Annotated in this window: 52 protein-coding genes (2 of these 52 cut by a window edge); 16 read left to right on the top strand and 36 right to left on the bottom strand. The window is 72.1% G+C overall.

Annotation, left to right across the window (positions count from 1 at the left end):
• The 3 genes from AB1K54_RS01975 to AB1K54_RS01965 form a co-directional block, all read right to left on the bottom strand.
• On the bottom strand, window positions 1-864 hold the start of the coding sequence (locus AB1K54_RS01975) for an ABC transporter ATP-binding protein (protein WP_371201012.1). The gene continues 1002 nt to the left of window position 1, outside the view; the window shows 864 of its 1866 coding nt (coding positions 1-864); its start codon is at window positions 862-864; its stop codon lies beyond the left edge, outside the window.
• Between the two features lie 349 nt (window positions 865-1213).
• On the bottom strand, window positions 1214-1699 hold the full coding sequence (locus AB1K54_RS01970; RefSeq protein ID WP_371201011.1) for a methylated-DNA--[protein]-cysteine S-methyltransferase: 486 nt from the start codon (window positions 1697-1699) through the stop codon (window positions 1214-1216).
• Window positions 1696-3294 carry an AlkA N-terminal domain-containing protein gene (locus tag AB1K54_RS01965; RefSeq protein ID WP_371201010.1) on the bottom strand — a complete coding sequence of 533 codons (1599 nt, stop codon included), beginning with the start codon at window positions 3292-3294 and terminating at the stop codon, window positions 1696-1698. Before AB1K54_RS01965 ends, AB1K54_RS01970 begins: the two co-directional genes overlap by 4 nt.
• Before the next feature lie 205 nt (window positions 3295-3499).
• On the opposite strand from AB1K54_RS01965, the gene AB1K54_RS01960 reads away from it, so the two are divergent.
• On the top strand, window positions 3500-4921 hold the full coding sequence (locus AB1K54_RS01960) for an NAD(P)/FAD-dependent oxidoreductase (protein ID WP_371201009.1): 1422 nt from the start codon (window positions 3500-3502) through the stop codon (window positions 4919-4921).
• 20 nt (window positions 4922-4941) lie between these two features.
• On the opposite strand, the gene purH is transcribed toward AB1K54_RS01960, so the two are convergent.
• Genes purH through AB1K54_RS01945 form a run of 3 tightly spaced genes read right to left on the bottom strand, consistent with a single transcriptional unit; the run spans window position 4942 to window position 8836 of the window.
• On the bottom strand, window positions 4942-6549 hold the full coding sequence (gene purH, locus AB1K54_RS01955) for a bifunctional phosphoribosylaminoimidazolecarboxamide formyltransferase/IMP cyclohydrolase (protein ID WP_371201008.1): 1608 nt from the start codon (window positions 6547-6549) through the stop codon (window positions 4942-4944).
• Window positions 6550-6598: 49 nt separating this feature from the next.
• Window positions 6599-7189 carry a phosphoribosylglycinamide formyltransferase gene (gene purN / locus AB1K54_RS01950; RefSeq protein WP_371201007.1) on the bottom strand — a complete coding sequence of 197 codons (591 nt, stop codon included), beginning with the start codon at window positions 7187-7189 and terminating at the stop codon, window positions 6599-6601.
• 9 nt (window positions 7190-7198) lie between these two features.
• Window positions 7199-8836 carry a DUF6350 family protein gene (locus tag AB1K54_RS01945; RefSeq protein ID WP_371201006.1) on the bottom strand — a complete coding sequence of 546 codons (1638 nt, stop codon included), beginning with the start codon at window positions 8834-8836 and terminating at the stop codon, window positions 7199-7201.
• Between the two features lie 178 nt (window positions 8837-9014).
• Between AB1K54_RS01945 and AB1K54_RS01940 the strand changes: the two genes are divergently transcribed.
• A complete protein-coding gene (locus AB1K54_RS01940; protein WP_371201005.1) occupies window positions 9015-10490 on the top strand; it encodes an NCS2 family permease in 1476 nt (491 codons plus the stop codon).
• Window positions 10491-10541: 51 nt separating this feature from the next.
• On the opposite strand, the gene AB1K54_RS01935 is transcribed toward AB1K54_RS01940, so the two are convergent.
• The gene (locus AB1K54_RS01935; protein ID WP_371201004.1) at window positions 10542-10982 is read right to left on the bottom strand and encodes a nitroreductase family deazaflavin-dependent oxidoreductase; all 441 of its coding nucleotides are present in this window, start codon (window positions 10980-10982) and stop codon (window positions 10542-10544) included.
• A gap of 168 nt (window positions 10983-11150) precedes the next feature.
• Between AB1K54_RS01935 and AB1K54_RS01930 the strand changes: the two genes are divergently transcribed.
• Both AB1K54_RS01930 and AB1K54_RS01925 read left to right on the top strand, forming a co-directional pair.
• Window positions 11151-11789: a ClpP family protease gene (locus AB1K54_RS01930; protein ID WP_371201003.1), complete on the top strand. Its 639-nt coding sequence runs from the start codon at window positions 11151-11153 to the stop codon at window positions 11787-11789.
• Window positions 11786-12379: a ClpP family protease gene (locus AB1K54_RS01925; RefSeq protein ID WP_371201002.1), complete on the top strand. Its 594-nt coding sequence runs from the start codon at window positions 11786-11788 to the stop codon at window positions 12377-12379. The genes AB1K54_RS01930 and AB1K54_RS01925 overlap by 4 nt, the downstream gene beginning before the upstream one ends.
• 45 nt (window positions 12380-12424) lie before the next feature.
• Here AB1K54_RS01925 and AB1K54_RS01920 read toward each other — a convergent pair whose 3' ends face one another.
• The 4 genes from AB1K54_RS01920 to AB1K54_RS01905 all read right to left on the bottom strand — a co-directional run bounded on the left by AB1K54_RS01920 (window position 12425) and on the right by AB1K54_RS01905 (window position 16701).
• Window positions 12425-12772, bottom strand: coding sequence for a helix-turn-helix domain-containing protein (locus tag AB1K54_RS01920; RefSeq protein ID WP_371201001.1), 348 nt, complete (start codon window positions 12770-12772; stop codon window positions 12425-12427).
• A 129-nt stretch (window positions 12773-12901) separates the two neighbouring features.
• Window positions 12902-13804: a succinate--CoA ligase subunit alpha gene (sucD, locus tag AB1K54_RS01915; protein WP_371201000.1), complete on the bottom strand. Its 903-nt coding sequence runs from the start codon at window positions 13802-13804 to the stop codon at window positions 12902-12904.
• Window positions 13805-13837: 33 nt separating this feature from the next.
• Entirely contained in the window at window positions 13838-15001 is a 1164-nt protein-coding gene (gene sucC / locus AB1K54_RS01910; protein ID WP_371200999.1) for an ADP-forming succinate--CoA ligase subunit beta, read from the bottom strand.
• Window positions 15002-15138: 137 nt separating this feature from the next.
• The gene (locus AB1K54_RS01905; RefSeq protein ID WP_371200998.1) at window positions 15139-16701 is read right to left on the bottom strand and encodes an FAD-dependent oxidoreductase; all 1563 of its coding nucleotides are present in this window, start codon (window positions 16699-16701) and stop codon (window positions 15139-15141) included.
• Between the two features lie 114 nt (window positions 16702-16815).
• On the opposite strand from AB1K54_RS01905, the gene AB1K54_RS01900 reads away from it, so the two are divergent.
• Entirely contained in the window at window positions 16816-17490 is a 675-nt protein-coding gene (locus tag AB1K54_RS01900; RefSeq protein WP_371200997.1) for a TetR family transcriptional regulator, read from the top strand.
• Window positions 17491-17649: 159 nt separating this feature from the next.
• The gene (locus tag AB1K54_RS01895) at window positions 17650-18696 is read left to right on the top strand and encodes an ATP-dependent DNA ligase (RefSeq protein WP_371200996.1); all 1047 of its coding nucleotides are present in this window, start codon (window positions 17650-17652) and stop codon (window positions 18694-18696) included.
• Between the two features lie 214 nt (window positions 18697-18910).
• Here AB1K54_RS01895 and AB1K54_RS01890 read toward each other — a convergent pair whose 3' ends face one another.
• Window positions 18911-20488: an aspartate:alanine exchanger family transporter gene (locus AB1K54_RS01890; protein ID WP_371200995.1), complete on the bottom strand. Its 1578-nt coding sequence runs from the start codon at window positions 20486-20488 to the stop codon at window positions 18911-18913.
• 4 nt (window positions 20489-20492) lie between these two features.
• Entirely contained in the window at window positions 20493-21536 is a 1044-nt protein-coding gene (ligD, locus tag AB1K54_RS01885) for a non-homologous end-joining DNA ligase (protein WP_371200994.1), read from the bottom strand.
• A gap of 328 nt (window positions 21537-21864) precedes the next feature.
• On the opposite strand from ligD, the gene AB1K54_RS01880 reads away from it, so the two are divergent.
• Window positions 21865-22818 carry an SseB family protein gene (locus tag AB1K54_RS01880; protein WP_371200993.1) on the top strand — a complete coding sequence of 318 codons (954 nt, stop codon included), beginning with the start codon at window positions 21865-21867 and terminating at the stop codon, window positions 22816-22818.
• Window positions 22819-22824: 6 nt separating this feature from the next.
• Here the strand turns inward: AB1K54_RS01880 and AB1K54_RS01875 are convergent, their stop codons facing one another.
• From AB1K54_RS01875 to AB1K54_RS01865, 3 genes are read right to left on the bottom strand one after another with little or no spacing between them, the layout of a single operon-like run.
• Complete coding sequence (locus tag AB1K54_RS01875) at window positions 22825-23289, bottom strand: hypothetical protein (RefSeq protein WP_371200992.1); 465 nt, start codon at window positions 23287-23289, stop codon at window positions 22825-22827.
• Window positions 23271-23615, bottom strand: coding sequence for a hypothetical protein (locus tag AB1K54_RS01870; protein ID WP_371200991.1), 345 nt, complete (start codon window positions 23613-23615; stop codon window positions 23271-23273). Before AB1K54_RS01870 ends, AB1K54_RS01875 begins: the two co-directional genes overlap by 19 nt.
• Window positions 23612-24298, bottom strand: a complete 687-nt coding sequence (locus tag AB1K54_RS01865) for a hypothetical protein (protein WP_371200990.1) — start codon at window positions 24296-24298, stop codon at window positions 23612-23614. Before AB1K54_RS01865 ends, AB1K54_RS01870 begins: the two co-directional genes overlap by 4 nt.
• Before the next feature lie 864 nt (window positions 24299-25162).
• Between AB1K54_RS01865 and AB1K54_RS01860 the strand changes: the two genes are divergently transcribed.
• Window positions 25163-25576 (top strand): SseB family protein, encoded by a 414-nt coding sequence (locus AB1K54_RS01860; RefSeq protein WP_371200989.1) that lies wholly within the window; start codon window positions 25163-25165, stop codon window positions 25574-25576.
• 12 nt (window positions 25577-25588) lie between these two features.
• On the opposite strand, the gene AB1K54_RS01855 is transcribed toward AB1K54_RS01860, so the two are convergent.
• The 4 genes from AB1K54_RS01855 to AB1K54_RS01840 all read right to left on the bottom strand — a co-directional run bounded on the left by AB1K54_RS01855 (window position 25589) and on the right by AB1K54_RS01840 (window position 32520).
• A complete protein-coding gene (locus tag AB1K54_RS01855) occupies window positions 25589-26152 on the bottom strand; it encodes a hypothetical protein (RefSeq protein WP_371200988.1) in 564 nt (187 codons plus the stop codon).
• A complete protein-coding gene (locus tag AB1K54_RS01850; RefSeq protein WP_371200987.1) occupies window positions 26149-27153 on the bottom strand; it encodes an alpha/beta hydrolase in 1005 nt (334 codons plus the stop codon). The genes AB1K54_RS01855 and AB1K54_RS01850 overlap by 4 nt, the downstream gene beginning before the upstream one ends.
• Before the next feature lie 124 nt (window positions 27154-27277).
• Window positions 27278-29221: an O-antigen ligase family protein gene (locus AB1K54_RS01845; RefSeq protein WP_371200986.1), complete on the bottom strand. Its 1944-nt coding sequence runs from the start codon at window positions 29219-29221 to the stop codon at window positions 27278-27280.
• Window positions 29222-29226: 5 nt separating this feature from the next.
• On the bottom strand, window positions 29227-32520 hold the full coding sequence (locus AB1K54_RS01840; RefSeq protein ID WP_371200985.1) for a carboxypeptidase regulatory-like domain-containing protein: 3294 nt from the start codon (window positions 32518-32520) through the stop codon (window positions 29227-29229).
• Between the two features lie 384 nt (window positions 32521-32904).
• On the opposite strand from AB1K54_RS01840, the gene AB1K54_RS01835 reads away from it, so the two are divergent.
• Window positions 32905-33720 carry a D-alanyl-D-alanine carboxypeptidase family protein gene (locus AB1K54_RS01835; protein ID WP_371200984.1) on the top strand — a complete coding sequence of 272 codons (816 nt, stop codon included), beginning with the start codon at window positions 32905-32907 and terminating at the stop codon, window positions 33718-33720.
• A gap of 51 nt (window positions 33721-33771) precedes the next feature.
• Here the strand turns inward: AB1K54_RS01835 and AB1K54_RS01830 are convergent, their stop codons facing one another.
• From AB1K54_RS01830 to AB1K54_RS01815, 4 genes are all read right to left on the bottom strand, one after another.
• Window positions 33772-35145 carry an FAD-dependent oxidoreductase gene (locus AB1K54_RS01830; protein WP_371200983.1) on the bottom strand — a complete coding sequence of 458 codons (1374 nt, stop codon included), beginning with the start codon at window positions 35143-35145 and terminating at the stop codon, window positions 33772-33774.
• 85 nt (window positions 35146-35230) lie between these two features.
• Window positions 35231-36286, bottom strand: a complete 1056-nt coding sequence (locus AB1K54_RS01825) for a polyprenyl synthetase family protein (protein WP_371200982.1) — start codon at window positions 36284-36286, stop codon at window positions 35231-35233.
• 9 nt (window positions 36287-36295) lie between these two features.
• A complete protein-coding gene (locus tag AB1K54_RS01820; protein WP_371200981.1) occupies window positions 36296-37069 on the bottom strand; it encodes a demethylmenaquinone methyltransferase in 774 nt (257 codons plus the stop codon).
• Between the two features lie 79 nt (window positions 37070-37148).
• Window positions 37149-37694 carry a DUF402 domain-containing protein gene (locus AB1K54_RS01815; protein WP_371200980.1) on the bottom strand — a complete coding sequence of 182 codons (546 nt, stop codon included), beginning with the start codon at window positions 37692-37694 and terminating at the stop codon, window positions 37149-37151.
• 415 nt (window positions 37695-38109) lie between these two features.
• Here AB1K54_RS01815 and AB1K54_RS01810 point away from each other — a divergent pair, with 415 nt between their 5' ends.
• From AB1K54_RS01810 to AB1K54_RS01795, 4 genes are all read left to right on the top strand, one after another.
• Entirely contained in the window at window positions 38110-39405 is a 1296-nt protein-coding gene (locus AB1K54_RS01810; protein ID WP_371201157.1) for an isochorismate synthase MenF, read from the top strand.
• Between the two features lie 319 nt (window positions 39406-39724).
• Window positions 39725-40978: an amidohydrolase family protein gene (locus AB1K54_RS01805; RefSeq protein WP_371200979.1), complete on the top strand. Its 1254-nt coding sequence runs from the start codon at window positions 39725-39727 to the stop codon at window positions 40976-40978.
• On the top strand, window positions 40975-41316 hold the full coding sequence (locus AB1K54_RS01800) for a TIGR04076 family protein (RefSeq protein WP_371200978.1): 342 nt from the start codon (window positions 40975-40977) through the stop codon (window positions 41314-41316). The genes AB1K54_RS01805 and AB1K54_RS01800 overlap by 4 nt, the downstream gene beginning before the upstream one ends.
• Window positions 41313-42311 carry an LLM class flavin-dependent oxidoreductase gene (locus AB1K54_RS01795; RefSeq protein ID WP_371200977.1) on the top strand — a complete coding sequence of 333 codons (999 nt, stop codon included), beginning with the start codon at window positions 41313-41315 and terminating at the stop codon, window positions 42309-42311. Before AB1K54_RS01800 ends, AB1K54_RS01795 begins: the two co-directional genes overlap by 4 nt.
• A gap of 161 nt (window positions 42312-42472) precedes the next feature.
• Here AB1K54_RS01795 and AB1K54_RS01790 read toward each other — a convergent pair whose 3' ends face one another.
• From AB1K54_RS01790 to AB1K54_RS01770, 5 genes are read right to left on the bottom strand one after another with little or no spacing between them, the layout of a single operon-like run.
• Window positions 42473-44152 carry a DUF885 domain-containing protein gene (locus AB1K54_RS01790; RefSeq protein ID WP_371200976.1) on the bottom strand — a complete coding sequence of 560 codons (1680 nt, stop codon included), beginning with the start codon at window positions 44150-44152 and terminating at the stop codon, window positions 42473-42475.
• A 39-nt stretch (window positions 44153-44191) separates the two neighbouring features.
• Window positions 44192-44992, bottom strand: a complete 801-nt coding sequence (locus AB1K54_RS01785; RefSeq protein ID WP_371200975.1) for an ABC transporter permease — start codon at window positions 44990-44992, stop codon at window positions 44192-44194.
• On the bottom strand, window positions 44989-46041 hold the full coding sequence (locus AB1K54_RS01780; protein ID WP_371200974.1) for an ABC transporter ATP-binding protein: 1053 nt from the start codon (window positions 46039-46041) through the stop codon (window positions 44989-44991). Before AB1K54_RS01780 ends, AB1K54_RS01785 begins: the two co-directional genes overlap by 4 nt.
• 45 nt (window positions 46042-46086) lie before the next feature.
• Window positions 46087-46974 carry a permease prefix domain 1-containing protein gene (locus AB1K54_RS01775; RefSeq protein WP_371200973.1) on the bottom strand — a complete coding sequence of 296 codons (888 nt, stop codon included), beginning with the start codon at window positions 46972-46974 and terminating at the stop codon, window positions 46087-46089.
• Complete coding sequence (locus AB1K54_RS01770) at window positions 46967-47323, bottom strand: PadR family transcriptional regulator (RefSeq protein WP_371200972.1); 357 nt, start codon at window positions 47321-47323, stop codon at window positions 46967-46969. Before AB1K54_RS01770 ends, AB1K54_RS01775 begins: the two co-directional genes overlap by 8 nt.
• A 76-nt stretch (window positions 47324-47399) precedes the next feature.
• Here AB1K54_RS01770 and AB1K54_RS01765 point away from each other — a divergent pair, with 76 nt between their 5' ends.
• Window positions 47400-48161: a class I SAM-dependent methyltransferase gene (locus AB1K54_RS01765; RefSeq protein WP_371200971.1), complete on the top strand. Its 762-nt coding sequence runs from the start codon at window positions 47400-47402 to the stop codon at window positions 48159-48161.
• A gap of 15 nt (window positions 48162-48176) precedes the next feature.
• On the opposite strand, the gene AB1K54_RS01760 is transcribed toward AB1K54_RS01765, so the two are convergent.
• From AB1K54_RS01760 to AB1K54_RS01750, 3 genes are read right to left on the bottom strand one after another with little or no spacing between them, the layout of a single operon-like run.
• Complete coding sequence (locus AB1K54_RS01760) at window positions 48177-49040, bottom strand: polyphosphate kinase 2 family protein (RefSeq protein WP_371200970.1); 864 nt, start codon at window positions 49038-49040, stop codon at window positions 48177-48179.
• A 56-nt stretch (window positions 49041-49096) separates the two neighbouring features.
• Window positions 49097-50911 (bottom strand): 2-succinyl-5-enolpyruvyl-6-hydroxy-3-cyclohexene-1-carboxylic-acid synthase, encoded by a 1815-nt coding sequence (gene menD / locus AB1K54_RS01755; protein ID WP_371201156.1) that lies wholly within the window; start codon window positions 50909-50911, stop codon window positions 49097-49099.
• A 50-nt stretch (window positions 50912-50961) separates the two neighbouring features.
• Window positions 50962-51420 carry a PLDc N-terminal domain-containing protein gene (locus AB1K54_RS01750; RefSeq protein ID WP_371200969.1) on the bottom strand — a complete coding sequence of 153 codons (459 nt, stop codon included), beginning with the start codon at window positions 51418-51420 and terminating at the stop codon, window positions 50962-50964.
• Window positions 51421-51539: 119 nt separating this feature from the next.
• Between AB1K54_RS01750 and AB1K54_RS01745 the strand changes: the two genes are divergently transcribed.
• On the top strand, window positions 51540-51806 hold the full coding sequence (locus AB1K54_RS01745; RefSeq protein WP_371200968.1) for a DUF4229 domain-containing protein: 267 nt from the start codon (window positions 51540-51542) through the stop codon (window positions 51804-51806).
• A 126-nt stretch (window positions 51807-51932) separates the two neighbouring features.
• On the opposite strand, the gene AB1K54_RS01740 is transcribed toward AB1K54_RS01745, so the two are convergent.
• Complete coding sequence (locus AB1K54_RS01740; protein ID WP_371200967.1) at window positions 51933-52913, bottom strand: 1,4-dihydroxy-2-naphthoate polyprenyltransferase; 981 nt, start codon at window positions 52911-52913, stop codon at window positions 51933-51935.
• Between the two features lie 72 nt (window positions 52914-52985).
• On the opposite strand from AB1K54_RS01740, the gene AB1K54_RS01735 reads away from it, so the two are divergent.
• The gene (locus AB1K54_RS01735; RefSeq protein WP_371200966.1) at window positions 52986-53354 is read left to right on the top strand and encodes a VOC family protein; all 369 of its coding nucleotides are present in this window, start codon (window positions 52986-52988) and stop codon (window positions 53352-53354) included.
• Window positions 53355-53364: 10 nt separating this feature from the next.
• On the opposite strand, the gene AB1K54_RS01730 is transcribed toward AB1K54_RS01735, so the two are convergent.
• The 3 genes from AB1K54_RS01730 to AB1K54_RS01720 form a co-directional block, all read right to left on the bottom strand.
• Complete coding sequence (locus AB1K54_RS01730) at window positions 53365-54519, bottom strand: AMP-binding protein (protein WP_371200965.1); 1155 nt, start codon at window positions 54517-54519, stop codon at window positions 53365-53367.
• A gap of 103 nt (window positions 54520-54622) precedes the next feature.
• On the bottom strand, window positions 54623-55531 hold the full coding sequence (locus AB1K54_RS01725; protein WP_371200964.1) for a 1,4-dihydroxy-2-naphthoyl-CoA synthase: 909 nt from the start codon (window positions 55529-55531) through the stop codon (window positions 54623-54625).
• 61 nt (window positions 55532-55592) lie between these two features.
• A protein-coding gene (locus tag AB1K54_RS01720; RefSeq protein WP_371200963.1) for a permease prefix domain 1-containing protein crosses the window boundary here: on the bottom strand, window positions 55593-56332 show its 3' portion. It continues 247 nt past the right edge of the window; only the last 740 of its 987 coding nucleotides appear in the window; its start codon lies off the right edge, out of view — the gene reads right to left on this strand; its stop codon occupies window positions 55593-55595.

The raw sequence follows: 56332 nt of genomic DNA, 5'->3' as shown, positions 1-56332 counted from the left end.
CTCGTCGATGCCCAGCTGACCTGTCGCGTTGAGGTAGACCCCGGCGCCCAGGCACAGCGCGAACGCGATGTCGGGCAGCAGCACCAGCCAGAACCAGATCCGGCCGACCGCGCCCGCCTTGCGCAGCTCGGTCTGGCGCAGCGTCTCGGCCTGGCGCGCGAACTTCTGCAGCGCGTGCTTTCCCCGGCCGAACGCCTTCAGCACGCGAATGCCGTGCACGCTCTCCTCGACCGAGGTCGCCAGGTCACCGGCCTGATCCTGCGACTGGCGCGCGAGCGTGCCGTACGTCTTCTCGAACCGGTAGCCCGCGTACCACAGCGGAGCCGAGGTCACCAGGAAGATCGTGCCGAGCAGCCAGTGCCAGCGAAAAAGCAGCACGAGGCCGACGGCGATCGTGATGACGTTGACGACGAGCAGGATCACGCCGAACGCCAGCCAGCGGCGCAGCATGCTGATGTCCTGCATCATGCGGCTGAGCAGCTGCCCCGACTGCCAGCGGTCGTGGAACGCCACCGGCAGGCGCTGCAGGCGCTGGTAGAACGTGGTGCGCAGCTCGTACTCGACGCGCGTGGCCGGCGCCAGCACGAACCAGCGGCGCGCCCAGACCATCGCCGCCTCGGCAAGACCGAGGCCGAGCACCGCGGCGGCGCCCCACGCGATCTGGGCGAGGTCGCCCGACGAGATCGGGCCGCGCACGACGGCCTCCAGCACGATCGGGATCGCAAGGGCGAGCAGGCTCGCCACCAGGGCGCTCACGGCGCCGAGGATCAGGCGCGGCAGCACGGGCTTGGCGAACGGAAGCAGCCGAGCGAGCGCACGCAAGGTGGACAGTTCGGATCGTGGCGTTTCGACGGTAGGAGTCATGATCCTTGCAGGGTCCTGGAGAGGACGGGTGGAGCGATGCCCGGTAGCCGGGCCGAGAAAGGGGCGCGCAGAGCGCGGCGGAGCGGTCGCTCTGAAGAAGGGAACGCTCCGAACGGAGGACGTATGCCTGGCGGCGATGCCCGATCGAGTGGGGCGGTGCCGCTAGCCCTTGATCCGCGGGCGAAGCCCCCGCAGCGCGACGAGGAGGGATGCGGGCGTGGCGATGTGGGCCTGATGCATGATGTCCTCCTCAGGAACGGGGGCGGCTGCCGCGACCGCGACAGCCCTCCAGAGTATCCCTGAGAATTCGGTGAATGCAACCTGCGGGCCGCGCCCAGCCGCGCGCGGGTCAGGCGGCCTCGCGCGCGAGGAGGCTCTGCTTCACGGCGAGGCCCCACGCGAAGCCGCCGAGCGTGCCGTCCGAACGCAGCACGCGGTGGCACGGCACGAACAGCGCCGGCGCGTTGCGCGCGCAGATCGAGGCCGCAGCGCGCACCGCCGACGGGCGGCCGAGCGCGGTGGCGAACTCGGTGTACGTGAGCGGATGCCCCGGCTCGATCTCGCGCAGGGCGCTCCACCCCTGCAGCTGCAGCGCCGTGCCGGTCTGGGCGACCTCGACGGCCTCGACGGCGGACAGATCACCCGCGTAGTACGCGCGGACGGCGGTCGCGGCATCCGTCTCGCCCTCGCTCACCGTCTCGGGACGCACCGTCAGCCGCGCGAGGATCGCGGCGGGGTCGGCCGTCCAGCCGGAGGCCAGCACGCGCTGGCGGTCGTCGACGAGCAGCGTGAACGGGCCGTCCGGGGTGTCCACGGTCTGGATGGTGGCGGTCATGGGGTCTCCTTCGTCATGGCGTGCGTGCGCAACTCCTGAGAACCGTGCACGGAACGGGTGGAATCGCCGGTATCCGAGCGGGCGGATGCAGGATCTCCGGAGCTGCGAACGCGGCGGGGCGCACGCACGGGCGCGGCGCGCCACAGGTGGGCGGTGAGGTAGCTGCGCCACGGCGCGACGCGCGCGGCCCACGCGGTGAAGCCGGCGGGATCGGACGGGATGCCGGCAGCCGCCGCCCCCGCCCGTACGGCGACGTCGCCGGGCAGCGTGATGTCGGGATCGCCGAGCACCCGCATGCGCACGTAGTCGGCCGTCCACGGGCCGATGCCGGGCATGGCCAGCAGCGCCGCGCGCTGCTCGGCGCCGTCGTCGCCCGTGGTGAGGGCGAGCGAGCCGTCGGCGAGCGCCGCTGCGGCGCCGGTGACCGCGCGGATCCGCGCCGCCGGGCCGCGCAGCACCTCGTGCCCGCGCTCGGCGATCGCCGCCATCGTCGGGAAGAGCCGCACCGCGCCGTCGAAGCCCGCGACCGGCTCGCCCAGCGCGTCGGCGAGCGCGGTGAGCGCGGTGCGCGCGGCCGCGACGGTGATCTGCTGGCCGACCATCGCGCGCACGAGCATCTCGTGCGGGTCGGCGGCGCCGGGCACGCGGATGCCCGGCACGCCGGACACGAGGGGGGCGAGCTGCGGATGCCGCGCCAGCGCCTCGTCGATGGCGAGGGGGTCGGCGTCGAGGTCGAACAGCCGCCGCGCGCGTGCGACCAGGGTCGCCAGGTCGCCGAGGTGGGTGAGCCGCGCCCGCAGCCGCACGCGCCCGGCCTCGTCGACGCGCAGTTCGAACCACGCGGGTCCGCCGGGCAGGCGCAGAGTACGGGCGAAGCACGTGTCGGACGCGGTCTCGATGCCCGGGATCGCCCGCGCCCGCATCCACGCGAACACCCCCGCGGCGTCGAGCGGGCCGCGGTGCGGCAGCGCGAGGTCGATCTCGCCCGGCGTCACCGCCGCCGGGCCGCCGGCGCGCCGGCGCGCGCGCAGCTCGAGCGGGGGCATCCCGAACACCTCGCGGACGGTGTCGTTGAACTGCCTCACGCTCGCGAAGCCCGCCGAGAACGCGACCTCGGACGCCGACAGGTCGGTGCCGACCAGCAGCATGCGGGCGGTGTGCGCGCGCTGCGCGCGGGCCAGAGCCAGCGGCCCCGCACCGAGTTCGGCGGTGAGCAGGCGCGTGAGGTGACGGGAAGAGTAGCCGAGGCGCGCCGCGAGCCCGGGCACGCCCTCGCGCTCGACCACCCCATCGGCGATGAGCCGCATCGCGCGGCCCGCGATGTCGCCGCGCAGGTTCCACTCGGGCGAGCCTGGCGCCGCCTCGGGCAGGCACCGCTTGCACGCGCGGTAGCCGGCCTCGTGCGCGGCGGCGCTCGTGCGGTAGAACGTCACATTGGACGGCTTCGGCGTGCGCGCCGGGCAGCTCGGGCGGCAGTAGATGCCCGTCGAGCGCACGGCCGTCACGAACTGCCCGTCGAACCGCGCGTCGCGCGAGTCGATCGCGCGATAGCGTTCGTCGAACGTCATCGCGGGGCGTGTCACCGTGGTGCTCATAGCTCCAGCCTGCCACGCCGCCCGACCATCGGCTGGCGGTTTTCGGACACGGCCGTGCGACGAGACGCCGCCACGAGAACCCGTGATCTCACGAGTGCGGGCCGAGTGCGCACCGCGACCTCCCGCGCCGGCGCCATCAGCTACGCGGTGACGGCTGCCGCGGCATCCGCTCGCCCTGCGCGACGGCCCGGGCTAGCGTGTCCCCGTGAGCGAACGCGAGTACGACCTCATCGTGATCGGAGCCGGCGTCGCCGGCGAGAACGTCGCCGACCGGGCGGTGCAGGGCGGACTCACCGCCGTCGTCGTCGAGGCCGAGCTCGTCGGCGGCGAGTGCTCATATTGGGCGTGCATGCCGTCGAAGGCGCTGCTGCGCAGCCACGCCGCGGTGCGCGCCGCGCAGGAGGTCGGCGGAGCGCGCGAGGCGGTGACCGGCGACGTCGACGTCGCGGCGACGCTGCGCCGACGCGATCGCATCGCCCACGACTGGGACGACGCGTCACAGGTGCGCTGGCTCGAGTCGGCGGGAATCGACCTCGTGCGCGGTCACGCACGGTTCACGGGCCCGAAGCAGCTCGCCGTCGAGGGCGACGAGGGCGTGACGCTCCTCACCGCACGTCACGCGGTCGCGATCGCGACGGGGTCGGCGGCGGTGCTGCCGGATGTCCAGGGCCTGCGCGACGTCGACCCCTGGACCAGTCGCGACGCGACGAGCGTGCGCGACGTGCCGGCGACGCTCGCGATCCTCGGCGGAGGGGTCGTCGCCGTCGAGATGGCGACCCTGTTCGCCGGGTGGGGCACGAAAGCCACCGTGATCGCGCGGTCGGGCCTGCTCGGCGGCCTGGAGCCGTTCGCCGGCGAGATGGTGCACGAGTCGCTCCGGCGGCTCGGCGCGACGGTGCGCACCGGCGTCGAGATCAGCTCGGCCCACCGCACCGAGCGCAACGCCGTGCTCGCCCTCACGGACGGCAGCCGGGTGGTCGCCGAGCAGCTGCTCGTCGCCACGGGACGGATGCCGCGCACCGCCGACCTCGGACTCGAGAACGTGGGCCTCACCCCGGGCGACTGGCTCGACGTCGACGACACGCTGCGGGTGCGCGGCACGGACTGGCTGTACGCCGTCGGCGACGTGAACCACCGGGCGCTGCTCACCCACCAGGCGAAGTACCAGGCGCGCGCCGCGGGCGACGTCATCGCGGCCCGCGCGAACGGCCGCCGGGTCGACGATCGGCCGTGGGGCGCACACGTCGCCACCGCCGACCACGACGCGGTGCCGCAGGTGACGTTCACCGACCCCGAGGTCGCATCGGTCGGGCTCACCGAGGCCGCCGCGCGCACGGCGGGGCGGCGCATCCGTGTGCTCGACTACGACCTGAGCTGGATCGCGGGCGCGACCACGCACTCCGACGACTACCGGGGGCAGGCGCGGGCGATCGTCGACGAGGACCGCGGCGTGCTCATCGGCGCGACCTTCGTCGGCGCGGATGTCGCGGAGCTGCTGCAGTCAGCCACCATCGCGATCGTCGGCGAGGTGCCCCTCGACCGGCTGTGGCACGCCGTGCCGGCGTATCCGACGATCAGCGAAGTGTGGCTGCGCTGGCTCGAGGAATACGGGCGGCCGACGGCCTGACGGGGGCGGGCCCGCGGTGCTCAGTGGAAGAAGTGCCGCTCCCCCGTGAAGAACATCGTCACGCCGGCCTCGCGCGCCGCCGCGATCACCTCGTCGTCGCGCACCGATCCGCCCGGCTGCACGATGGCCGAGACGCCCGCGTCGAGCAGGATCTGCGGTCCGTCGGCGAACGGGAAGAACGCGTCGGATGCCGCCACCGACCCGCGGGCGCGGTCGCCGGCGCGCTCCACCGCGAGGCGGCATGAGTCGACCCGGTTGACCTGGCCCATGCCGATCCCGACCGTCGCGGACCCCTTGGCGAGCACGATCGCGTTGGACTTGACCGCGCGGCACGCCTTCCACGCGAAGATGAAGTTCGTCATCTCTTCGGACGCGGGGCGCTCGCCCGACACGAGCTGCCAATCGGTGGCGACCGAGTCGATGTCGTCGGGGAAGCGGTCGGCGTCCTGCAGCAGCAGTCCGCCCGACACGAGCCGCACGTCCATGCGCTCCTGGCGCCAGTCGGCGGGCAGCTGCAGCAGACGGAGGTTCTTCTTGCTCTTGAACACCTCGAGCGCGGCCGGCTCGAACGACGGCGCGACGATGACCTCGGTGAAGATGTCCTTGAGGTTCTCGGCCATCTTCAGCGTCACCGTGCCGTTCGCGGCGATCACGCCGCCGTAGGCAGACACGGGGTCGCACTCGTGCGCGCGCAGGTGCGCGCTCGCGATCGGGTCGAGGGCGTTCGGGGCGGCGACTGCGATGCCGCACGGGTTGGCGTGCTTGACGATCGCCACGGCGGGCTTGACCAGGTCGAACGCGGCGCGGAGGGCGGCATCGGCATCGACATAGTTGTTGTACGACATCTCTTTGCCCTGCAGCTGCGTGGCCTGCGCGATGCCGTGCCCGCCCGCGGTGGTGTAGATCGCGGCGCGCTGGTGCGAGTTCTCGCCGTAGCGCAGCGTCGCGAGGCGCTCGGCCTTGATCGTCAGGTGCTCGGGCAGGTCGACGCCGTCGGCCAGGGTGCCCTCGGCGAACCACGTGGCGACCGCGGTGTCGTAGGCGGCCGTGTGCGCGAACGCGCGGGCGGCGAGCTGACGACGCTGCGCGAGGGTCGTGCCCTCGCCGCGCACGGCCTCGATGATCGCGGGGTACGACTCGGGCGAGACCACGATCGCGACGTTCGCGTGGTTCTTCGCCGAGGCGCGCACCATCGCCGGCCCGCCGATGTCGATCTGCTCGACGACGTCGTCGCCCTGCGCGCCCGAGGCGACCGTCTCGATGAACGGGTACAGGTTCACCACGACGAGCTCGAATGCCTGGATGCCGAGGATGTCGAGCTGCCGCTCGTGGTCTTCGAGGCGCAGGTCGGCGAGAAGTCCGGCGTGCACCGACGGGTGCAGAGTCTTCACCCGGCCGTCCAGCGACTCGGGAAAGCCGGTGATGCTCGCCACGTCGGTGACCTCATAGCCGGCATCGCGCAGCATCGACGCCGAGCCGCCGGTCGAGACGATCTCGACGCCCGCGGCGGCGAGCGCCTCGGCGAGCACGAGCAGGTCGGTCTTGTCGCTCACCGACACCAGTGCGCGACGGACGGGGATGACGTCGCGGGAGCGGTAGAGGGTGGGGTCGTGGCTCGGGCCTGCCATGATGCGGACTCCTGTGGGTCGGGGCGAGGGGGGATCGCCGGTGGTGCCTTCACTGCGCGGGGGACGGGAGGACGAGCGCGCCGGTCGCGATGCGCCGCACGACGTCGATGAGCAAGCGCCGCTCGACCGGCTTGATGCGCTCGTGGAGTGCGTGCTCGTCGTCGCCGGGGAGGATCGGAACGCGCTCCTGAGCGAGGATGGGGCCGGAGTCCACCCCGTGGTCGACGACGATGACGCTCGCACCGGTGCGCTCGACGCCGGCGGCGAGCGCGTCGCGCACGCCGTGCGCGCCGGGAAACTCCGGCAGGTACGCGGGGTGCGTGTTGATGATGCGCGGCGACCATTCGTCGACGAGGTCGGCGGGCAGCAGCCTCATGAGGCCGCTCAGCACGACCAGGTCGGGATTCCACACCGCGAGCTGGGCGCCGAGCTCGGCGCCCCACCCCTCGCGCGAGGTCGCGCGGCTCCACGGAACGGTGAAGGTGGGGATGCCGTACTCCTGCGCGTGGACGAAGCCGTCGGCTTCGCGATCGGCGCCGACGACGACGACGCGCGCGGGGAAGTCGGATTCGGCGGCCGCATCGAGCAGGGCCCGCAGATTCGACCCCCCGCCCGAGATGAGGACGGCGACCGTGAGCACGCGACCAGTCTACCCGCCGGCGTGGCCGGTCCCCGGGGGAAGGGTGGGGGGACGGCGGTCGCCGACCGGCGGCGGAGCGGGAGCGCCCGGCGTCGGGCGTCGGGCCTCCTCGTGGCCGACCGCGCCGAGCCGCGCGGCGAGCTCGGGGCTGAGGGTCGGCAGGTCGTCGTGCGGGTCTGCGAGCACGGCGGCCGTCAGCGGAACGGATGCCTCGCCCCCGCGCGCCTGCGGCCCGTGCGGGGCTTCGGACGCAGCATCGGTCGCCTCGGCCTTCTTCGCGCGTCGCGCGCTGCGCCCGGCGGGTCGCGGCGACAGCAGCAGGATCGCGGCTCCGGCGAACACCTCGAGGCCGACCGCGAGGGCGACCGGGCCAGGATCGGGTCCGACCTCTGCCGCCAGGCGCCCGGGGCCGAGCGACCCGGACGCGGCCGCGGCGAGCAGGCCCGCCGCGGCTGCGGTCAGCACGGCGATGCCGAGGGTGATCACGAGCCGGGGCACGGCGGGCTCGGCATCGGCCCGCCCTTCGCGGGCGCGGCGGTGGTGCGCGTCGTCGAGCGGCTCGACCGGCTGGGTGTCGCCGGTGTCGCCCAGCAGCGCCGCCAGCGCGGCCGACCGCTCGGCGTCGTCGGCCGAAGCGCCCGTGTGTTCGACGAGCGGCGCGGTGCGAGGGACCGTGCGCGAGCGCGCGATCCACCCGGCGAGCGCGCCCACCGCCACGGGAGAAAGGGCCAGGAGCAGCAGGAACGACGAGGACGTCTCGGGGACGGCGCCCAGCACAGGCACGGGTGGGAGCACGCCGACGAGGGTGCCCGCGGGCGAGACCGCGGTGCCGACGCCCAGCGAGAACCCGGGGCCGGCCACGAACGACAGCCCCCACACCAGGAGGGTCGGAAGGTACGCGAGCTGCGCGAGGGTCATGGTGACGACGCCGAGACCGTCGACGTGCCCCGCCTGAAAGAGCGCGATGACCTCTCCGGCGCCCATGATCAGGGCCACCGCGACCGCGAGCGCCCCCACGCCCACCAGTCCCGCGACCGCGACCGCGGTTGCGCGCGCGATCAGTCCGGGAACGACGCCCCACCCGCCCGCGGCGGCCTCGACGCGGTCCCGCAGGCGTGCGACGACGCCCGCTCCCGCCTCGCGCCACTCGGTGACGACGGCCGCCACGAGCGCCGGGGCGGCGAAGACGACCGATGGCAGCACGATCGCCTGCCAGGCCTCGACCGCCGCCACCTCGTTGCCGGTCGTGGTCCATACCCCGACGGCGATCCCCGCGAACACGGCCGAGCCGACGACCACGCCCGTGACCCACTCGTCGGCGCGCGACGCGCGCACCCCCGAGCGCGCTGCGAAGATCGCGGTGAACGTGGCGAAGGCAAGCGGGGCGAGCGAGATGACGAAGGATGCCGCGCTGCGGTCGATCCCCGCATCGGCGAGGTACTCCCCGGGCAGGGTGATGGTCAGCGGCACGAGATGCCCGAACTGCCACACCGTTCCGCTTGCCGGCCACAGGGTGCCCCAGTCGGCGGTGCCGCCCATCGCGAACACGAACACCAGGGTGAGCGGAGCGAGCGCGGCGGCGAGGCCGACGGCCGCGGCGATGGCGGCGTCGAACGCGGCGAGGAGGGCGACGATGAGGCGATGCATGCGCCCTCGACCCTACTTCGCCGAGGCCGCCCGGCCGGCGTCGCCTCGCCCGCGCACCCCGACACGCCCGCTCTCTTTTCTGTGCGGGGACGCCGGCCCGGGCGTTCAGCGAACTCCCAGGTTGCGCGCCGAGGCACTAGCCTTCTGGTCGGAGAGCCACATACCCGAGAGGTCGCGCATGACCAGCACACCGTCCGCATCCGCCGAGCCCGTCGAGCCGGCCGAGTCCCCCGCCATCGAGCCCGAACCGAAGAACGGGTTCGATCGGTTCTTCGAGATCACCCGCCGCGGCTCCACCATCGGGACCGAGGTGCGCGGCGGCGTCGTCACCTTCATCACGATGGCGTACATCGTGGTGCTGAACCCGATCATCCTCTCGGCCGGCACCGATGTCGCCGGCAACAACCTCGCGTTCCCCGCCGTCGCCGCCGTCACCGCGCTGACTGCGGGTGTCATGACCATCCTGTTCGGACTGGTCGCGCGACTGCCGTTCGCCTTCGCCGCGGGGCTGGGCATCAACTCGTTCCTCGCGTTCAGCGTCGTCGGCCAGGTCACCTGGCCCGAGGCGATGGGCATGGTCGTCATCAACGGCCTGATCATCGTGCTGCTGGCCGCGACGGGACTGCGCAGGCTGATCTTCGACGCCGTGCCGTACGAGCTGAAGATCGCCATCACGGTCGGCATCGGCCTGTTCATCGCCTTCATCGGCTTCGTCGACGCCGGCTTCGTCACCTCGACCGGTCAAGCCTCGCCTCCCGTCGGCCTCGGCATCGGCGGCTCGATCGCCACCGTGCCGACGCTCGTCTTCGCGTTCACCCTGCTGCTCACCGGCATCCTCGTCGCACGCAAGGTGAAGGGGGCGCTGCTGATCGGCCTCATCACGGGCACGGTCGTCGCCGTCGTGATCGAAGCGATCTGGCACCTCGGCTCGAGCGTCGACAACCCCGGCGGCTGGGGCCTGTCGGTCCCCGCGTTCGGCGGCAGCCTGTTCGCGCTGCCCGACCTCAGCCTGGTCGGAGCCGTCAGCTTCGACTTCGGCAAGGTCGGCGTGCTCACCGTGGTCATGCTCGTCTTCACGCTCGTGTTCACGAACTTCTTCGACGCGATGGGAACCCTGACGGGTCTGTCCAAAGAGGCGGGGCTCGCCGATGGGAAGGGCAACTTCCCGCGGCTGAAGAGCGCGCTCATCGTCGAGGGCGTCGGCGCGGTGACCGGCGGCCTCACGTCGGGTTCGTCCAACACCGTCTTCATCGAGTCGGGCTCCGGCATCGGTGAGGGCGCGCGCACCGGGTTCGCGAACGTGGTCACCGGTGTGCTGTTCCTGCTGGCGATGTTCCTGACGCCTCTGGCCCAGATCGTGCCGAGCGAGGTCGCCGCGGCCGCGCTGGTCATCGTGGGCGCCATGATGATGGCGCAGATCCGCGACCTCGACCTGAGCGACTTCTCGATCCTGCTGCCGGTGTTCCTCACCGTCGTCGTGATGCCGCTCACCTACTCGATCGCGAACGGCATCGGGGCGGGGTTCATCGCGTGGGCGGTCATCCGCTCGCTCTCGGGCAAGATCCGCACCATCAGTCCCCTGCTGTGGGTCGTGGCGGCCGGCTTCGCCGTGTACTTCGCGCGCGGGCCGATCGAGACCCTGCTGGGCGGCTGACCAAGAGATCACGAAGGGGCGGATGCCGCGGCATCCGCCCCTTCGCCGGTCTCAGGACTCGATCGGCTCGAGCACGAAGACCGCGATCTGCCGATCCGTCTTCGTCTGGTAGTTGTCGTAGTCGGGCCACGCCTCGGCCGCGCGACGCCACCACAGCTCACGCTCGTCGCCGGACAGTTCGCGCGCGCGGTAGTCGCGCTTGAGCGCGCCGTCCTGCAGCTCGACGTGCGGCTGCTTGCGCATGTTGTTCGCCCACACCGGCTCGCGGTCGTCTCCGCCCTTCGAGGCGACGACGGCGTAGAGCCCGTCGTGCTCGACGCGCATCAGGGCGGTCTTTCGCAGGGCCCCGGTCTTCGCGCCGACGCTCGTCAGCACGATGATGGGCTTCCCGCGCAGCAGGTTCGCCTCGGCCCCCTGCGACTGCTCGTACTTCTCGGCCTGCGTGCGAGCCCACTCGGCGGTCGACGGCTTGTATTCTCCGGTCAGCGGCATGCCACCAGCGTACGACCGCCGTGAGGCACCGGCTCCGCGTGGAGCGGATCGTGCGTGCCGAGGCGGCGGGCGGCGGGGGCGTGCGCGGCACCGTCCGTTCCGCCGACGGCAGAGCCGCCGGGAGCGGATTCGGATGCCGCCGCCTGCGACCGCGCGCAGGCTGGGCCCATGACAGACGAAGGCAAGACCCCCCAGTTCGGGGCCGAGGCGCGGCGTGAGCTGTACCACCAGCGCGTGCTCGTGCTCGACGGTCCGCTCGACGACGACAACGGCACGCTGCTCGCGACGCAGCTGCTCGCGCTCGCGGCCGACGACGAGGCATCCGACATCGCCTTGTGGATCCACTCGCCCGGAGGCTCGGTTCCCTCGATGCTCGCGATCCGCGACGTGATGCACCTGATTCCCAACGACGTCGCGACGCTCGCGCTCGGCCTGGCGTGCAGCGCAGGGCAGTTCCTGCTGTCGGCCGGCACGAGGGGCAAACGGCGGGCGCTGCCGCACGCGCGCATCCTCATGCACCAGGGCTCGGCAGGCATCGGAGGGTCAGCGGTGGACGTCGAGCTGCAGGCGGGCGACCTGAGACACACGCGCGACACCGTCCTCGGGCTCATTTCGCACGACACGGGTCAGAGCATCGACCGCATCGCCGAAGACTCGCTGCACGACCGCTGGTACACCGCCGCCGAGGCGCTCGAGTACGGATTCATCGACGGCATCGTCGACGACTTCGCCCAGGTCGTGCCGCGGCGGCGGCGGCCCGCGGGGCTCGGAGTCCCGACAGAGCCGACGAACGAGGTGGCGGCATGAGCGCGTACACGATCCCGAACGTCGTCGCCCAGCATCCGCGTGGCGACCGCATCATGGACGTCTACTCGCACCTGCTCGCCGAACGGGTCGTGTACCTCGGCACCGGCATCGACGCCGGTGTCGCGAACGCGCTCATCGCCCAGCTGCTGCACCTCGACACCGACAGCCCCGAGCGTGACATCCAGCTCTACATCAACTGCGAGGGCGGCGACCCGTCGGCGATGCTCGCGGTGTACGACACGATGCGGCACGTGCGGCCCGACATCGCGACCACCGTCGTCGGGCAGGCGATCGGCGTCGGGGCGGTGATCCTCGCCGCAGGGACAGCGGGCAAGCGCTCGGCGCTGCCGCACGCCCGCGTCGTGCTGCACCAGCCCGCAGGTCAGGGGCGCGGCGCGATCCCCGACCTCATCCTGCAGGCCGACGAGCTCGTGCGCGTGCGCGGCGAAGTCGAGCAGCTCCTCGCACACCACACGGGCCAGGATGCCGCCCGACTGCGCGCCGACACCGACCGCGACCTCGTCCTCACGGCGCAGGAAGCGGTCGCCTACGGCGTCGTCGACCAGGTGCTGGAACGCGGACCGCGCTGACCCGGGTCCGCACGACCGCCGCCCGCGCGGCGGGGAGGCGAGGACTCAGGCTGCGAGGAGGTACGACGCGCGGCCTCCGACCGCCGGGCGCGCGGCGAGCATCGAGGCTCGTGAGCGAAGGTCGTCGGCCACGGCGGCGGTGAGATCGATGAGGGTCACCTCGAGGGCGCCGGCGATTGCCGCGATCATCTCGCTCGAGGGCTCCTTGAGGCCCCGCTCGATCTCGGACAGGTACTGCGGCGACACCCCTGCACGGGCCGCGGTGTCGGCGAGCCGTTCACCGCGGTCGTGCCGCAGGCGCCGCAGCAGCTCCCCGAGCGCATCGCGCCACAGCGGCTCGGGATCACGCGCGGAGGGCGAAAGGGTGCGCGGCAGTGGAACGATCTCGGCCATGACGCGACGATAGGGCGAGCACGGCTGCGCGGGCGACCCGTTCTGCTCACAGCGGAACGGGTCGCGCTGCCCCCGGAACGAGAGGGGGCGGATGCCGCAGCATCCGCCCCCTCATTCGTTCACAAGGCTTTACAGCCCGGCGATGATCTCACGCATGAGGTCGGCGGTCTCGGACGGCGTCTTTCCGACCTTGACGCCGGCGGCCTCGAGGGCCTCCTTCTTGGCCTGCGCGGTGCCCGCCGAGCCCGACACGATGGCGCCGGCGTGGCCCATGGTCTTGCCCTCGGGTGCGGTGAAGCCGGCGACGTAGCCGACGACCGGCTTGGTCACATTGGCCTTGATGAAGTCGGCCGCGCGCTCCTCGGCGTCGCCGCCGATCTCGCCGATCATCACGATCGCCTTGGTCTCGGGGTCGGCCTCGAACGCGGCGAGCGCGTCGATGTGGGTGGTGCCGATGATCGGGTCGCCGCCGATGCCGATCGCCGTCGAGAAGCCGACCTCGCGCAGCTCGTACATCATCTGGTAGGTCAGGGTGCCCGACTTCGACACCAGGCCGATCGGGCCCTTGCCGGTGATGTTGGCGGGGGTGATGCCCACGAGCGCCTCGCCGGGCGTGATGATGCCGGGGCAGTTCGGGCCGATGATGCGGGTCTTGTTCCCCTTGGCCTGCGCGTGCGCCCACGCCTCGGCGGTGTCGCCGACGGGCACGCCCTCGGTGATGACCACGAGCAGCGGGATCTCGGCGTCGATGGCCTCGACCATCGCGTCCTTGGTGAACGCGGGCGGCACGAACGCGATCGAGACGTCGGCGCCGGTGGCGGCAATGGCCTCGGCGACCGTCGCGAAGACGGGCAGCTCGACGGCGTTGCCGTCCTTGTCGGTGTGCAGCACCGTGGTGCCGGCCTTGCGCGCGTTGACGCCGCCGACGACCTGCGTGCCGGCCTTCAGCATGAGGGCGGTGTGCTTGGTGCCCTCACCGCCCGTGATGCCCTGGACGATGACCTTGGAGTCCTTGTTGAGGAAGATCGACATGTCTGTTCTTTCCTAGTTCCGGATGCTTCGTGCTCAGGCGTTCGCCAGCTCGGCGGCCTTGTCGGCGCCCTGGTCCATGGTCTCGGCGAGGGTGACCAGCGGGTGGTTCGCCTCACGCAGGATCGCGCGGCCCTCTTCGACCTTGTTGCCGTCCAGGCGCACGACGAGGGGCTTGGTGGCGGTGGAGCCGAGTTCGGCGAGCGCGCCGACGATGCCCTTGGCGACCGCGTCGCACGCGGTGATGCCGCCGAAGACGTTCACGAAGACCGACTTGACCTGCGGGTCGCCGAGGATGACGTCAAGGCCCGCGGCCATGACCTCGGCCGAGGCGCCGCCGCCGATGTCGAGGAAGTTCGCGGGCTTGACGCCGCCGTGGTTCTCACCGGCGTACGCGACCACGTCGAGGGTCGACATGACCAGTCCCGCGCCGTTGCCGATGACGCCGACCTCGCCGTCGAGCTTGACGTAGTTGAGGTCGTTCGCCTTGGCCTTGGCCTCGAGCGGGTCGGCGGCGTCCTTGTCTTCGAGCAGGGCGTGCGAGGCGTGGCGGAAGTCGGCGTTCTCGTCGAGCGAGACCTTGCCGTCGAGGGCGACGATCTCGCCCTCGCCCGTCAGCACGAGCGGGTTGACCTCGACGAGGGTCGCGTCCTCGCCCTTGTACACGTTGTAGAGCTTGACGAACACGTCGCTCACCTTGTCGACCAGGTCGGCCGAGAAGCCGGCGGCCTGAGCGATCTCGACGGCCTTGGCCTGGTCGATGCCGGTGCCGGGGTTCACCTCGACGCGGGCCAGCGCCTCGGGGCGCTCGACGGCGAGCTCTTCGATCTCCATGCCGCCCTCGACCGAGCACAGCGACAGGTAGGAGCGGTTGGCGCGATCCAGCAGCACCGAGAAGTAGTACTCCTTGTCGATGTTCGCGCCCTGCGCGACCATGACGCGCTTGACGATGTGGCCCTTGATGTCGAGGCCGAGGATGGCCTTGGCCGCCTCGTAGGCCTCGTCGGGGGTCTTGGCGACCTTCACACCGCCGGCCTTGCCGCGGCCGCCGGTCTTGACCTGGGCCTTCACGACGACGACGCCGCCGATCTTCTCGGCCGCCGCGCGCACCTCCTCGGGGGTGTCCGCGACGATGCCGGCGAGCACCGGCACCTCGTACTTCTCGAAAAGGTCACGTGCCTGGTACTCGTACAGATCCACAGTGCAGTCCTTCGGTGGGGCGTTTGTGGGGGTTGTGGGCCGGAGAAAGTATCTCGATGTCGAGAGATCGGCCAATCCCCTAGCCTACTACCGCAGATTCGGTGGTCTTGACCAGCGGACGCGCCGCGCGGGCGGGGTCAATGCGGAAGCGGCAGGGCCGAGGTCACCGGCGCAGGTCCGGTCCCCGAGCGCGGCAGACGCCGCAGATCGTTCACCGCCGGACCCTCGATGCGGCGCCCATCGGCCGCGAAGCGCGACGCATGGAGGGGGCAGTCCCACGTGCACTCGGCGTCGTTCCACTCGAGCACGCCGCCCAGGTGCGGGCACACCGCGCTCACGGCGCGCGTGGCCCCCTCGACGGTCGAGACGCCGACCGGGTGGCCGGCGCGACTCGCGACGACGCCCTCGCCCTCGGCGGGCGCGGCCACCGGCACCGACGTGCGCTGCGCGCCGACCCATCTGGATGCCGCCTCCCATCCGACGCGCAGGTTCTCCACTCCCCCGCGTCCGAGGTCGGCCGGCACCGTCATCCGGCGCGCGATCGCGGCCATCCACTGCGGACGCTCGCGCCACGGAACACGACGGATCTCGGCCGACAGCCGCAGCGCCGCCGCCGGGCCGTTCGACAGCCCCCACTTCGCGAACCCGGTCGCGAAGCGGATGCGCCCGAGCCCGCGCGGCAGCGCGCCGGCGAACGGGATCAGATCGTGCGACTCGTAGTCCTGCGCCGACCACGTGGCGACCGGCTCCGCCCCGGCGAAGTGCTCGCGCGTCCACGCGATCAGGTCGTCGACCCGCTCCCGCTCGGACGCCACACGTCCGACCGGATGCCCGTTGCCGCCCACCACCAGCCGCGCCCGGCCCGCCGGGCCGTCGCCGTCTGTGACCGACCGGATCGAGCGCACCGGCCCGTCCAGCGACAGGTACAGGCCCTCGGGCACCTCGCCGTCGACCTCGAATGCGACGCAGTACGACCGCAGCCCGCGGCTCTTGGCGAAGTACAGCCCGCGATCGGCGATCGGCGTGCCGGTGGCCAGCACGAGGTGACCGGCCGAGGCGTAGCCGGCATCGGTCTCGATCCAGGCGCGCGGCACCGCATGCACGCGCGTGACACGCGTGCCGGTGTGCAGGGCGCCTCCCGCGGCGACGAAGGCGTGGGCGAGGGCGTGCGCGAGGGCGACCGGGTCGATCGCGACCTGGTCGTCGAGCGCGACGGCGTCGACGAGGGGGAACGGATGCCGCGACCCGTCGCCGGCAACGCGCCGCACGTTCAGCCCCGCCTCTCGCGCGGCGGCGAACTCGGACTCGACGAACTCGACGCCGTCTGCCGTCTGCGCATACGAGAACGCGGTGCGCCGCGTGAAGGGAACGCCCGCCTCGCGCGCGAAGGCGGTGATCCACTCGGCGCCTGCGCGGTTCGCGTCGAGGTACGCCCGCGTGAGCGCGGCGGAGTGGTGTCGCCGCAGCGCCGAGAGCCGGCCTCCCTGCAGGAGCGACACCTTGCCGGTGTTGGCGCCGGTCGACAGTTCGGCGACGGCGCCGGCCTCGACGACTGCCACGTCCAGTCCGGAGCGCACGAGCATGAGCGCGGTGCTGAGGCCGGTGATCCCCGCGCCCACCACGATCACATCGCGGTGGGCGCCCGCAGCGAACTCGGTGCCCAGGGCCGGCTGGGTCCCTGCCCGCCACAGCGATGACATGGTGTCAGTCAACACCTCCGGGACCCGCTCGGCCACGGGGGTACACGACAGCGCGACGCGGTGTGACGCGAGGTGATCCCCGGTCCGCGCCACGCGTGCTCTAGGCTCGTGCCGATGTCAGACCTCGACTCAGGCGCCGTCGCTCGCAACGCCGTCATCGCGGCGGCCCTCGAGCTGTTCGCGGAACGCGGCTTCGACCAGACCTCGGTAGACCAGATCGCGAAGGCCGCGGGGGTGTCGCGCTCGACCTTCTTCCGCCAGTTCGGCGGCAAGGAGGACGTCGTCTTCGCCGACCACGAGGTCGTCCTCGACGAACTGCGCGCCTATCTCGCACGCCCCCACGACAACCCGTGGGAGGCTGTGTGCGAGGCATCCGTGCGCGTGTACCGGCATTTCGCCGCCGACCCCGAACTGGCCCGTCGGCGCTACACAGTCGTGCGTCAGGTGCCGGCGCTGCGCGAACGCGAGATCGTGACCGTGTTTCGCTACGAGCGCCTGTTCGATCAGTACCTGCGCGAGGCGCTGCCCGGCCTCGATCCGATCGACGCGGTGGGATTCGCGGCGGTGGTCACCGCCGTGCACAACCACGTGCTGCGGCGCCTGCTGCGCGACGCCAAGCGCGTGCCGGCATCGGTGCTGCGCGACGCCCTCGACGAGGCGATGCGCCGGTTCGGCGTGCACCCCCACGGCCCTGCCGACGAAGCCGACGACGACGTCGTCGTGGCGGTGTTCCCGAGACGGATGCCGGCGGCCGAGGTCGCCCGCCGCCTCACGCGCGACCTCGGCTGAGGCTGCGCGCCCCACCCCGGGCGTGACCGGCAGCCTCTGGGGTGTGTCCCGCTGTGCGCCCAGAGGCAGACCTCGTGCGGCTTCTTCGGGAACATGGTCCGTGTGGCCGCGGCGAACCACCCGCTGTCATGTGTCGGAGCCGCACGGCAGGATGAACCCATGCCCTACGAGATCCCGGCGCCCATGCTCGCGAAGTCGGTGCCCGAGGTGCCCTCGCCCGACAAGGTCGACGGCGGGCTCGGCTACGAGCCCAAGTGGGACGGCTTCCGCGCGCTGGTGTCGTGGGACGGCACGGACGTCGAGATCGGCAGCCGCGGCGCGAAGTCGCTGACGCGGTACTTTCCCGAACTCGTCGAGGCGTTCTCGCGCCTGCTGCCGGAGCCCTGCCTCATCGACGGCGAGATCGGGGTGCCCAAGGGCGAGCCTGGCGCACAGCGCCTGGACTGGGATTCGCTGACCCAGCGCATCCACCCCGCCGCGTCCCGCGTGAACCGGCTCGCCGCCGAGACCCCGGCGATGTTCATCGCGTTCGACCTGCTCGCCCGCGGCGAGCGCGATCTTCAGCCCGCGCCGTTCGCGACCCGGCGGGCGCAGCTCGTCGACCTGCTCACCGGGGTGCCGCATCCGATCCATGTGACGCGCACGACCGGCGACGCCGAGGTGGCGCGCCGGTGGCTGAGCGAGTTCGAGGGCGCAGGCCTCGACGGGGTCGTCGCGAAGCCGCTCGCGCAGCCCTACGCGCCGAACAAGCGCACGATGTTCAAGATCAAGCACGCGCGCACGGCCGACGTCGTGGCGATGGGGTATCGCCTCCACCGTTCGGGGCAGGGTGTGGGCTCGCTCCTGGTGGGGCTCTACTCCCAAGACGGCAAGCTCTATCCCGTCGGCGGGGTCGCGGCATGGAGCAACGAGCGCCGGCTCGGGCTCATCGACGAGCTGGCTGCGCTCGTCGAGCGCGACGAGTCGGGCGAGGCGCTGCGCGGCGAGGGTGAGAAGTCGCGGTTCCAGGCGGGTCGTGCCGACTCGTCGTTCGTGCCGCTGCGTCCCGAGCGCGTGCTCGAGGTGCGCTACGACCAGCTCGAGGGCTGGCGCTTCCGTCACACGGTGCAGTTCGAGCGCTGGCGTCCCGACCGCGATCCCCGCTCGTGCTCGTACGACCAACTCGAGACGGTGTCGGCCTACGACCTCGGCGCCGTGCTGGAGTGAATGACGGATGCCGCAGCATCCCCCATTCACTCCCCCATCCCATCCCACCCCACCCGATCTTCGCCGGTGACGCGAGCGCAGCGCTGCGGCAGTCCGGGACGCTGGCATCGGGTCTGGCGGGAGCGCCGCCCGCAGGGCGACGCGGGGGCATGCGTCCCGGACTGCCGCAGCGCGGAGCGTCCCCATGACGGCGCCCCCGTGACGGCGTCCCACGTCACAGCGTCACGAGCACCTGCGCGAGCAGGATCTTCACCACCATGGCCGTCGGGTACACGAGGCTGTACCCCAGTGCGACCCGCACGTCGTAGTTCGTGCGGGTGTTGGCGAACGCGAGGATGGCGGGGTTGGTCTGGGCCCCGCCGATCACGCCCGACAGCCGCGTGCCGCCGAGGCCGAATACGTGCCGGACCAGCAGGTAGGTGCCGAGCATCACGATGATGGTGACGACGGCGCCGAGCAGAAGGATGGTGAGCACCTCGCCGGACACGATCGCGCTGATGACGAGGGAGCCTGCCTTGGTGCCGGCGTAGGCGAGGAAGATCAGCAGGCCCAGTTCGGCCAGCACGTTCGCGGCGGTGTTCGGCAAGGACGTGACGAAGGGTCCGATGCGGCCGATCCGCCCCATCGCGAGGCCGATGATGAGCGCCCCCGCGGCGTAGCCGAGTCCGAAATATCCGCCGCCGGGGATCGGGATCTGAACGGCCCCGAGCAGCAGTCCCACCGCGATGCCGATGCCGAGCGCGACGGGGTTGATGTCGGCCAGCCCGCGCTCGGAGTCGCCGAGAAACGCCGACACCGCCGGCAGCGACTTCTTGGGTCCCACGACGCGCAGCCGGTCGCCCTGCAGCAGCACGAAGTCGCCGGTGGCGACGAACTCGACGTCGCCGCGGCGGATGCGCGCGATCGACGCGCCGAAGCGCTCGCGCAGCCCGAGGCTGCCGATGGTGCGCCCGGCGAGCGCGGGGTTCGACACGATGATGCGGCGGTAGTCGAGTTCGGTGCGCTGGCCCACGATGTCGATCGCCGAGGTGTGCCCGAGCTCTTTGACGACCTCCTGCACCTCGTCGCTCGGGCCGACGACGTTCACGACGGCGCCCTCGCCGAGCACCGTCTCGGGGCGGACGGCTTCGATCTCGCCGTCCTTGGGCTGTACGCGTGAGAAGAGCACGCGGCCGCCGTGCAGCTTCTCGACCTCGTCCACGGTGGGATGCGAGGTGGTGTCGACCTGGACGACCTTGTCGACGATGGGCGAGGGGGCGTCGGTGTCGGCGGCGCGGTGGCGCAGCGCCAAGGCTGTGGCCAGCATCGCCCCGATCACGCCGAACACGTAGGCGCTCGCGTAGCCCACGGTGGCGTCGGCGCTTCCGCCGGTCGCGGCGAGGGCGGGCGTGTTGGTGACGGCGCCCGCGAACGTGCCCGCGATGGTGACCGGGTCGACGCCCAGCAGCATCCCGAGCCCGTAGGCGACGGCTGCGCCCAGAACGAGGATGCCCGCCACGGCGAGGATGAGCGCCCACGACGTGCGGATGGCGTTGAAGAACCCCGGGCCGGCGATCACGCCGATGCAGAAGGCGAAGAGCACCAGGCCCAGGTCGCCGATCGCCGTGGGCAGCGCGATCGAGACGCCGACTGCCACTCCCCACGCGGTGATGCCCATCGCGACGAAGAGCACCGCGACGGCGCCGAGCGAGATTCCCGCGATGCGCACGCGGCCGAGCGCCGCGCCGAGACCTATGAGCAGGAAAAGCACGATCACCGGATGCATCGCGAGGTACTCGAACACCGCGGTCATGGCGTCACTCGTCAGCTTTCGGCCAGTTGTCGGGGTTGATGCGGCTCGGCTGCACGCGCGGGGGCTCGCCGGGCATCTTGGGAAAATCCGGGGGGAAGGGCAGTTCCCCGAGCCCGGCGTCGAGGTCGCGCTGCCACCACTCCAGCAGCGTGTCGATGCGACCGGGCTCATCGAGAAGGCCCGCCCACGGGTCACCGGTGTCGGCGAGACGCTGCGGCACCGTGCGCACCGTGAACGCGCCGGGGTCGACTCCGGCGTCGAGCTCGTCCCAGGTGAGCGGCGTCGACACGGTCGCAGTCGGCAGGGCGCGGGGACTGTAGGCGCCCGCCATCGTGCGGTCGCGGTTGGCCTGGTTGAAGTCGATGAAGATGCGTTCGCCGCGCTCCTCCTTCCACCAGTTCATCGTGACCCGCTCGGGCATCCGCCGCTCAAGCTCGCGACCGGCGGCGATGACCGCATGCCGCACGTCGAGGAACTCCCACACCGGCTCGATGGGGCAGAACACGTGGATGCCGCGGTTGCCGCTGGTCTTGAGGAACGCGGTGAGCCCCGCCTCGGCGAGCACGTCGCGCAGCGCGGGGGCGACGGCCGCGGCATCCGTGAAATCGGTCCCGGGCTGGGGATCGAGGTCGATGCGCAGCTCGACGGGGTTGTCGGTGTCAGAGGCGAGCGAGGCCCACGGGTGAAAGACGATCGTGTTCATCTGCGCGGCCCACACCGCCGCCGCGGGCTCGGTGAGGACGATCTGCGGATGCCGCCGCCCGCTGTTGTAGCGCACGGTGACCGCCTCGACGAACGCGGGCGCCCCCTTGGGCGGGTTCTTCGAGTAGAAGCGCTCCCCCTCGACCGAGTCAGGGAAGCGCTCCAGCGACACCGGCCGGTCGCCGTTCGCGGCGAGGAACGGCCCCGACACGGCCAGCAGATACTCCGCCAGCTCATGCTTGGTGATCCCCACCGCCGGCCACAGCACGCGGTTCGGGTTCGACAAGCCCACCTCGCGCTCGCCGTGCGGCCCCGGCACGGTGAGGGTGATGCGTTCGGACGCCATGCTCAGACACTAGAGCCGGGCGCCGACACGCGTCACCCCCGTCGCCCGCGCAGCGCCCCCAGGCCCCCGCCCCCCGGCCGCCGGTCGCAGAACTCCTTCGATTCGTGCGCCCGCACCGCGCCACGGCGGTCGAAAGGCCGCGATCTGCTCGGATCGAAGGAGTTCCGCCGACCCCGCCGCGGGTCTGCACTCCGACCGCGGCGCTTAGTCTCGAACAATGGCCCTCTTCTCTCGCGGCAAACGCACGCCCGGCGACCGGGACGACTCGACGACGGCCCCTGCGCCCTCTCCGGACACCGCCGGCGCAGCCCCCGGAGCCTCCGGGAGTGTGCGCCCAACCGCGGCCGAGGCATCCGCCGATGCACCCGGCTTCGACGAGGCCGCCGACGCGCCCGCCGAGCCCGTGCCGCACGTAGGCATCTCGGTCTCGACGTTCGGACGCCCCGCCCCGCGCCCGGCCGGCCCCGCCCTCTCGCGCCCCGCTGAGAACGCGCCGCCCGCGATCCCCGGCCTCGAGGACAACGTGCCGCTGCGGCAGGCGCTCGCGAAGCTGCCCGCACAGCCCGAGGGCGGCGACATCGTGTCGATCGCGCGCCAGCTCATGCAGGGGCACGTCTTCCTGCGGGTCCGCGGCGACGCGCGGAGCCTGCTCGCGGCGGGAGAGAGCCTGCCGCTGGCGACGGTGACGGTCGGCGACAAGCCGTTCGCGCTTGTGTACTCGGGCGGCGCCGCCCTCCGCGACAGCATCATGGCGGACGGCGACCTGGGCACCTCCGCGATGGCGCAGCCCGTGGCATCCGTCTTCCGCTTCGTGCTCGCCGGCCAGTACGGCGGCATCGTCATCGACCCGTCGTCGGCTCCGGCGCGGGCGCTCCTGCCCCGCGAGCTGCTGCAGCGGATCGTCGACGAGGCGGGTGACGACGCGTTCGCCCTCAAGAACCTGCTGTCGGCCCCGCGCACGCCCGAGACCGCCGGCACCGTCGCAAACGCGCTCATCACCGAGAAGCTGTGGGTCGCGGTCGGGCGGACGGATGCCGGACCCGGCATCGCCGAAGCCCGCACGGCCGAAGGTGATCGGCTCGTGGAGGTCTACTCCCACCCGCTCGAGGTGATCGCGCTCGGCCGCGGCAACGATCCCGCGCCGATCGCGCCCGCGGGCCTCGCGAACGTGCTGCGCACGAATCCCGAGCTGTCGGGCGTCGTCGTGAACCCGGGCGGCCCCTGGATCCGCCTGTCGCGCGACGAGCTCGCGCCCCTTCTCGCGCTGCCGCCCGAGAGCTGACGCGGACTACCGGGACGGCTCCGGCGCCCCCGGCAACTTCGCTTGCGAGATGAGCGGATGCTCCGGCACGACGCTCCGCGTCATCCACCGCTCGAACACCTCGAACGCATCGTCTCGCGCCGACCGGCTCGACAGGAACACGTCGTGGACCGCGCCGTCGATCCGCGCCACGGTCACGAACCTGCCCAGGCGCGTCGCGGCGTGCGCGATCTGGTCGACCCAGAGCACGGAGTCGGTCGAGGTCATCGTGTCGCGCCACGACAGGGGCGGCGTCGAGCGCGCGGACAGAACCAGCTCATCCGACGGCTCGGCGGTGACGACGATGTTGGAGCGGAATCCCGTGCGGGGCACCGGAGCTGCGAGCGTGAGGAGGGCGCGCGGGGCAGTGACCCGCGCCCAGCCCTCTGGCACACGCACGGCGACGCCCTCGGCCACTTCCCAGCCGTCGGCGCTCACGGTCGCGGTCCCCATCGACGGATGCTCTTCGACGCGCCCCGCTGGTCGCGGAACCATCGCGGGGTGAGGAAAGCGGGAAACCAGAACAGGCTCAGGATCGCCGTGGCGAACAGCGCCGTCATCACCACGATGCCCGCGATCGTCGCGGCACGCGGTGCGGCGTCGCCGACCAGCACCAGCACCCCGGCGAGCGCCATGGCGGCGCCCGCGTACAGGATGCCGAACCCCGGCGCGTACCAGCCGCGTCCCGGGGACGCCCACCCGCGCCACCAGCCGGCGTAGGTCGCGACACCGACCGCGATGAAGACGGCGCCGACCACGACCACCAGTGGACCGATCATTCCTCGACCTCGTCGACGATGGCGTCGGCAGCCTCGGAGGACCCCCATCCGCCCAGGACGCCGCCGATGATGCCGCCGACCACACCGCCGATCACGGTGCCGACGCCGGGCACCACCGAACCGATCGCGGCGCCCGCAGCGGCGCCGCCCCACGCCCCGAGCGCACCGCCGCCGATACCCAGCGTGAGGTCGGTGAAAGGACCGCCGAGAGTCTGCGGGAACGCCAGCTGCAGAGACCCGATCTGCGTCGTGAGAGCGCGCAGTGCAGCGGCGCAGTCTTCGTCAGCGGCCTCGGCGTCGGTGCGGAAGACCCGCACGTCGGCGTTCAGGTCGGCGCGCTCGCTGTCATACAGCGGATCGGCGTGGTCCATCGCTTCGAGGTCGGCCAGACGTCGCACCAGAGTGGCCCGACGGGTGTGCAGGCCGGTCAACGAGGTTGCATAGGTGTCGAGCGCACCGCGCGCGGAGTCGGCGACCGAGTGCAGACCTTCGACAAAGGTGTCCAGCGGCGTCCACGCCGTGTACACGTGCTCCGCTTCAGGCGCCGAGTACACGGCCGACAACGCGTTCCAATCGGCGATGATGGCGTCGACCTCGGCGATCAGATCCACGAACGGCGGGAGGAGCTGGTCGGCCGCGGCCGAGATCGATCCGGCCGCAGGGATGTCGGAAATGGCCGTCATCGCACGTCCCGGGCACGTCGCCCTGCGTCTGCAGCGCCATCTCGAGGTCACCCTGCTCGTAGATGCCGATGACCTCGTCGACGGTGAGCGCAACGCTCTCGACGTAGCGACGCACAGCCGCGATGCCCATCATGAGCGGATCCGAGCCGACCACCCCGAGGGCGGCAGCGGTCGCGGGGGCATGCGCCGCTGCCGTCGCGGCTGCGTCGATGGCCGCGCTGTGCGATGCGGCGGCGGTGTCGACGTGAGCGACGCGCGCCATCACCTTGTCCACGACGCTGCGGGCCGGCCCGGGGTCGATACTCCAAGTCACGCGAATCTCCTCCGAACCGGCTTCCCGGACTGACCGACCCGCGCGCGACCCGGTCCACCCCGCCAAGGGCTCCTTCGAAGTCGGGTTTGTGGGGCTTGTGCGGCGTGGTCGCTGTTGATCGGTGAGAACTCCTGTTGATCCGGGGCTTGTTCGGAGTCACTGGATCACGGGAGTTCTCGCACGCCATCATCGCTGATCGATCTCGTCTATGCCACTTCCGGTTCTTGGAACGGAGCAGACGTCGATTACGAGGGGTTGCAGGCTGTGCTCGCCCCGTTCCCGACCCTCGGGCTCGGCGAGGCCGTCGGTACGGGTTCGCGGAGCTGCTGAGCATCTTCGTGGCCGCGGTCCTGTCCGGCGCGAAGTCGCTGACGATGATCACGGAAGGGCGGCCAGACGAGGTCAGGCGCGGCCCTTCCCGTCGGGCCGGGCGCCGTCGCTGGCGACCATCCACCGGGTTGCGGCCACCGGGGATCCGGTCTGGCTGGATGCGCAGCTGCGCGCGTGGAGGCGCAGCCAGCTCTCTGTCACCGGACGGGTCGTCGCCGTGGATGGCAAAGAGGTCCGCGGCGCCAAGCACGCCGACGGGGCAGGCGGGTGACGACGCGTTCGCCCTCAAGAACCTGCTGTCGGCCCCGCGCACGCCCGAGACCGCCGGCACCGTCGCAAACGCGCTCATCACCGAGAAACTGTGGGTCGCGGTCGGGCGGACGGATGCCGGACCCGGCATCGCCGAAGCCCGCACGGCCGAGGGCGATCGGCTCGTGGAGGTCTACTCCCACCCGCTCGAGGTGATCGCGCTCGGCCGCGGCAACGATCCCGCGCCGATCGCGCCCGCGGGCCTCGCGAACGTGCTACGCACGAATCCCGAGCTGTCGGGCGTGGTCGTGAACCCGGGCGGCCCCTGGATCCGCCTGTCGCGCGAAGAACTCGCGCCCCTTCTCGCGCTCGCGACGCAAGACTGAGTCGCCGAGCTCCTACGGGCGCAGCTCGCCGACGAAGCCGTCGCAGATGCCGCTCTCGCTGGCGAGGTCCTGGTCTTTGATGGTTCCATCGTCGCGAGTCACCCACGCAGGGTAGGGCACGTCCGGCATGGTCGCGTCGGCACGGGCGCCGTAGTCCTTCGAGGCAACGGGATCGTCATCGACGAAGTACGCGTTCCACGCGGCATAGACGAGCATGCAGTGGTAGATGCCGGCCGCCGTCGTATAGCCGGTCCAGTCCCCCTTGCCGTGGAAGCGACCGGCAGGCAGGCCCGTGATCGAGGCCGGCCACGCATACCCCGGCGGAATCGGCTCGCTCCAAGCGGCGACCTCCGCCAGGTACGCGCCGTCGCGCGGGTCTGCGGGGTGCGTCGGCGAGGCCATGGGGGTCGGTGAGGGGCGTGCGCTGCGGATCGTCGGAACGGGGGTCGGGAGGTCCGCCGTGACGATGAGGGTCTGCTCGGGTGCCGCTTCGTCTGCGGGCACGGCGCACCCCGCGAGCGCCAGTGCGATGACGACGGCGAGTGCTCCGAGCGCGGGCCTGGCGGGGCGGGTCATCTGCGCATCTTCGCACGCGACACGGCGCTGCGCGTCATCCATCGCCTCAGCACCGCGAACGCCTCATCGCGCGCCGGCGCCCGCGACAGGAAGACGTCGTGGATCGCGCCGTCGATGCGCGCGATCGTGACCAGCGGCAGAATGCGGGCCGCGGCGCGGGCGATGTCGTCGACGACCAGCACAGAGTCCGACGACGTCATGGTCTCGTTCCACGCGAGCGGGGCGGTGGACCGTGCCGACAGCAGCACGAGCGACGGGCAGGCGGGATCGACCCCGGCCGCGACGCGCCGATGCCCGTCGAGCACGGCGGCCAGCCAGCCCGGATGCGTGCCGAATCCGCGCTCCGGACGCCAGTCGGCGCGATACCCGGGCACGGGCAGCGCCCCCACCTCGGTCTGCGCGCGCGTGTAGAAGCCGAAGTCCACGACGGGGTGCCCGCCGAGCGGCTGGAACCGCGCGCGCATGTCGACGAGCGGGGCGATCGCCTGGCGCCCGATCGCACCGAGCTGCAGCTCGAGCCACGGGCTGTTCAGCACGAGCGCGGCCGCGACGCCGGGGTGACGCCCTGCCCACAGCGTCAGCACCAGCCCGCCGGTCGAGTGGCCCATCAGCACGAGTCGACGGCGGGAGGCGGCTGGGCCCACGCGCCCCATCGCTGCCAGCGCGGCCGCGATGTCGGCGTCGTACTCGTCGAGGCTCGCGACGTAACCGGGAGTCTGGCCGTCGCGCAGGCTCCGGCCGTACTTGCGCAGGTCGAGGGCGTAGAACCGCGCCCCGAGCGCGTTCCAGAAGCGCGCGAGCCGCGTCTGGAAGAAGTAATCCGACCACCCGTGCACGTACAGCACGTCCACCTCGTGCAGCGGCCGCACGATCGAGACGAGCGGGTTCGGGATGCTGCGCACCAGCGTCGCAACGACCGGGCCCTCGGAGTCCTCGCCGAGCGGCAGTGTGAGGCGCGCGAACGGCCTCCCGAGGATGTCGGGACCCCACTCCTGCGCCATGGGGTCAGCCTAGGGCGCGGCGGAGCGTGCACAACGGCGGGGCATCAGCCCGACGCGCCGACGAGCGGATGCCTCGACCCGGCGTGTCGCCGCAGAGGCCTGTCATGCGCTCCGCGTCGGCCGCCTAACGCTCCCTCACCCTCGCGTCACGCTCACCCTCTTCGGATCGGACGACGCACGCATCGTCACCGAGAGCGGCGCAGGCGTCCCGCAGCGCGACCCAGCTGGACGTCGAGTCCGGCGCGAGCTCGACGGCGCGCTCCAGCGCCGGTCGCGCCCCCGCCGCGTCACCGCCGACGAGACGTGCGACGCCGAGCTCGTGATGGATGCGCGGGTCCGCCGGCGAGAGTTCGGCCGCCTTCGCAAGGTACCCCGCGGCCAGATCGTCCTCTCCCCTGCCGAGGGCGACCATTCCGGCGACGTACTGGGCGCGCGAGGACGAGGGAAGAGCCTCCGCCCCTCGCCGAGCCCACGCGGCCGCCGGATCAGCGGCGCCTGCGAGCCCGTGGTCCATGGCGGCTCCGAGCGACTGCGCAGCGACCAGCGCGACGTCCGCGTCCCACGGACGAAACGCCTGTGCGGTGTCGAACGAGGCGACAGAGCGATCGAGGTCACCGCTCATGATCGCCCGCCGACCATCGAGGAGCGCCGCATCGGCGATCGTGCATGCGAGCAGGAACGCGAGCCAAACGCAGCCGATCACCGATGCCGCCACAACCCATGACCGTGCCGTCGGTCCGCGTGGCGGCACGGCGACGAGCAAGCCGACGAGCATCGCAAGGGGCGCGAGCGTCGTCGGCGAGGTGACATGCGTCAGCAGCGCGACGCCGGCGGCCGGAATGGCCACTAGCGCACCGATGAGCAGGTCGCGGTGGGCGAGGGATGCCGCGCGCGCGTGACGGACGCCGACGACGAGGGCACCGCCGACGACCAGCGCAGCCGCCAGGACACCGGGGATCCCCCCGACGAGCGCCGCTTGCAGCACGATGCTGTGGGGCGAGTCGAGGATCGCTCCGGCCTGCGCTCGCGTGAACCACTCGTCGCCGAAGTGGGGCGTGATCGCGTCCGCGAAGCCGCTGGGACCCACTCCGAGCCAGGGAGAGGACAGGAAGAGCCGCCACGCGTCGTCCCACATGTAGAAGCGATCGGCGACGGTCTGCTGAGCGAAGGCACCAAGCCCGAAGAGCCGGTCGCGGGTGAGCGGCACGGCCACGGCGACGAAGAACGCGGCGACGACAGCCCCGACCGCGATGAGCCCATCCCGACCCCGCCTGGGCGATCTCGCCACGAATCGGACGGCGAGCGCGAGCGCGACGACACCCAGCGCCAGCAGACCCGCCCGCGACGCGGACGTTGCGACCGACACCACTCCCGCCACGAGCCCTCCCCCGGCCCACCAGACGATCCGTCCCGTGCGCCGCCACGTCCCGATGAGCACCGAGCCGAGTACAGCCGCGAAGATGGCGCCGAGAATGGCCTGGTCCGTGGCGTTGCCCGCGAGAGAGCCGGGTCTGAGGAGATCGCTGTCGATCGGACGCAGCCCCATGCTCTCGAGAACCCCGACCACGGCGAGCAGCACGGATGCCGTGGCCAGCGACACGACCGCGTGACGCAGTGCCGGCGCGCTCGTTTTGGTCCCGAGGAGGCGCGCTCCCGCCCACCCGGCAGCCACGAGCACGGGAAGCGCGACGAGGCCTTCGTACCGGGGAGCTCGTCCGAACAGCTGCGCGATCGGAGCGTCTGCGCTCAGTGCGCCGATGATGAGGACCACGGCAACGGCACCGATGAGCACGAGCAGCCATACCGGCAGGCGTCCCGTCGGCGGCACCCACACAGCCAGAAGCGCCGCCAGCACCACGCAGAGGAGGGTCGGCCAGCCCCAGCGGTCGTTCAGGCCCGGGAGCATGGCGATCGGGGCGAGGCACAGCAGCCAGATCGCGATCGCTCGAAGGTGCGCGGGCACTCCGGCGAGCGAGGGATCGCCGCCTCGGCGTCGCGTTTCGGTGCCCGCGCGACGAGGCACGGTGCGATCGGCCCCCGACGACCGCACCGTGCCTCGTGCCGCCATGTGCGTCAGCTGAGCACTCGCCGACGCCAGGCGATCACACTGCCCAGTGCGATGAGCACGATTCCGAACGACAACGCCACCACCGGCAGCCCCCCACCGGTCACGGGCAGACTGCCCGAGCCGCCTCCGGTCGACGGTCCTGCCACGGCCGACGTCGCCGCGAGGTCGTACACCTCAAGCGGGGCGGATCCGACGAGGTCCGACTCCAGGCCTGTGGCGACGACATCATGCGCGCCGATCTCGGCATTCTGCGCAATGGTCACAGCGGTCGTGAACGCTCCCTCATCGTCGGCGACCAAGGTTCCCAGCTCGATCGGTTCGGAGTGCAGCTCCAGCAGCACCGCTTCGCCGGGGAGGAAGTACTGACCGGACACGACGATCTCTTCGCCGCGCTGAGCGCGCGATGCGGAGACGGTCACGGAGGGCGGAACCTCGCCGACGACGATGGTGCGCTCGACCGAGTCGAACCCTGGCTTGGTCGCCGACACCGACACGCTGAGAACGGCGCCGACAAGGCTCGCGTCAGGCGTGAACCGGTCTGCAACCGCATCTTTGATCGGCAGACCGTCAGCCAGCCACTGGTAGACGAGGGCCACTGGTCTCGGCCCCCAGCCGGATGCGTCGACGATCGCCTCCACCCCGACGCGCGCCTTGCCGACGATCCGCGGGTCGCTGACGGAGAGGTTCCCCGCCGCCACCCGGGACGTCGCCGCGCTGGTCTCGACCGCCTGGGCGTACCCGGGCTTGGTGCCCGTGACCACGACGGTGATCGGCTTGCTGAGGTGGTCGACATCCGGGGTGAACGTCTCACCGGTCGCCCCTCCGACCGGCTCGCCGTCGACCAGCCACTGGTACGAGAGCTCGACCGAGTCCGGTCCCCACTCCCCGGCATCCGCTCTCAGCGGATCGCCGACCCGGGGCGTGCCCGAGATCGTCGGCACCGCCGTGATCAGGTCCCCCGGCGCGATGGGTCCGATTTGCGGTGAAGCCACCGACGCGGAGTCGTATCCGGGCTTGGCGCCGAGCACGACAGCCCGCACCGTCTTGCCCACGGCGTCCGCATCAGGGGTGAACGTCGCACCCTCGGCCCCCGGCACGGGCTCGTCGCCGACGAGCCACTGATACGTCAGCGTGACGGGAGCCGGGCCCCAGGTCCCGGGGTGCACGGTGAGTTGCTCGCCGACCTGAGGCGTACCGGTGATCTGCGGCGATCCCACCGCGAGAGGGAGCAGTTCGGCGGCGGTGATCGGACCAAACGGCGTGCTGGTCGCTGATCGCGATGGCAGGCCCGGCGTCGATCCCGTCACTGTCACCGTGACGGTCTTGCCGACCTCGGTCGCGCCCGGAACGAAGGTCTGGCCCGTCGCTCCGGGCACCGGGGTCCCCGCGACGGCCCAGTGGTATGCCAGCGTGACGAGGTCGGTGTTCACGACTCCCGCGGAGGCGGTCAGCACACTCCCGGCTGCCGTGTCGCCCGAGATGATCGGGGCGGCCACGACCACATGGTCCCCCGCAGAGACGGACAGCCCGGTCGCAGGGTGGTGCGCGGCGACGGCATAGAGCCCCGGCTGGGTGACGGGAATCTCCTGTCGAGCGAGTGTGAGCGGGATGTCGTCGACGACGGTCGCTGCTCCCTCGCCGTCTCCTCCGACCACCCGCACGAACCAGCCGTCGAGCTCACCGGCCCCCTCGACCCACAGGCGCAGTTCGCCGTCCACGGCCCCGGACGCGACCGACGGGGTCGGCACGGGTGTGACCGAGCCGTCGCATCCCGGGCGCAGCGTCGCGTCGACGGCGTCCTGCGACATTCCGACCTCCGGGGTGAAGGAATCGGCACCCGCGAGCGTGGCTTTGTCGTTCCAGTACTGCGAGCAGTAGCCGGCCGCCTCGAACCCGACGGTGTACGTGCCGGCAGGGAGCGATGTCTTGCCGGGCGTGAACCACTCGCTGAACGAGTAGTCGCCCTGCGCCGTGATGCGCCGCACCACTTCCCAGGAGTCTCCGCTCCACCGGTACGCCGTGGCGAATGCACTCGACGGCGTGGAGCCGTTGAACGAGAGAGTTCCGTTCACCCTCACACCGGTGTGGAGGGTGAAGTCATAGCCCGTGAGCGCATCTCCGTCGGCGACAACGATGCGCTCAGCCTGATCGAGCGTGGGCGCTCCAGGGTAATACTGCGCCGCTGCGGGGTTCACGGCTCCCCACGGATCCGCCTCCAGGACATACTCCCCCGGTGCCAGACCGGTCAGCACATAGCTGCCGTCGGCGTCATCGGCAGTGGCTTGAGCTGCCCACAGTCGACCTCCGGCATCGTTGATCGAGTAGGCCGTCACCGTGAGACCGTTCTCGATCGACGCCTGGTAGTTGTCGACCTGCCCCGCGATCGATGCACTGGCCACCAGTGAGGCGTCGATGCCCGGGATGGATGCGCCCGCCGCGACAGTGACCGCAGTCGCGGCGAAGTAGTCATGCGTGTTCGGCCAGTACTCGTTCACGAGGCCGCTTGCGGGTTGGGCGGAGAAGTACACGCGGTACTCGCCGGGCGCCAGACCCGAGAGCGCGTACGTCCCGTCGGCGGCCGTCGTCGCCATCGCATAGCCCGCGCCCGATGCCGACACCGACACCCCCGCCAGCGGTGCGCCGGTGCGCTCGACGGTGACCGTCCCCGTGATCGATCCGGAGTCGAGCTCTTCTGCCTCCGCCGCGATCGCCGATCGCGTCCCCACTGCGGCACCGGCGCGCGAAGACGCCGAGGTGGGACTGTCCTCATCCCCTGGCGCGTCCGCGACCGCCCGCGAATCGTCACCGGCGGCGGCGGTCGCGGCGACTCCCGACGGATCGCCGCCGGTCTCTGCCGCAGCCGGCGCGGTGGGGGGCGCCCCGGCGCCGTCAGTCGCGGTCAGGGCGGCGTCGATGCCGACCTGACTCTCTCCTGCAGCAAGGGTCACCGCCTCTGCCGCCGCGATGCCGCTCCTGCCCGGCCAGTACGACGGGTCGTAGCCGGCGTCGGCGGAGAACAGCACGCGGAACGCGCCAGGCGCGAGCCCGGTCGCGGTGTAGCCTCCCGTCGAGCCGGTGGTCACTGCCGCGCTCTCGGCGCCGGCGTCGTCGATCACCGTGACCCGCACCCCTTCCAGAGGCGCGCCGGTCGCGGCATCCGTCACCGTGCCCGAGATCGATCCCTCTGCGGGTGCCGGAGCCGCGGACGCGGGCGCCGCCCAACCGACGCCGATCGCGACCGTGAAGGCGACGAGCGCGGCGACCGACCGACGCGCAAAAGAGCCCACGACAGATGACATGCTTCCCCCTAAGAAGTCTTGCGGCTTCGTTCCCCAGTACCCCGGTTCCCCAGTACCCCGCGGCCTAATGCGGCCGGCGGGGTTTCGGTCAAGCTAGCGAACTGCCCTTGGCGGGGCGTTACGAGATCGCCTGATTCGGAATCCTCGGAAAAGTCGGACGTCCGGTGTCCCGTTTCAGCGACCGACGGAATTTCCGGAATCCTCGGACGGGCGGGGCGCGGCTCAGGGGCTTCGGGAGGAGCGGGGCCCCTGATGCTGGTACCGAAGCACCTTGGTATTCGCATCTCGGAGAGTGCACAGATGACCAGACGGCACCCAGACGGCGGGCGCGTGCGTACACGCTCTCGACTCCTCCTGACGGCCAGCTCGATCCTTGCTCTCGGAGTGGGGATCGCTCTCGTCGTGGGCGCTCTCAGCACGGTGCGCGTGTCGGACGACTGGAAGACACGAATCTCGTGGCCCTCCGGATCGCGGGCCGCCGTCGGGTTGCAGGGTGACATCGTGACAAGCGGTCCCGCCCCGGACGCCCCCCTGCAGTCCGCGAGCCTCACCAAACTCATCACGGCCCTGGTGGTGCTCGCTCATGATCCGATCGGTCCCACCGACACCGGATGGATCTATCCCATAGAGGCGGCTGACATCGCCCGCAGTCACGCCCTCGCAGATCAAGGACTGCAGACGGCTCCCGTCGTCGAAGGCGCTCCGCTCTCGCAACGCGAGGCGTTGGAGATGATGCTCGTGGGGTCGGCTGCCGACTACACCGAGATGCTCGTCACCCGGACTTTCGGCTCGGTCGACGCGTTTCTCGGGGCGACCGAAACGTGGCTCGCGCAGCACGATCTGACCGACACGCATGTCGTCGACCCCGTCGGCATGGACGCCGCCAACACGACCACTGTCTCCGACATCCTGCGGATCGCGCGCATCGCGCACGAGCATCCCGTGGTCTCAGAGATCGCAGGCACGAAGGTGGCCACCGCGGTGGACGGATCGCCGATCCCCAACACCAATCCGCTCCTGGGCGTCGACGGCGTCGACGGGCTGAAAACCGGAAGCCTCGACGGAGCCTACTCGCTGATCGTCACGGCACCGGTCCACGGTCACGATGCCTTCGTCCTCGTCTGGGATGCCGCCAGCAGCGCTCAGCGCGAGGCCGATGCCGTGCGAGTGCTCGCCTCGCTGCGTGCCGCCCTCGAGTGACGCATGGCTCAGCGGCGCGGGACAACGGCGGGGCGGGCCCGCGCCCGCCGGCTACTCCCCGCGGGAGATCTGCACCATCTCGTCGCGGGGCACGACCTTGATGCGGGCACGCTCGTGGGCCGCGCCGAGGGCGATCTCGTGCGCGTCGAGGCGGTGCCATCCCTCGAGGTTCGTCCACTCCACGCCGCGCTCGGCGAGCAGCGCGACGATGGACTCCTCCGACGGATCGGTCGGCTGCCACCACGACCCCTGGTCGTTGATGAGGTGCCGGATCGTCTCCATCGCGTCGGACTTGGTGTGCCCGATGAGTCCGACCGGACCGCGCTTGATCCAGCCGGTCGCGTAGACGCCCGGCACGCGCTCGTTGTTCTGCTGATGCAGCGCCTGGCCCTCGTGGTTGGGGATCACGCCGTGACGCTCGTCGAAGGGAACGCCGGGCAGGGGCGAGCCGAAGTAGCCGACCGCGCGATACAGCGCCTGGATCGGCACCTCGCGCAGCTCGCCGGTGCCGACGACCCCGCCATGCGCGTCGGGACGCGTGCGCTCGTACACCAGCGCCGACACGCGGCCTGCGGCATCCTTCTTCACCTCGACGGGCTTGGCGTAGAAGTGCAGGTGCAGGCGGCGTGACGCCGTGCCGCCGGCGTTGTTCACCGAGTCGCGCCCCCGCCATGACTGCAGCACCCGGTCGATCACCATGACCTGCTTGTTGCTGGCGATCGCGTCGCGGGACGCGTCGTCGTAGTCGAAGTCCTCGTCGTAGACGACCATGTCGACGTCGCGCAATTCTCCGAGTTCGCGCAGCTCGAGCGGCGTGAACTTCACCTGCGCCGGTCCGCGGCGCCCGAACACGTGCACGTCGGTGACCGGCGAGGCCTTCAGGCCCTGGTAGACGTTGTCGGGGATCTCGGTGGGCAGCAGGTCGTCGGCGTGCTTGGCGAGCATGCGCGACACGTCGAGGGCGACGTTGCCGTTGCCGATGACCGCCACGGATGCCGCCTCCAGCGGCCACTCGCGGGGAACGTCCGGGTGCCCGTCGAACCAGCTCACGAAATCGGCCGCGCCGTACGAGCCTTCGGCGTCGATGCCGGGGATGTCGAGGCCGGAGTCGCGGATCGCTCCGGTCGCGAAGATGACGGCGTGGTAGTGACGCTTCAGGTCGTCGAGGGTGATGTCCTCGCCGAAGCGCACGTTGCCGAACAGGCGGATGTCGCCGCGGTCGAGCACCTCGCGCAGCGCCGTGATGATGCCCTTGATACGCGGGTGGTCGGGGGCGACGCCGTAGCGGACGAGACCATACGGCGCGGGCAGGTGCTCGAACAGGTCGATCGAGACGTCGAACTTGCGCTCGGCCTTCAGCAGGATGTCGGCGGCGTAGATGCCCGCAGGCCCTGCCCCGACGATGGCGAGTCGCAGCTTGGTCATGGATGGTCCTTACTCTCGGGAGTCCGCCGGGCTCACCTGCGAACCGGTCGTTGAGCGAGCGAAGCGAGACGAAACGCGTGTGCGGCTAGCTGGAGCGGTCGGCGACGGCCTGCGCGAAGCGCGTGAGCGCGTCGCGCACGGCGCCGTCGGGAAGCGGCGCGAGGGCGTCGACCGCGTCGCGCGACCACTGCTCGGCGAGCTCGCGCGTCGCGTCGGTGGCGGCGTGGTCGCGCAGCAGCGCGAGGTCGTCATCGAGAATGACGGGGTCGGCCCCCTCGGCGATCTCGGCGACGCCCGCGTCGATCCGCGCGTGCAGCGCGCGCGACGAGGGATCGTCGGCGCGCCCGAGCAGCAGGTACGGCATGGTGGGAACGCCCGCGCGCAGGTCGGTGCCGGGCACCTTGCCGGTCTGGTCGGGGTCGGCCGACAGGTCGATCACGTCGTCGATCAGCTGGAACGCCACGCCCGCCTTCTCACCGAACACCCGCACCGCCTCGACCGACTCGGCCGGCGCGTGGGCGAAGATCGCCCCTGCCTGCGCGGCGGCGGCGATGAGCGAGCCCGTCTTGTCGGCGAGCACCTGCAGGTAGAAGTCGACCGGGTCGTCGCCCTCCTGGGCGCCGACGGTCTCGTGCATCTGCCCGAGAACCAATCGCTCGAAGGTGTCTGCCTGCAGCTTGATCGCCCGGTCGCCGTTGCGCGCCATGAGTTGGCTCGCACGCGAGAACAGCAGGTCGCCGGTGAGGATCGCGACGTTGTTGCCCCACACCGAGTGGGCGCTGGGGACTCCGCGGCGGCGGTCCGCGGCATCCATCACGTCGTCGTGGTAGAGCGAGCCGAGGTGGGTGAGCTCGAGCGCGGTGGCCGCCTCGACCACGCCCCGGTTCGTGCCCTCGCCGAGCTGCGCGGTCAGCAGCGCCAGCATCGGGCGCACGCGCTTGCCGCCCGCGTCGAACAGGTAGCGACTGGTCGCGTCGGCAAGCGCGTCGGTCACGTGCAGTTCGGTGCGCAGGCACTCGTCGACGAGTTCGAGCCCGGATTCCACGGTCGCCAGCAGCCGACGAGACCGCGGTCCCGCGAAGATGCGGTCGCTGAGGCCCAGATTGCTCGCGATGCGCGAGCCCGGCACTGACGGGGTCACCGCACCAGCCTACCCATCCGCCCCGGCGGCATCGCCGGCATCGGCGGGCTTGATGGCCCGATGAAGCGCCACGATCCCGAGCGACAGGTTGCGGTACTCGACGCGCGACCACCCGGCCTGACGGATCCAGCGGGCCAGCGTCGCCTGATCGGGCCAGTCCTTGATCGACTCGTTGAGGTAGTCGTACGCGTCGGCGTTCGAGCTGACGGTCCGGGCGACGACCGGCAGGATGCGGTCGTTGTAGAAGCGGTACAGCCCGTTGAAGGCGCGTGACGGCGGGTGCGAGAACTCGCAGATCACGATGCGTCCGCCGGGCTTGGCGACCCGCAGCAGTTCGCTCAGCGCCTTCTTCGGGTCGTGGACGTTGCGCAGGCCGAACGACATCGTCACGGCGTCGAACTCGTCGTCCGCGAACGGCAGGGCCGTGGCATCCGCTTCGACGAAAGAGAGATTACGGATGCCGCCACCCGGCGCCGTCGGCCCATAGCGGCGCCGCCCCTCGGCGATCATGCCCGGCGAGAAGTCGGCCGCGACGACCTTCGCGCCCGACCTGGCCAGCGACACGCTCGACGCGCCGGTGCCCGCCGCCAGATCGAGGATGCGCTCACCCGGCCGCGGAGCGACCGCACGCGTGGTCGCGACCCGCCACAGCTGGTCGTTGCCCAGGCTGAGGACCGTGTTGGTGCGGTCGTAGCCGCGGGCGACCTGGTCGAACATTCCGCTCACCCGCGCCGGATCCTTGTGCAGATCGGCGCGGTTGGGCTCGTGATCGGTCGGGCTCACCCGTCGAGTCTACGGGTGAGCGCCCGGTGGTCGCCGCTCGCGGTCGCGTGCGAGCGAGCGACGAGTGGGTGCGAACAGCTCAGGGCTGGGTGAGACCGGCCAGCACGCCGAGCCAGTGCGCCGCCGTCGCCGGGTCGAACGGCGCCTCCTCGGCGCGCACGCGGCGCTCGAGGTCGGCCGCGAGACCCTCGAGGTGCTGCACGATGTCGAGGGGATACCCGTACTGCACACGGTGCTCGTCCCACTCGTCGCGGTCGTCGATGAAGATGCCGCGCTCGTCGATGGCCCACACGACGTCGAGGTCCATGTCGATGCCGGTGGGCTCGCCGTCCTGCCAGCGCAGGTCCCACGCGAGGTCGATGTAGATGTGGTACGTCGCCGGGGGCGCCTCGTTGTGCGTGAGCGCGTAGTCGCCGCTCGGCGGCAGGAGCCTCACGCTCGGCCCGGGCGCCGGGAAGTCCCGTCCGGGGCGGTGGCTGCGCCCGCCCGCGGGCTGGCCGAACCAGTCTCCCCATCGGTCGCTGCCCAGGTACACGCATTCGTGAGTCCAGTGCGGCCCGCCGTCCCACTTGCGCCAGCGGAACCGCAGGGGCGTGCCGGGGGCCGGACGCTGGGGAGCACTCATCCGTTCAGCTTAAGACGGCGGCGGATGCCTCGGCACCGGCATCCGCCCCGCCAGCCTCGGCGAGACACCGCGTACTCGCCGAGACCGCACGTCGTCCACGGGAACAGCGTGGTTGCTCGGCGAGACACCGCGTACTCGACGCATCCGCACGGGGCTCGCACGCGCGGGAGACCGACGCATCCGCACGTCGTCCACGGGACCAGCATGGTTGCTCGGCGAGACACCGCGTACTCGCCGAGACCGCACGTCGTCCACGGGAACAGCGTGGTTGCTCGGCGAGACACCGCGTACTCGACGCATCCGCACGGGGGGCTCACACGCGCGGGACTTGCCCCGTGGGAGACCGACGCATCCGCACGCGGCCGATGCGTGCGAGAGGAGGACGCCCGGCGCGCAGTCGTAGGCTGGAGGGGTGATCGACCCGAACCGCCCACCGCACCTGGTGGTCGAAACCCGCGAGATCGATCCGGTCGAGGACCTCCTCGCGTTCGCCGACCCCCGGGAGCCCCTCGCGTGGCTGCGCCGCGGCGACGGGATCGTGGGCGTCGGGTACGTCGGCGGATACGAACGCGGCCCGCACCTTCCGCCCGGCATCGACCTGGCGCGGCTGCCGTCGGCCGCCGACACGTGGCGGCAGATCACGGCGGATGCCGAGATCGATGACCCCCTGGGCCTTCCAGGCACCGGCCTCGTCGCGTTCGGCACGCTGTCGTTCGACGAGCGCTCATCTGCTACGAGCCGCCTCATGGTGCCGCGCGCGATCATCGGCCGGCACCAGGGGCGTTCGTGGGTCACCCGCATCCGCTGGACCGCCGCAGACCTGCCGCAGCCGGCGATCGAGCCCGTGCCCTACGGCCCGTACTGGTCGGGCACCCTGGGGCCCGGAGCCCTCGACCCGGCCGGCTACCAGGCCGCCGTGCGCGCGGCCCTCGACGCGATCGCCGCGGGCGAGGTCGAGAAGGTCGTGCTCGCGCGCGACCTGGTCGGCACGATCCCCGCCGAATCCGACCTCCGCCGCCTCGTGCGGGCGCTGTCGGACGGATACCCCGACACGTGGACCTTCGCCGTCGACGGGCTGGTCGGCGCGAGCCCCGAGACCCTGGTCACGGTGTCGGGCGGCAGCGTCACCGCGCGCGTGCTCGCCGGGACGATCCCGCGCGGGGCCGACGCCGACGACGACGCGCACGCATCCGACGCCCTCGCCCACAGCGACAAGGACGGCAACGAGCACCGCTTCGCGGTGCAGAGCGTGCTGGACGCGCTCGCCCCGCATGCGCGGTCGCTGCGCGCCGACGACGAGCCGTTCACGCTGGAGCTTCCCAACCTGTGGCACCTGGCCACCGACATCGCCGGCGAGCTGCACGACCACGCGTCGTCTCTCGACCTCGTCGCGGCGCTGCATCCGACCGCCGCGGTGGCGGGCACGCCGACGGATGCCGCGATCGAGGTCATCCGCCGCCTCGAGCCGTTCGACCGCGGCCGCTACGCCGGGCCGGTCGGGTGGGTCGACGCCTCCGGCGACGGCGAGTGGGCGATCGCGCTGCGCTGCGCGCAGATCGGAGCGGCGCCCGCGCGGCGATACGCGGAGTACAGCGACACGATTCCGGTCGTCGCCCACGCCGGTGCAGGGATCGTCGCGGGCAGCGACCCCGAGACCGAGCTGATCGAGACGCGCGTGAAGTTCCGACCGATCGTGGACGCGCTGGCATGACACACCGAGCCGAGGCGGTTGTCGAGTGCGCGCGCAGCGCGTGCATCGAGACACCGCCCGATCGTGGACGCCCTGGCATGACACACCGAGCCGAGGCGGTTGTCGAGTGCGCGCGCAGCGCGTGCATCGAGACACCGCCCGATCGTGGACGCCCTGGCATGACACACCGAGCCGAGGCGGTTGTCGAATGCGCGCGCAGCGCGTGTATCGAGACACCGCCCGATCGTGGACGCCCTCGCCTGAACGCCTCGTCCCGGTCTCGGGCGGGGGTCGTACGCTTGCAGGGACTCGAGAGACCCGTCGAAACGCAAGGAGCACCGTGAGCGGAGCACCCGGGCACCTGCCGACGAGCGCAAGCGTGGTCCTGACGAACCTGCGACTCATCGACGGGGTCGAGCCCCGCCCGCAGGACGGGCTCGCGATCGTCGTGGAGGACGGCGTGATCGCGGCGATCGTGCGCGAGGCCGAGGCATCCGCCCTCGGCGCTGCGAGCGCCCGCCACCTCGACCTCGGCGGCGCGCACGTCATGCCCGGGCTCATCAACATGCACACGCACTTCTCGCTGTCGCTGCCCGGCCCCGGCGGCGACGCGGTGAGCGCGCTGAACCCACACGAGCTCGCGCTGCACATGGCCGACACGGCGCGGCGCACGCTGCTGTCGGGTGTCACGACCGTGCGCTGCGTCGCCGAGAAGGGCGGCGCGGACTTCGCGCTGCGCACCGCGATCGCAGACGGCAAGGTGCCCGGTCCGCGCATCTTCACCGCCGGCAAGGCGCTGTGCTGCACGGGCGGGCACGGGCACGACTCCGACGACACGATCGAATGCGATGGGGCGGATGCCTTCGCCCGCGGGGTGCGCAGCCAGATCAAGCTCGGGGCCGACCTCATCAAGCTCATGATCTCGGGCGGCATCGCCGGCGAACACGAAGAGATCACCACCGCGCAGCTCTCGCGCGCCGAGATGGCCGCCGCGATCGAGACCGCGCACGCGTGGGGGCGCAGAGTCACAGCGCACGCCGGTCCGTCCGCGGTGATCGCCGAGGCGGTCGAACTGGGCCTGGACTGCGTCGAGCACGGGTATGAACTGACGCCCGAGGTTTCACGGCTCATGGCCGAGCGCGGCACCGCGCTCGTGCCGACCCTCGTCGTGACGCGCGCGCAGGCGTTCTTCGACGACCTCGGCGTGCCGCGCTGGATGCAGGAGCGCTCGCTGGGTGCGGGTGCGCGTCATCTGCAGTCCTTCGCCTACGCCCTCGAGGCGGGCGTCGAGGTGCTGCTGGGCAGCGACATGCCGCCCTACTGGGACTTCGAGGGCACCACCGCGGTGGTGCGAGAGCTTGAGCACATGCAGGCCGGCGGGCTCGCGGCATCCGCCGCCGTCGTCGCCGCGACGAGCGCGCCGGCGCGCTGGCTCGGCGCCGACGACACGGTCGGCGTGCTCGCGCCCGGCCGGTTCGCCGACCTCGTCGTCACGCCGTCCGACCCCACGGCCGACGTCTCGGCCCTGCGCGGGATCGACCTCGTCATGAAGGGCGGAGTCGTGGTGCGCGACGACCTCGGGAGGGCGCGATGAGCGACGTTCCGGCCGGCCCCGGCGACGCGGTCACTGAGCTCTACGACCTGCGCATCGTGGTCGATCGCATCGAGGGCCGGTCGGTGTGCGGCATGAAGGTCGGCGACCACATCGACCTGGTCGAGTCGAGCCGCCTGTGCCTGCCCGACGGCGGCCACTTCTGCGTGTACGCGCTGCAGGCGGCGCTGCCGCTGCTGCCTGCCAAGCAGCGCAAGCTCCCCGACGGCGACTGGCTCGAGCGCGACGCGCTGGTCGCATGCCCCGATCCCGAGGAACGCCTCATCATGCGCATCGAGAGGCGGGGCATCCGCTCGATGCGCACCGAGGACCTCACGTGAGCGTGGCCGTCTCGCTCGGTCTGCAGACCGACAAGCCCGTCGGCGCGTACGCCCGGCTCGCCACGCTCGCCGAGGACCTGGGCTTCGACGGCGTGAGCGTCTTCAGCGACCTGCTGTACCAGCCGCCGATCGCGGCCCTGCTCGAGATGGCGCACGCGACCAGGCGCATCCGGCTCGGGTGCGCCTGCTGGAACCCGTTCACGCTGCACCCGTACGAGATCGCGGGGCAGTTCGCGATGGTGGATGCCGCCTCCCGCGGCCGCGCGTACCTCGGTCTCGCCCGCGGGTCGTGGCTGGAGGCGATCGGGGTCGAGCCATCCCGGCCGCTCACGAGTCTTCGCGACGCGATCGGGGTGATCCGGGTCTTGCTGAGCGGGTCGGGCGAGGGCTACGCGGGCCGCGCCTTTCGCGTCGAGTCGGGTGTGCGGCTGCGGTACCCGGTGGAGCGGCCGGTGGCGCCGCTGCTGCTGGGCACGTGGGGCGAGCGCGGCATGGCGCTGGCCGGCGAGCTGGCCGACGAGCTGAAGGTGGGCGGCAGCGCGAACCCGGCGATGGTCGGCGTCGTGCGTTCCCGGCTCGAGCCGGGGCTCGCGCGGGCAGGCCGCGCGCCGGGGAGGGTGGGCGTCGTGCTGGGGGCGGTGACGGTCACAGACCGCGACGGCGACCTCGCGCGGTCGGTCGCCCGGCGCGAGGTCGCGATGTACCTCGATGTGATCGCGGCGCTCGACCCGACGGTCCGGCTGCCGGAGGATCTGCTGCCGGCGATCCGGTCCCGGCTCGCCGACGGTGACGACGAGGGCGCCGGCCGCCTCGTGCCGCGCGACGTGCTCGACCTGTTCGCGTTCGCCGGCGACCCGGACGACATTGCCGCGCAGGCGCAGCGGCTCATCGACGCGGGCGTCGACCGCATCGAGTTCGGCACCCCGCACGGCATCGACGCGGCCGAGGGCATCCGCCTGCTCGGCGAGGCCGTGCTGCCGCAGCTGCGGCGCTGAGCCGCCGCGCCCGCCCCGCGCCCCGCCTCCCCCGCCCCGCCCCCGCCCCCGCACCCGCCGCACCCCGTCGAGAAACCTCGTTCTCGCCGAGACCGCATGCTGCCGACGCGGACGACGTGCGGTCTCGGCGAGAACGCACGTCTTCGACCCGCCCGCCGGGCTCAGCCAGCGGCGCCGAGCAGCAGCGCCCGCAGGGGCTCGAGGCCCATCGGGCCGAGCCCGAGCGCGTCGCGGTGGAACGCGCGCAGCGAGAAGGCGTCGCCCTGCTGGGCGGCGCGCGCGGCGCGTGCCTCGTTCCACAGCCGCGCGCCGACCTTGAACGCGAGCGCCTGCCCGGGCCAGCCGAGGTAGCGGTCGACCTCGAACCCGGCGAGCGTGGGCTCGACGAGGGCGAAGTCCACCAGCATCCGCTTCGCCAGCTCGGGCGTCCACGCGGTCTCGGCCACGAGCGGGTTCGCCGGGATCGCCCACCCGGTGTGCAGCCCGATGTCGGCGACGATCCGCACCGACCGCCAGATCTGCCCGAGGATCAGCCCGAGCCGCTCGGCGGGGTCGCGCACGAGGCCGAGCTCGTCGGCGAGCTGCTCGGCGTAGTGCGCCCATCCCTCGGCGTAGCCGTGGATGTGGCACAGGTGCCGCTGCCACGCGTGCAGGTCGGGGTACGAGGCCGTCACGACGAACTGCAGGTGGTGGCCGGGCAGCCCCTCGTGGTGAACGCTGGTGACCTCCTGCCACGACGCGGCCACGGGCACGCCGCTCGGGATCGTCCACACGATGCGCCCAGGGGTCGAGCCGTCGGGCGCGCCGGGCGTGTAGTACACGACGCCCGACGCCGCCTCCGACACGAGGCACTCGACCGTGCGCGTCGAAGCCGGCAGGTCGAACGCGTCGCCGAGCGCGTCGATCGTCTCGCCGACGCGCTGCTCGAGCCACTCGCGAATGACCGGCACCCCCTCGAGCCGGTAGCGCGGGTCATCATCGAGGAAGGATGCCGCGGACCGCACCGGATCATCGCCGGTGCCGCCCAGCTCGGCCGCGAGCGCCCGGGCCTCGCCGACGAGTCGCTCCAGCTCGGACCACCCGTAGGCGTACGTGTCGGCGAGGTCGATGCGGGCCCCGAGCATCGCCGCCGCCATGTCGGTGTAGACCGCCTCGCCGACCCCGTCGACCGTGGGCGCGACGGGCCGCAGCTCGTCGCGCAGCACGGCCACGAGCGCCGTGAGCCTGGCGTTCACCGCGTCGGCGGCGGATCGCGCACGGGCCGCATGCGCGCGCGCGTCGACCGGGATCGACCCGAACCAGTCGTTCGCGACCCACGACTCGACCTGCGCGGCGAGGGTGTCGAGCTGCCGCACCGGCGCGACTGCCGACCCCGTGAACCGCGACGCGTTGTCACGCGCCCAGCGCAGGCTCGCGATGTACTGGTCGACGGCGGCGGCGGATGCCTCGAGCTGGGCGAGCACGGCTGCGCCCGCGGCATCCGGGGTCACCGTCAGGCCCTCGAACGATCCGCGCACGAGGTGCACCGGCGTTGCGAGCCCGGCGACCAGGCGCGGCGTGAAGCCCGTGTCGAACAGCAGCCGTTCGCGCTCGAGGCGCTCGCGCAGGGCCGCGCGCAGCGTCGGATCGCCCGCCCCCGCCGGAAGCGCGTCGAGGGCTTCGAGCGTCTCGCGCTGCAGTTCGTGCTTGCGCTGCAGCCACTCGGGGCCGAGGTCGGCCAGCACCGCAGCGCCTTCGAGCCCCGCCGCCTGCGCGGCGTCGGGCTCGTGCTCAGCGAGTTCGGCGACGTATGCGTCGGCGATGGCACGGACGGGGTCGTTCGAGGGTGCGGCGCTGCTCACCGATCCACCCTACGCGGATGACCGACAGCGCCGAGCGCGTCAGATGCTGCGCTGGTACGCGCGGATCGAGCGCACCGCCCATGCGAAGGCGAGCACCGCCAGCGCGACCAGTGCCGCCGCCTGCAGCCATCCCGCGGGCGGGTACTGCCCCGTCAGGCCGCCGCGGCCGAGCTCGACCGCCCACGTCATGGGGTTGCCGCGGGCGACCGCCTGCACCCAGTCGGGCAGGAGGGCAGCGGGCATCATCGTGGTCGACAGGAACGTCGCCGGCAGCACGATGAGCTGCGACAGGCTGATGAGCGCGATCTGGCTGCGCGCGATGAGCGCGACCGCGGTCGACGCGCAGCAGAAGATCGTCGCGAGCAGGGTTGCGACGACGAGCGCCACGGCGAGGCCTCCGATGCCTCCCGGGTAGCGCGCACCGCCGAGCCAGCCGATCCCGAGCACCACGAGGGACTGCGCGAGGTTGACGATCAGCTGCTGCGCGAGCTGCCCGGTGATGATCGCCGAGCGGTGGATCGGCGAGGTCAGGTACTGGTCCATCACTCCCGAGGCGATGTCGTCGATGAACCCCGTTCCGGCCCACGCGCCCGAGTAGAGGACGGTCATCATGAGGATGCCGGGAACGAGGTAGTCGATGTACCCCGCGCCGCCGAACTGCGGCAGAGCGCCGAGCGAATGGAACACCTGCCCGAACAGCAGGATCCAGATCACCGGCTGGATGAGCGACATCACCGGTCCCCACACCTGCCGCACGATGACGATGAGCCAGCGCCGCAGCACCTGTCCGGTCTGCGTGAACCAGCCCGCGCGCTCGGGCGCGACGGTCGCGGGGATCATGCTGCTGCTCCTTCCGCGTCGGCGGGCGCCGCCAGTGCGCCTGCCTCTGCGAACGTGTGGCCGACGAAGTGCAGATACACGTCGTCGAGGGTGGGGTGGGATGCCGCGACCTGCCCGAACCGGATGCCCGCGGCATCCAGCGCCCCGATCACCGCACCGACGGCGGCCGACGCGTCGTCGGTGCGGGCGGCGAGCACGCCGTCGACTCCGGATGCCTCGACCACGACGTCCCGCAGGCCGGGCACGCCCGCGACCGCCGCACGCACGGCCGCCGCATCCGGTTCGATGAGCGTCACCCGCAGCGAGTCTCCGTGCAGCGCCGCCTTGAGGCTCGCGGGCGTGCCTTGCACGACGGCACGACCGCGGTTGACGATCAGCAGTTCGTCGGCGAGCCGGTCGGCCTCCTCCATGTAGTGGGTCGTCAGCACGACGGTGAGGGGCTGTCTTTCCTCACCGGGTGAAGGCTCCTCGCCGGCGAGCCGGCGGATCTCGGCCCACATCGCCGCGCGCGCCTCGGGGTCCAGGCCCGTGGTCGGCTCGTCGAGGAACAGCACGCGCGGGCGGTGCACGAGCGCGGCGGCGACGTCGAGGCGGCGGCGCATGCCGCCCGAGAAGGTCGACACCGGGCGGCGGGCGGCCTCGGCCAGCCCGAACTGGTCGAGCAGGCGCTGCGCGCGCCCGCGCGCTTCACCCGCCGAGACGCCCCGCAGCCGCGCGGCGATCTCGAGGTTCTCGAGCGCGGTCAGCAGCGGATCGGTGCTCGCCCCCTGCGACACGTACCCGATCGCCGCGCGCACCGCGTCGGGCTCGCGGGTCACCTCGTGCCCGGCGACGCGCGCGGTGCCGCTCGTCGGATGCGACAGCGTCGTGAGGATCTTCGTCGTGGTGGACTTTCCGGCTCCGTTCGGGCCCAGCAGGCCGAATACGCCACCGGCGGGAACCGTGAACCCGAGGCCGTCCAGGGCTCGCACCGCGGGGCGGCGGCCCCGGCCGGGGTAGACCTTCACGAGGTCTTCGGCGACGATCGCCGGTGTACCGTTTTCGGGCATGGCGAGGCATCCCTTCTTTCTGAGGAGGTGATCTGCGGTCGGGCTTCAGCGCTTCTCGGGGCCGAACAGCATCCGCGCGAGCACGAGCATCATGACGGCCACCCCGCCCAGCAGCGCGAGCGCCGCCCACCACCAGCCGACGGTGAAGCCGAGCGCGACGGCCGCGCCGAACGACACGATCCAGATGACGACGGTGTAGATGCCGAAGCGCGCGGCGGCCTCGGGCTCGCGCTCGAAGCGGTTCGGCGGCATGCCGGTCTGCGCCTGCCGCACCCAGGCCTTGTGGCGATTGGTCTGCGTGGCGGCGAGGAACGAGAACACGATGACGGATGCCGCCACCCCCAGCACCGCGAACACGATCGCCCAGATCGGCAGTGCGCCGAGGGCGACCAGCCCGCCGAAGGCGAGGCCGTACGCCCCGAGGAACGTCGCCCCCGCGTACGAGGCCGCGCGCGTGTCGGGCATCGGGTAGTTGGTCGAGGTCTCTTGCGAGAGCGAGTCGCCCACCAGCAGTCCGAGGGCGGTCGAGGCCATGCCGAACAGGCCGATCTCGGGGCCCACCACCAAAGGCAGCACCCCCGTCGCGCCGAGGATCGCCACGGTGACTGCGACGACGAACGCGAGCGACCACGCCACGGCGCGCACGACGAACCCGGGCTTGAGCCGCACGTGGTGCCGACGGGAGAGCGCCTCCCATCCGGGGGCGGTCGGGGCGGCGGCATCCGCTTCGCCGAGCAGTTCGCGCACGTCGCCGAGTTCGGCGATCGCCTCGCGTGCCGCGTCGGCGGACGAGCGACCGGATGCCTGGATCTCGGCGGCGCGGGCCATGAGGTTCGCGCGCACCTCTTCTTTCAGGTCCTGCGCGTCGGGGGTCATCTCGACGCCGGCGAAGGCCTCGTCGAGCAGGCGGTGGATGTGCGTGTTCTCAGTCATTGCGGGGAGCTTTCACGTCGAGGAGGGAGTCGATCACGCGGCGGGTGGCGACCCAGGCGGCCACGTTCGAGGCGTACACCGCGCGCCCGGCGTCGGTGATGCGGTAGTACTTGCGCCGGCCGCCCTGCGTCTCGTCGCCCCAGTAGGACTCGACGAGGCCGTCCTTCTCGAGGCGGCGGTAGGTGGCGTAGAGGGTCGCTTCTTTGATCTCGTGCTCGCCGCCGGTGGCATCGCGAATCGTCTTGTAGATCTCGAAGCCGTAGCTGTCGGCCCGTCGCAGCACCCCCAGCACGATCGTGTCGGTGTGCCCGCGCAGCAGGTCGGCCGCGAAGGCGTCGTCCTGTGTCATGGCAAGTACTGTATCACATCAAGTACTTGTCCAGGCAAGACTCTCTTTCCCGCCGCCGCAGGCCTACACTGCCGCCATGTCGTTCGACGTCGCCGCCGAGGCGTACGACCGGTTCATGGGGCGCTACTCCCAGCCGCTGGCCGAGGTGTTCGCCGATTTCGCGGCACTGCCGGCGACCGGACGCGCCCTCGACGTCGGCTCGGGACCGGGCGCCCTCACGGCCGTGCTCGCGCGCCGGCTCGGCGAGACCGAGGTCGCCGCCGTCGACCCGTCTGAGAGCTTCGTGGCCGCGGCATCCGCGCGCTTGCCGTGGGCCGACGTGCGGCACGGCACGGCCGAGAACCTGCCGTTCGCCGACCACGCGTTCGCGGCGACGCTCGCGCAGCTGGTGGTGCATTTCCTGACGGATGCCCCCGCCGGCGCCCGCGAGATGGCCCGCGTCACCCGCCCCGGCGGGGTCGTCGCCGCATGCGTGTGGGACTTCGCCGGCGGCCGCGGACCGCACACCGCGTTCTTCCGCGCGCTCGTCGAGGTCGCGCCCGCCCTCGACGACGAGTCTGAGCGCCTGGGAGTCCACGCGGGCGAACTGGGCGCGCTGCTGCGCGGCGCCGGCTGCCTCGACGTCGTCGAGGACGAGCTGGCGGTCACCCTCGAGCTCGCCGGTTTCGACGACTGGTGGACGCCCTACACGCTCGGCGTCGCCCCCGCGGGCAAGCAGCTCGCCGCGCTCGATCCCGCCGATCGCGAGCGGGTCCGCGCCATCGCGCGCAACGCGCTGCCCGACGGCCCGTTCTCGGTCACCGCCGTCGCGTGGGCCGCGCGCGGCCTCGCGCCCTGACCGGCCGGCGCCGCCCTACGTCGCCGCGAGCCGCGCCTTCTCGCGCTCGACGTCGAAGGTGGCCACCGGCCACTGCGGGTCGATCCCCTCGAGCGCGTCGAGCAGCAGCGCCTGGACGGCCAGGCGCGCGTACCACTTGCGGTCCGCCGGCACCACATGCCACGGGGCGTACTCGGTCGAGGTGCGCTCGAAGACGGTCTGGTACGCGCTCATGTAGTGCGGCCACTGCGCACGCTCGTCGACGTCTCCGGGGTTGTACTTCCAGTGCTTGTCGGCGCGGTCCAGTCGCTCCATCAGCCGGGACCGCTGCTCTTCGTACGAGATGCTCAGCATGACCTTGACCACGCGGGTGCCGGCATCCGTCAGTCGCTTCTCGAAGTCGTTGATCGCGCCGTACCGCCGCTCGATCTCGTCGGGCGACGCGAGCCCGCGCACCCGGCCGATCAGCACGTCCTCATAGTGGGAGCGGTCGAACACGCCGATGAACCCGGGCTCGGGCACGCGCTTGGCGACACGCCACAGAAAGTCATGCGCGAGCTCTTCGTCAGTCGGCTTCTTGAACGCCGTGAGCAGGATGCCCTGCGGGTCGACAGAGCCCACGACGTGCCGGATGATCCCGCCCTTGCCCGCCGAGTCCATCGCCTGCAGCACCAGCAGCACCGAGGCGTCCGACGCGCCCGTGCGGCTCTGCGCGTACAGGCGCTCCTGGAGTTCGTCGAGCTGCGCCGCCCCCGAGGCGAGGTCTTCGGCGGCCTGCGCCTTGTCGTTCGTGTACCCCGGCGTCGAGCTCGGGTCCACGCTCGACAGCACGAACCCCTCCCCGACGCGCAGCAGGTCGGCCACCTCGCCGATCCAGTGCTTCTGGCTCTTCGCGATCATGAAGACATCATGTCGGATGCCGCGCCCCGGCGCGCCCCATCGGGCGCGGCGCCGGCTCAGCGCTCCAGCGGCACCTCGATGAGCTGACGTCCGCCGACCGGCGCGGTCAGAGCCTGATCGAGCGCGGCGCGCGTCGTGACGCGCTGGTACTCCCAGCCGTACGCGAGCGCGAGGTGCTCCAGCCGCACGCCGTGCGGCGTGTACAGCACGCGATCCATCGCGGCCGGGCCGGCCACACCGGCGACCTCGAGGTCGTCGAAGATGGTGCCGCCGCCGTCGTTGCCGACGATCACCTGGATGCGCGGCTCGGCCTCTCCCGGGGGCAGCAGCAGCGCGCCGACGTCGTGCAGCAGGGCGAGGTCGCCCAGCAGCACGCGCGTGACCCCGGGGCGTCCGCCCGTCTGGCTGGCCGCCGCAACGCCCAGCGCGGTCGCGACGGTGCCGTCGATCCCCGCGAGCCCGCGGTTGGCGTGCACCGGCACCTTCTTGCCGCCCAGCACCGCGTCGGCGACGCGCACCAGACGCGACGACCCGAACACGAGCCGGTCGTGCGGCCAGGTGGCACGCCACACCGCGTCCACGAGGGCGGGGCGGTCCACGACCGCGCGGATCACGGCGAGCTCGGCCGCGATCGCCCCGAGCCTCTCGCCCGGCACCGCCGAGGCCAGCGCGTGCGCGTCAGGCGGTGCGGGTGACAGATCCACCGACGCCGCCCTCGAGGCCCGCAGCCACGCGCCGAGCCACTCGTGATCGGCCACGCCCACGGCGACCGTCACGTCATCGAGGGCGACCGTGGCGCCGTTGAGGTTCAGCGGCTCGCCGGGCCCGCGCACCGCGAGCACCTCGACATCGTCGCGCGCCAGCAGCGCCGCAGTCTCGCGCGCGAGGGTCGGATGCCCGAAGACCACGACCCGCTCCACCCGTCCGCCCAGCGCGGGGTCGGCCACGAGTGCCCGGTAGCCGTGCACGAGGTGGCGTCCGAAGCGCGCGCCGCTCACGACCTCGGCCACGAGCGGCCAGCCGCCCACGTGGGCGAGGGCCTCGGCATCCGCCCCGGCATCGGCGCCCGCGATCACGATCGTGCGCGGTCCGCGCGGCAGCACGAACGGTCGCGATGAGGGCTGAGCCGGCACGTCCGAGTCGCCGATGCCGCCTCCGCCCTGGTACAGCGCGCCGAACACCTCGTCATCGGCGGGCGGCTCGTCCACGGGAGGGGCGTCGAGGTCTTCGACGTCTTCGACGGCGAGCTCGGCGGCCGGGACCCCCAGCCACGCCGGAAGGTCGCCGCCGAGCGGCTCGCGATAGGGCAGATTCAGGTGCGCGGGCCCCGCCGAGCGGGTGCCGGCGCCCAGCGCGGCGGTGACCGCCTCGGCGGCCACGGCGCGCAGGATCGCGCTCTGCTCGCCCGACCCGTCGCCGTCGACGGCCTCGGGCACGGGCAGGTCGGCCTCGAACCGCATGCTCGGCGAGTACATGCCCGGCTGACGCGTGGTCTGGTTCGCCCCGACGCCGCGCAGCTCCGGCGGCCGGTCGGCCGTGAGCAGCAGCAGCGGAACCCCCGAATGATGCGCCTCCAGCGCCGCGGGAAGAAAGTTCGCCGCCGCGGTTCCCGACGTGCAGATGACAGCCGCCGGCATGCGCGTCTCGCGGCCGATGCCGAGCGCCGTGAACGCGGCCACCCGCTCGTCGATCCGCACGTGCACGTGCACCGCTCCGCGCCGCTCCAGCTCGGCCGCCACCAGCGCGAGGGCCTGCGAGCGCGAGCCCGGGCTCACGACCAGATGCCGCACGCCGAGTTCGACCAGCTCCCACAACAGGGCGGCCGCGGCATCCGTCGCCGGCGACTCGACGGCCCGCTCGGTCGCGTGCAGACCCGCGTCGAGCGGATCGCCGCCCTCGCCGGCGGCTTCGGGATCGACCGTCACGCGCCTGCGGCTCCGCGCTGGTCGCGGGCGTCGTCGTCTCCGTCTCCGGGACGATCGGCCGGCTTGTCGGCGGGGTCGCCGGGGGCGGTGGACTGCGATGCGGCAGGCGGCGGGACCGGCCGGCGCCAGCGGGGGTCGTCGTCCTCGGCGTCCAGCAGCGCGAGCTCTTCTTCGAGCCGGCGTATGCGCTCGTCCTGGTCGGACGTGGACCCCAGCCGGTCGAGGAACTCGGGGTCGTCATCGGGCGCGCGGCGCGCCGCGAGGGCGGATGCCCGCGCCCGGCCGACCGCGAACCACAGGATTCCGCCGACCACGGGGAAGACCACGACGATGATGATCCACACGGGCTTGCTCACGCCGCGATGGCGGATGGGGGGCTGCAGCGCGCAGTCGACGATGCTGAACACCCAGAAGACGGCGGCCAGCAAAGCCCCTATCAGCAGCACCCGCGTCATCTTCCCATCCTAGGCTCGCGCGGCCCGATTAGGCCGTTCGTGATGAAACCGACCTCCGGCGCACAGGCGACGCTCGGCCGGCACCCAGCGGGCGCGCGCTGCCGATCTACGATGGAGGGATGAAAGCGCGCTCCGCCGTCGTCTACTCCGTGCTGCGGCTGCTGGCGTTCCTCGTGCCGTTCGCGATCCTCATGCTGTTTCCGATCATGCGCGAGTACTACTGGCTGGCCGCGGTCTTCGCCGCCCTCATCGGGCTGAGCCTGTCGCTGCTGTTGCTCAGGCGCCCGCTCGACGAGGTCACCACGGGGCTCGCCGAACGCCGTGCGCGCGAGAAGCGCGCGCCGTCGGACGAACAGGTCGAGGACGACCTCGACCCTGAGCGCTGACCTCGCCCGCGATACCGGGTCGGTTCGTCGGGTCATCCGTGCGAGGTCGGCACACACTCTGAGCCGAGCGCGCCGTGACGAGCCGAGCGGACGGATGCCGCGGCATCCGTCGCCCGCGGCGCGGCGTCAGCCGACGAACGCCCAGAGCAGGAACGCGCCGTAGGCGACCGACGTCAGCGAGGTCAGACCCAGCGCGACCACCAGCTCGCGCGGGGCGCGGTACGTCCACACGATGAGGATCGCGGGCAGCGCCATGAGCAGAACCAGCAGCGTCAGCCACGCGATCGGGTAGAAGAACGCCAGGAACGCCGCGATCACGAACGGCGCGAGCACGAAGACGGTGAACAGCACCTGCGTGGCCCGGCGCCCGATCAGGACCGTGAGGGTGCGCTTGCCTGCGACGCGGTCCTGGTCGATGTCGCGCAGGTTGTTCGCAAGCAGCACCGCGCACGCGAGCAGCCCCGCCCCCACGGCGCCGAACCAGGCCTCCTGCGCAACGACCTGGACCTGCACCCACGTCGTTCCGACGGTCGCGACGAGCCCGAAGAAGACGAACACGAACAGCTCGCCCAATCCGTAGTACCCGTACGGGCGCTTGCCGCCGGTGTAGAACCACGCCGCGAGGATGCACGCCGCGCCCACCGCGATGAGCCACCACTGCTGGGTGCGGATCGTGATCGCAAGGCCCGCGAGGCCGGCGACGGCGAAGAACGCCAGGGCCACGATCAGCACCGTGCGCGGCTTCGCCCGGCCGCTCGCGGTGAGCCGCGCGGGGCCGACCCGATGGTCGTCGGTGCCGCGCACGCCGTCGCTGAAGTCGTTGGCGTAGTTCACGCCGATCTGCAGGCTCACCGACACGACCAGGCACATCAGCGCCAGCACCCAGTGCAGCGCGTGGTCGAACAGGAGCGCGCCGCCCGTGCCGATCAGGATCGGCGTCACCGCGAGCGGAAGCGTCCGCAGCCTCGCCGCGCCGATCCAGTCGCCGAAGGTCGCCCTCTCGACGTGCCGGGGGTCGCGCGAGGCGTGCGCCTTCTGCGGGTTTCCGCGCGCGGACTGCTTCTTCGGGCCCTGACGCTTGCGCTTCTTGCTCTGGGTACCTGCCACGAGGTCACATCCTAGAGCGCGAGCCGCTGCGCCCGCGCACGCGATGTCGCAGGCCCGGCGCACAATGGCGGCATGCTCGAGATCGGCACGACCGTGCTCACGGTCGAAGACATGCACCGCGCCGGCGAGTTCTGGCGCGCAGCGCTCGGCTACGTGAACCGCCACGAGCCGGGCGAGGACTGGGTGATCCTCGATCCGCCCGGGGGGCCGCGGGCCGGGGCATCCATCGCCCTGTCGAAGACGGGATACCCGCAGCACTACCCGCCGCGGCTGCACCTCGACATCTACGCCGACGACCAGCAGGCCGAGCTGGAGCGGCTGCGGGGTCTCGGCGCCCGCGACGTCGAATGGAGCGGCTACCCGCCCGACGCGGACTACGTCGTGATGGAAGACACTGAGGGCAACAGGTTCTGCGTCGTCGACGCGCCGGAGTGGTTCTGAGCCGCCCGCGTCAGTGCAGGGCTGCGATCGCGCGGCGGATCGCCTCGCGATCGGGCTTTCCCGAAGGCAGCGTCGCGAGTTCGTCGACGAGCACGAGCCGCGACGGCCGAGCGTGCGGGCCGATCTCGGCCTCGACGGCCGCGCGGGCCTCCTGCAGCTGCATGGCCTCGCTGCGGCGCAGCGCCTCGCCTCGCGAGGCGACGACGACGGATGCCTCGCCCCACCGCTCGTCGGCCACCCCGACGACCACCGCCGAGGCCAGCCCCGGCACCGAGCGCACGACGTGCTCGACGCGGTCGAGCGAGATGTTGATCCCGCCCGAGACGATGACGTTGTCGATCCGGCCGCGGATCCGCAGGATGCCGTCGTCGACGATGCCCGCATCGCCGGTGCGGTACCACCGCGTGCCGTCCGCATCGCGGGGGAAGACGGCATCGGTCATCTCGGGCTCACCCAGGTAGCCCTCGGCCAGCGTCGGCCCCGAGATGCGCACCTCGCCGTCGACGATCGCGACCACCACCCCGTCGAGCGCGCGGCCGTCGTAGACGCAGCCGCCGCTGGTCTCGGTGGAGCCGTACGTGCGCACGATGCGCACGCCGGCGCTCTGGGCACGCTCGAGCGTCGCCGTCGGCAGCGCCTGACCGCCCACGATGATCGTCTCGAACGATTGGAGCGCGGTACGCACCCGCCCGTCGTGCTCGGCGGCGTCGAGCAGCTTCGACAGCTGCGCGGGCACCAGGGAGGTGTACGCGGGGATCCGCTCGCCGTGCTCGGTGGACGCCATCGTCAGCGCGGCCGCGGCGAAGGCGGCGGGCGTGAACGCGCCGGCGAGGAGGGCCGGCTCGCGTCCGAGCACGATCGAGCGCACGAGCACCTGGAGTCCCGCGACATAGCTCGCCGGAAGCGGCAGCAGCCACGCCCCCTCGCCGATGCGGGCGAAGGTCGCCAGCGCGCTCGAGGTGAGGGCGTCACGGCTGAGCACGACGCTCTTGGGCACGCCCGTCGAGCCGGAGGTCGTCACGACGACGGCGGTGCCGGCAGGCACCTCGGCGGGCACATCGTGCACGAGGCCCACGCCCATCGCGGGGCCGGCGCCGTGCAGCGCGGCGCGCAGCCTGCGCAGGATCTCGCGCGGGTCGTCGCCGGTGACGGGTTCGAGCTTCATCGGCCTGCACAGCTGCGCAGCTCGGCGGGCACCACTGCCCCGGCGGGGCGCGAGTCCGCCCGCGCACGCGAAACCGGCGGGGTTTCGCAGACGGCGACCGGCATCAGAACTGCCACGGGTACGGCGCCCAGTCAGGCTCGCGCTTCTCGAGGAACGCATCGCGCCCCTCGACGGCCTCGTCGGTGCCGTACGCGAGGCGCGTCGCCTCGCCGGCGAACACCTGCTGGCCCACCAGCCCGTCGTCGACGGCGTTGAAGGCGAACTTCAGCATGCGGATCGCCGTCGGCGACTTCGTCAGGATCGTGCGCGCCATCGCGAGCGCCTCGCGCTCGAGCTCGGCGTGCGGCACGACGCGGTTCACGGCGCCCATCTCGTACGCGCGCTGGGCCGAGTACTCCTCGGCGAGGAAGAACACCTCGCGCGCGAGCTTCTGGCCGATCTGGCGCGCGAAGTAGGCCGACCCGTAGCCGGCGTCGAACGACCCGACGTCGGCATCGGTCTGTTTGAACCGGCCGTGCTCGGCCGACGCGATCGTGAGGTCGCACACCACGTGCAGCGAGTGCCCGCCGCCGGCGGCCCATCCGGGAACGACCGCGATGACGACCTTGGGCATGAAGCGGATGAGCCGCTGCACCTCGAGGATGTGCAGCCGCCCGACCGATGCCTGGCCGGCGCCCGAGACGACAGCGGTCTCGGCGTCGGAGTACTTGTACCCGTCGCGGCCGCGGATGCGCTGGTCGCCGCCGGAGCAGAACGCCCAGCCGCCGTCCTTGGGGCTCGGCCCGTTGCCGGTGAGCAGCACCGCGCCGATGCGCGCATCCTGCCGCGCGGCGTCGAGCGCGCGGTACAGCTCGTCGACGGTGTGCGGGCGGAAGGCGTTTCGCACCTCGGGGCGGTCGAACGCGATGCGGGCGATGCGTCCGTCTCTCGACACGTGCGCGGTGATGTCGGTGTAACCGTCGGCGCCGGGGGCCGTGGCCCATGCGTCGGGGTCGAAGAGATCGGAGACCATGCCTTGGATTCTATTTGCGCTTCAGCCCCCGCCCCGGCCGACGAGCCAGGCGACGCGCCGCTCAGCGGACGGTGCCCCCGGCCCCCTGCCCCCGCTGCCCGAGGCCGCGCCCGCGCGTGGCCTTGAGGGCGGCATCGGTCGTGTCCCACACGGCGATGCCGGCGAACACGAATCCGAGGATCACGGTCAGGATCGTGCCGACCTCGGCGCCGCCGTCGGCGATGATCGTCGGGAAGAACTCCGGATTGATCAGGCGACCGGCCGTGAGCAGCCACACCGCGGTGAGCGCGAGACCGAGACTCAGGATGCCGTTGACCACCGCGAACGGGATGGTCCAGCGCCGCAGCGCGAACACGGCGATCGACAGGAGCGCCTCGAGCGCCATGACGACGAACAGCCCGGCGATCCACCATGGCCACAGATCGTCGGCGAGGAACGACATACCGGGGTAGGCCGGGGCGAATCCGATGAAGTGGTCCCACAGGACCGCTCCGGCGCCGATCGCGAGGAACACGAGGTTGCCGATCAGCTCGCCGAAGGTGGCGCCGTTCTCGCGGAGCTGCGGCAGGCTCTCGGGCGTCCACTTGCCGGGGTTCATCGTCTCGTGCCCGGTGCGCTCGAGCACGACGAACACGAGGGTGACCCAGAACACGAGGTGGATGACGACCTGGAAGACGACACCGAACACGGCGCCGACGATGTCGCCGAACGAGGCTCCCGAGAGGGTCTGCGCGAGCGCGACGCCGAACGCGGCGCACACCGGCACGATGGCCAGCAGCAGCTTGAGCAGCCGCCGCCAGT

Origin of the sequence: Microbacterium sp. BWT-B31 (assembly GCF_041379855.1) — a bacterium.
In the GTDB taxonomy this organism is placed as follows: domain Bacteria; phylum Actinomycetota; class Actinomycetes; order Actinomycetales; family Microbacteriaceae; genus Microbacterium.
Note: the sequence above shows the minus strand (reverse complement) of the source record. Positions and strands in the feature narration are given on the sequence as shown.

Bases quoted from the DNA above. Each gene is read 5' to 3' on its own strand.
- AB1K54_RS01970 (WP_371201011.1), bottom strand. From the start codon at position 1,699: ATGACCGCCACCATCCAGACCGTGGACACCCCGGACGGCCCGTTCACG.
- AB1K54_RS01965 (WP_371201010.1), bottom strand. From the start codon at position 3,294: ATGAGCACCACGGTGACACGCCCCGCGATGACGTTCGACGAACGCTAT.
- purH (WP_371201008.1), bottom strand. From the start codon at position 6,549: ATGGCAGGCCCGAGCCACGACCCCACCCTCTACCGCTCCCGCGACGTC.
- AB1K54_RS01945 (WP_371201006.1), bottom strand. From the start codon at position 8,836: ATGCATCGCCTCATCGTCGCCCTCCTCGCCGCGTTCGACGCCGCCATC.
- AB1K54_RS01940 (WP_371201005.1), top strand. From the start codon at position 9,015: ATGACCAGCACACCGTCCGCATCCGCCGAGCCCGTCGAGCCGGCCGAG.
- AB1K54_RS01935 (WP_371201004.1), bottom strand. From the start codon at position 10,982: ATGCCGCTGACCGGAGAATACAAGCCGTCGACCGCCGAGTGGGCTCGC.
- AB1K54_RS01930 (WP_371201003.1), top strand. From the start codon at position 11,151: ATGACAGACGAAGGCAAGACCCCCCAGTTCGGGGCCGAGGCGCGGCGT.
- AB1K54_RS01925 (WP_371201002.1), top strand. From the start codon at position 11,786: ATGAGCGCGTACACGATCCCGAACGTCGTCGCCCAGCATCCGCGTGGC.
- AB1K54_RS01920 (WP_371201001.1), bottom strand. From the start codon at position 12,772: ATGGCCGAGATCGTTCCACTGCCGCGCACCCTTTCGCCCTCCGCGCGT.
- sucD (WP_371201000.1), bottom strand. From the start codon at position 13,804: ATGTCGATCTTCCTCAACAAGGACTCCAAGGTCATCGTCCAGGGCATC.
- AB1K54_RS01905 (WP_371200998.1), bottom strand. From the start codon at position 16,701: ATGTCATCGCTGTGGCGGGCAGGGACCCAGCCGGCCCTGGGCACCGAG.
- AB1K54_RS01900 (WP_371200997.1), top strand. From the start codon at position 16,816: ATGTCAGACCTCGACTCAGGCGCCGTCGCTCGCAACGCCGTCATCGCG.
- AB1K54_RS01895 (WP_371200996.1), top strand. From the start codon at position 17,650: ATGCCCTACGAGATCCCGGCGCCCATGCTCGCGAAGTCGGTGCCCGAG.
- AB1K54_RS01890 (WP_371200995.1), bottom strand. From the start codon at position 20,488: ATGACCGCGGTGTTCGAGTACCTCGCGATGCATCCGGTGATCGTGCTT.
- ligD (WP_371200994.1), bottom strand. From the start codon at position 21,536: ATGGCGTCCGAACGCATCACCCTCACCGTGCCGGGGCCGCACGGCGAG.
- AB1K54_RS01875 (WP_371200992.1), bottom strand. From the start codon at position 23,289: ATGGGGACCGCGACCGTGAGCGCCGACGGCTGGGAAGTGGCCGAGGGC.
- AB1K54_RS01870 (WP_371200991.1), bottom strand. From the start codon at position 23,615: ATGATCGGTCCACTGGTGGTCGTGGTCGGCGCCGTCTTCATCGCGGTC.
- AB1K54_RS01865 (WP_371200990.1), bottom strand. From the start codon at position 24,298: ATGACGGCCATTTCCGACATCCCTGCGGCCGGATCGATCTCGGCCGCG.
- AB1K54_RS01860 (WP_371200989.1), top strand. From the start codon at position 25,163: ATGGCAAAGAGGTCCGCGGCGCCAAGCACGCCGACGGGGCAGGCGGGT.
- AB1K54_RS01855 (WP_371200988.1), bottom strand. From the start codon at position 26,152: ATGACCCGCCCCGCCAGGCCCGCGCTCGGAGCACTCGCCGTCGTCATC.
- AB1K54_RS01850 (WP_371200987.1), bottom strand. From the start codon at position 27,153: ATGGCGCAGGAGTGGGGTCCCGACATCCTCGGGAGGCCGTTCGCGCGC.
- AB1K54_RS01845 (WP_371200986.1), bottom strand. From the start codon at position 29,221: ATGGCGGCACGAGGCACGGTGCGGTCGTCGGGGGCCGATCGCACCGTG.
- AB1K54_RS01840 (WP_371200985.1), bottom strand. From the start codon at position 32,520: ATGTCATCTGTCGTGGGCTCTTTTGCGCGTCGGTCGGTCGCCGCGCTC.
- AB1K54_RS01830 (WP_371200983.1), bottom strand. From the start codon at position 35,145: ATGACCAAGCTGCGACTCGCCATCGTCGGGGCAGGGCCTGCGGGCATC.
- AB1K54_RS01815 (WP_371200980.1), bottom strand. From the start codon at position 37,694: ATGAGTGCTCCCCAGCGTCCGGCCCCCGGCACGCCCCTGCGGTTCCGC.
- AB1K54_RS01800 (WP_371200978.1), top strand. From the start codon at position 40,975: ATGAGCGACGTTCCGGCCGGCCCCGGCGACGCGGTCACTGAGCTCTAC.
- AB1K54_RS01785 (WP_371200975.1), bottom strand. From the start codon at position 44,992: ATGATCCCCGCGACCGTCGCGCCCGAGCGCGCGGGCTGGTTCACGCAG.
- AB1K54_RS01780 (WP_371200974.1), bottom strand. From the start codon at position 46,041: ATGCCCGAAAACGGTACACCGGCGATCGTCGCCGAAGACCTCGTGAAG.
- AB1K54_RS01775 (WP_371200973.1), bottom strand. From the start codon at position 46,974: ATGACTGAGAACACGCACATCCACCGCCTGCTCGACGAGGCCTTCGCC.
- AB1K54_RS01770 (WP_371200972.1), bottom strand. From the start codon at position 47,323: ATGACACAGGACGACGCCTTCGCGGCCGACCTGCTGCGCGGGCACACC.
- AB1K54_RS01765 (WP_371200971.1), top strand. From the start codon at position 47,400: ATGTCGTTCGACGTCGCCGCCGAGGCGTACGACCGGTTCATGGGGCGC.
- AB1K54_RS01760 (WP_371200970.1), bottom strand. From the start codon at position 49,040: ATGATCGCGAAGAGCCAGAAGCACTGGATCGGCGAGGTGGCCGACCTG.
- AB1K54_RS01750 (WP_371200969.1), bottom strand. From the start codon at position 51,420: ATGACGCGGGTGCTGCTGATAGGGGCTTTGCTGGCCGCCGTCTTCTGG.
- AB1K54_RS01745 (WP_371200968.1), top strand. From the start codon at position 51,540: ATGAAAGCGCGCTCCGCCGTCGTCTACTCCGTGCTGCGGCTGCTGGCG.
- AB1K54_RS01735 (WP_371200966.1), top strand. From the start codon at position 52,986: ATGCTCGAGATCGGCACGACCGTGCTCACGGTCGAAGACATGCACCGC.
- AB1K54_RS01730 (WP_371200965.1), bottom strand. From the start codon at position 54,519: ATGAAGCTCGAACCCGTCACCGGCGACGACCCGCGCGAGATCCTGCGC.
- AB1K54_RS01725 (WP_371200964.1), bottom strand. From the start codon at position 55,531: ATGGTCTCCGATCTCTTCGACCCCGACGCATGGGCCACGGCCCCCGGC.